This is a genomic window from uncultured Thiothrix sp. (assembly GCF_937876535.1).
In the GTDB taxonomy this organism is placed as follows: domain Bacteria; phylum Pseudomonadota; class Gammaproteobacteria; order Thiotrichales; family Thiotrichaceae; genus Thiolinea.
Genome location: NZ_CALFHZ010000002.1, coordinates 1 through 55,507, shown reverse-complemented (window position 1 = coordinate 55,507; position 55,507 = coordinate 1). Strand labels below are relative to the sequence as shown.

The 55,507-nt window shown below is 47.1% G+C and carries 66 protein-coding genes and 1 CRISPR repeat array (1 of these 67 cut by a window edge); of the genes, 25 read left to right on the top strand and 41 right to left on the bottom strand.

Going from position 1 to position 55,507, the window contains the following annotated elements:
• Positions 1-657, bottom strand: the 5' portion of a protein-coding gene (gene rluD, locus Q0230_RS00370; protein WP_298606995.1) for a 23S rRNA pseudouridine(1911/1915/1917) synthase RluD. Its footprint begins 297 nt before the window's first position; only the first 657 of its 954 coding nucleotides appear in the window; it begins with the start codon at positions 655-657; its stop codon lies beyond the left edge, outside the window.
• Between the two features lie 61 nt (positions 658-718).
• Between rluD and Q0230_RS00365 the strand changes: the two genes are divergently transcribed.
• The 7 genes from Q0230_RS00365 (at position 719) to trpE (ending at position 6,666) form a co-directional block, all read left to right on the top strand.
• On the top strand, positions 719-1,519 hold the full coding sequence (locus Q0230_RS00365; protein WP_298606993.1) for an outer membrane protein assembly factor BamD: 801 nt from the start codon (positions 719-721) through the stop codon (positions 1,517-1,519).
• A 152-nt stretch (positions 1,520-1,671) separates the two neighbouring features.
• A complete protein-coding gene (locus Q0230_RS00360) occupies positions 1,672-2,256 on the top strand; it encodes a porin family protein (RefSeq protein ID WP_298606991.1) in 585 nt (194 codons plus the stop codon).
• Positions 2,257-2,298: 42 nt separating this feature from the next.
• Positions 2,299-2,928 carry an outer membrane beta-barrel protein gene (locus Q0230_RS00355; protein WP_298606989.1) on the top strand — a complete coding sequence of 210 codons (630 nt, stop codon included), beginning with the start codon at positions 2,299-2,301 and terminating at the stop codon, positions 2,926-2,928.
• A gap of 45 nt (positions 2,929-2,973) precedes the next feature.
• On the top strand, positions 2,974-3,627 hold the full coding sequence (locus Q0230_RS00350) for an outer membrane beta-barrel protein (RefSeq protein ID WP_298606987.1): 654 nt from the start codon (positions 2,974-2,976) through the stop codon (positions 3,625-3,627).
• Between the two features lie 87 nt (positions 3,628-3,714).
• Entirely contained in the window at positions 3,715-4,413 is a 699-nt protein-coding gene (rpe, locus tag Q0230_RS00345) for a ribulose-phosphate 3-epimerase (protein ID WP_298606985.1), read from the top strand.
• Positions 4,413-5,093, top strand: coding sequence for a phosphoglycolate phosphatase (locus Q0230_RS00340; RefSeq protein ID WP_298606983.1), 681 nt, complete (start codon positions 4,413-4,415; stop codon positions 5,091-5,093). Before rpe ends, Q0230_RS00340 begins: the two co-directional genes overlap by 1 nt.
• Positions 5,094-5,184: 91 nt before the next feature.
• Positions 5,185-6,666, top strand: coding sequence for an anthranilate synthase component I (trpE, locus tag Q0230_RS00335; RefSeq protein WP_298606981.1), 1,482 nt, complete (start codon positions 5,185-5,187; stop codon positions 6,664-6,666).
• Positions 6,667-6,672: 6 nt separating this feature from the next.
• On the opposite strand, the gene Q0230_RS00330 is transcribed toward trpE, so the two are convergent.
• Positions 6,673-8,286, bottom strand: a complete 1,614-nt coding sequence (locus tag Q0230_RS00330; RefSeq protein ID WP_298606980.1) for a cellulase family glycosylhydrolase — start codon at positions 8,284-8,286, stop codon at positions 6,673-6,675.
• Between the two features lie 142 nt (positions 8,287-8,428).
• On the opposite strand from Q0230_RS00330, the gene Q0230_RS00325 reads away from it, so the two are divergent.
• The gene (locus Q0230_RS00325) at positions 8,429-9,016 is read left to right on the top strand and encodes an aminodeoxychorismate/anthranilate synthase component II (RefSeq protein WP_298606978.1); all 588 of its coding nucleotides are present in this window, start codon (positions 8,429-8,431) and stop codon (positions 9,014-9,016) included.
• Here Q0230_RS00325 and Q0230_RS00320 read toward each other — a convergent pair.
• The 7 genes from Q0230_RS00320 to Q0230_RS00290 are packed head-to-tail and all read right to left on the bottom strand — an operon-like array spanning position 9,002 to position 14,322.
• Positions 9,002-9,820, bottom strand: a complete 819-nt coding sequence (locus Q0230_RS00320) for a hypothetical protein (protein WP_298606976.1) — start codon at positions 9,818-9,820, stop codon at positions 9,002-9,004. The genes Q0230_RS00325 and Q0230_RS00320 overlap by 15 nt on opposite strands.
• A gap of 18 nt (positions 9,821-9,838) precedes the next feature.
• Entirely contained in the window at positions 9,839-10,075 is a 237-nt protein-coding gene (locus Q0230_RS00315; protein WP_298606974.1) for a hypothetical protein, read from the bottom strand.
• 30 nt (positions 10,076-10,105) lie between these two features.
• A complete protein-coding gene (locus Q0230_RS00310) occupies positions 10,106-10,606 on the bottom strand; it encodes an ureidoglycolate lyase (RefSeq protein ID WP_298606972.1) in 501 nt (166 codons plus the stop codon).
• 1 nt (position 10,607) lies between these two features.
• A complete protein-coding gene (gene alc / locus Q0230_RS00305) occupies positions 10,608-11,603 on the bottom strand; it encodes an allantoicase (RefSeq protein ID WP_298606970.1) in 996 nt (331 codons plus the stop codon).
• Between the two features lie 54 nt (positions 11,604-11,657).
• Complete coding sequence (gene uraD / locus Q0230_RS00300; RefSeq protein WP_298606968.1) at positions 11,658-12,167, bottom strand: 2-oxo-4-hydroxy-4-carboxy-5-ureidoimidazoline decarboxylase; 510 nt, start codon at positions 12,165-12,167, stop codon at positions 11,658-11,660.
• The gene (gene puuE, locus Q0230_RS00295) at positions 12,164-13,093 is read right to left on the bottom strand and encodes an allantoinase PuuE (protein WP_298606966.1); all 930 of its coding nucleotides are present in this window, start codon (positions 13,091-13,093) and stop codon (positions 12,164-12,166) included. The genes uraD and puuE overlap by 4 nt, the downstream gene beginning before the upstream one ends.
• A 44-nt stretch (positions 13,094-13,137) precedes the next feature.
• Positions 13,138-14,322: a urate hydroxylase PuuD gene (locus Q0230_RS00290; RefSeq protein WP_298606964.1), complete on the bottom strand. Its 1,185-nt coding sequence runs from the start codon at positions 14,320-14,322 to the stop codon at positions 13,138-13,140.
• Between the two features lie 472 nt (positions 14,323-14,794).
• On the opposite strand from Q0230_RS00290, the gene Q0230_RS00285 reads away from it, so the two are divergent.
• Positions 14,795-15,367, top strand: coding sequence for a recombinase family protein (locus tag Q0230_RS00285; RefSeq protein WP_298606962.1), 573 nt, complete (start codon positions 14,795-14,797; stop codon positions 15,365-15,367).
• A gap of 138 nt (positions 15,368-15,505) precedes the next feature.
• Here Q0230_RS00285 and Q0230_RS00280 read toward each other — a convergent pair whose 3' ends face one another.
• The 25 genes from Q0230_RS00280 to Q0230_RS00160 form a co-directional block, all read right to left on the bottom strand.
• The gene (locus Q0230_RS00280; protein ID WP_298606960.1) at positions 15,506-16,483 is read right to left on the bottom strand and encodes a contractile injection system protein, VgrG/Pvc8 family; all 978 of its coding nucleotides are present in this window, start codon (positions 16,481-16,483) and stop codon (positions 15,506-15,508) included.
• A 3-nt stretch (positions 16,484-16,486) separates the two neighbouring features.
• Positions 16,487-16,696, bottom strand: coding sequence for a tail protein X (locus tag Q0230_RS00275; protein ID WP_298606957.1), 210 nt, complete (start codon positions 16,694-16,696; stop codon positions 16,487-16,489).
• Positions 16,696-17,088, bottom strand: coding sequence for a phage tail protein (locus tag Q0230_RS00270; RefSeq protein ID WP_298606955.1), 393 nt, complete (start codon positions 17,086-17,088; stop codon positions 16,696-16,698). Before Q0230_RS00270 ends, Q0230_RS00275 begins: the two co-directional genes overlap by 1 nt.
• Complete coding sequence (locus Q0230_RS00265; RefSeq protein WP_298606953.1) at positions 17,088-22,304, bottom strand: hypothetical protein; 5,217 nt, start codon at positions 22,302-22,304, stop codon at positions 17,088-17,090. The genes Q0230_RS00270 and Q0230_RS00265 overlap by 1 nt, the downstream gene beginning before the upstream one ends.
• Before the next feature lie 129 nt (positions 22,305-22,433).
• A complete protein-coding gene (locus Q0230_RS00260) occupies positions 22,434-23,024 on the bottom strand; it encodes a phage tail assembly protein (RefSeq protein ID WP_298606952.1) in 591 nt (196 codons plus the stop codon).
• Between the two features lie 132 nt (positions 23,025-23,156).
• Positions 23,157-23,642, bottom strand: a complete 486-nt coding sequence (locus Q0230_RS00255) for a phage major tail tube protein (protein ID WP_298606951.1) — start codon at positions 23,640-23,642, stop codon at positions 23,157-23,159.
• Positions 23,643-23,651: 9 nt separating this feature from the next.
• Positions 23,652-24,791, bottom strand: a complete 1,140-nt coding sequence (locus tag Q0230_RS00250; protein WP_298606948.1) for a phage tail sheath subtilisin-like domain-containing protein — start codon at positions 24,789-24,791, stop codon at positions 23,652-23,654.
• A 53-nt stretch (positions 24,792-24,844) separates the two neighbouring features.
• On the bottom strand, positions 24,845-25,297 hold the full coding sequence (locus tag Q0230_RS00245) for a hypothetical protein (protein WP_298606946.1): 453 nt from the start codon (positions 25,295-25,297) through the stop codon (positions 24,845-24,847).
• A gap of 121 nt (positions 25,298-25,418) precedes the next feature.
• Positions 25,419-26,084 carry a hypothetical protein gene (locus tag Q0230_RS00240; protein WP_298606944.1) on the bottom strand — a complete coding sequence of 222 codons (666 nt, stop codon included), beginning with the start codon at positions 26,082-26,084 and terminating at the stop codon, positions 25,419-25,421.
• Positions 26,084-26,512: a hypothetical protein gene (locus tag Q0230_RS00235; RefSeq protein WP_298606942.1), complete on the bottom strand. Its 429-nt coding sequence runs from the start codon at positions 26,510-26,512 to the stop codon at positions 26,084-26,086. Before Q0230_RS00235 ends, Q0230_RS00240 begins: the two co-directional genes overlap by 1 nt.
• 2 nt (positions 26,513-26,514) lie before the next feature.
• A complete protein-coding gene (locus Q0230_RS00230; RefSeq protein ID WP_298606940.1) occupies positions 26,515-27,129 on the bottom strand; it encodes a hypothetical protein in 615 nt (204 codons plus the stop codon).
• A 32-nt stretch (positions 27,130-27,161) separates the two neighbouring features.
• A complete protein-coding gene (locus Q0230_RS00225; RefSeq protein WP_298606939.1) occupies positions 27,162-27,788 on the bottom strand; it encodes a hypothetical protein in 627 nt (208 codons plus the stop codon).
• Positions 27,789-28,400 (bottom strand): phage tail protein I, encoded by a 612-nt coding sequence (locus Q0230_RS00220; RefSeq protein WP_298606937.1) that lies wholly within the window; start codon positions 28,398-28,400, stop codon positions 27,789-27,791.
• Positions 28,393-29,337 (bottom strand): baseplate J/gp47 family protein, encoded by a 945-nt coding sequence (locus Q0230_RS00215; protein ID WP_298606935.1) that lies wholly within the window; start codon positions 29,335-29,337, stop codon positions 28,393-28,395. The genes Q0230_RS00220 and Q0230_RS00215 overlap by 8 nt, the downstream gene beginning before the upstream one ends.
• On the bottom strand, positions 29,334-29,864 hold the full coding sequence (locus Q0230_RS00210; RefSeq protein WP_298606933.1) for a hypothetical protein: 531 nt from the start codon (positions 29,862-29,864) through the stop codon (positions 29,334-29,336). The genes Q0230_RS00215 and Q0230_RS00210 overlap by 4 nt, the downstream gene beginning before the upstream one ends.
• A 4-nt stretch (positions 29,865-29,868) precedes the next feature.
• Positions 29,869-30,330 carry a hypothetical protein gene (locus Q0230_RS00205; protein WP_298606932.1) on the bottom strand — a complete coding sequence of 154 codons (462 nt, stop codon included), beginning with the start codon at positions 30,328-30,330 and terminating at the stop codon, positions 29,869-29,871.
• 46 nt (positions 30,331-30,376) lie between these two features.
• A complete protein-coding gene (locus tag Q0230_RS00200; protein WP_298606930.1) occupies positions 30,377-30,691 on the bottom strand; it encodes a hypothetical protein in 315 nt (104 codons plus the stop codon).
• The gene (locus Q0230_RS00195; protein ID WP_298606928.1) at positions 30,691-31,263 is read right to left on the bottom strand and encodes a hypothetical protein; all 573 of its coding nucleotides are present in this window, start codon (positions 31,261-31,263) and stop codon (positions 30,691-30,693) included. Before Q0230_RS00195 ends, Q0230_RS00200 begins: the two co-directional genes overlap by 1 nt.
• On the bottom strand, positions 31,257-31,661 hold the full coding sequence (locus Q0230_RS00190) for a hypothetical protein (RefSeq protein ID WP_298606926.1): 405 nt from the start codon (positions 31,659-31,661) through the stop codon (positions 31,257-31,259). Before Q0230_RS00190 ends, Q0230_RS00195 begins: the two co-directional genes overlap by 7 nt.
• Positions 31,661-32,137 (bottom strand): head completion/stabilization protein, encoded by a 477-nt coding sequence (locus Q0230_RS00185; protein WP_298606924.1) that lies wholly within the window; start codon positions 32,135-32,137, stop codon positions 31,661-31,663. The genes Q0230_RS00190 and Q0230_RS00185 overlap by 1 nt, the downstream gene beginning before the upstream one ends.
• On the bottom strand, positions 32,134-32,301 hold the full coding sequence (locus Q0230_RS00180; protein ID WP_159448619.1) for a hypothetical protein: 168 nt from the start codon (positions 32,299-32,301) through the stop codon (positions 32,134-32,136). Before Q0230_RS00180 ends, Q0230_RS00185 begins: the two co-directional genes overlap by 4 nt.
• Before the next feature lie 2 nt (positions 32,302-32,303).
• Entirely contained in the window at positions 32,304-32,570 is a 267-nt protein-coding gene (locus tag Q0230_RS00175; protein WP_298606919.1) for a hypothetical protein, read from the bottom strand.
• Positions 32,567-33,334 carry a phage terminase small subunit gene (gene gpM / locus Q0230_RS00170; RefSeq protein WP_298606917.1) on the bottom strand — a complete coding sequence of 256 codons (768 nt, stop codon included), beginning with the start codon at positions 33,332-33,334 and terminating at the stop codon, positions 32,567-32,569. Before gpM ends, Q0230_RS00175 begins: the two co-directional genes overlap by 4 nt.
• Before the next feature lies 1 nt (position 33,335).
• Complete coding sequence (locus Q0230_RS00165) at positions 33,336-34,346, bottom strand: phage major capsid protein, P2 family (protein ID WP_298606915.1); 1,011 nt, start codon at positions 34,344-34,346, stop codon at positions 33,336-33,338.
• Positions 34,347-34,384: 38 nt separating this feature from the next.
• A complete protein-coding gene (locus tag Q0230_RS00160; protein WP_298606913.1) occupies positions 34,385-35,245 on the bottom strand; it encodes a GPO family capsid scaffolding protein in 861 nt (286 codons plus the stop codon).
• A 159-nt stretch (positions 35,246-35,404) separates the two neighbouring features.
• Between Q0230_RS00160 and Q0230_RS00155 the strand changes: the two genes are divergently transcribed.
• The 3 genes from Q0230_RS00155 to Q0230_RS00145 are packed head-to-tail and all read left to right on the top strand — an operon-like array spanning position 35,405 to position 38,422.
• The gene (locus tag Q0230_RS00155) at positions 35,405-35,617 is read left to right on the top strand and encodes a hypothetical protein (protein ID WP_298606911.1); all 213 of its coding nucleotides are present in this window, start codon (positions 35,405-35,407) and stop codon (positions 35,615-35,617) included.
• A 3-nt stretch (positions 35,618-35,620) separates the two neighbouring features.
• A complete protein-coding gene (locus Q0230_RS00150) occupies positions 35,621-37,411 on the top strand; it encodes a terminase family protein (protein ID WP_298606909.1) in 1,791 nt (596 codons plus the stop codon).
• Positions 37,412-37,426: 15 nt separating this feature from the next.
• Complete coding sequence (locus Q0230_RS00145; RefSeq protein ID WP_298606907.1) at positions 37,427-38,422, top strand: phage portal protein; 996 nt, start codon at positions 37,427-37,429, stop codon at positions 38,420-38,422.
• Positions 38,423-38,450: 28 nt separating this feature from the next.
• Here the strand turns inward: Q0230_RS00145 and Q0230_RS00140 are convergent, their stop codons facing one another.
• A complete protein-coding gene (locus Q0230_RS00140) occupies positions 38,451-38,750 on the bottom strand; it encodes a hypothetical protein (protein ID WP_298606906.1) in 300 nt (99 codons plus the stop codon).
• A gap of 267 nt (positions 38,751-39,017) precedes the next feature.
• On the opposite strand from Q0230_RS00140, the gene Q0230_RS00135 reads away from it, so the two are divergent.
• The 5 genes from Q0230_RS00135 (at position 39,018) to Q0230_RS00115 (ending at position 43,773) form a co-directional block, all read left to right on the top strand.
• Positions 39,018-39,395 (top strand): DUF1353 domain-containing protein, encoded by a 378-nt coding sequence (locus Q0230_RS00135; RefSeq protein ID WP_298606905.1) that lies wholly within the window; start codon positions 39,018-39,020, stop codon positions 39,393-39,395.
• Complete coding sequence (locus Q0230_RS00130; RefSeq protein ID WP_298606903.1) at positions 39,392-40,033, top strand: glycoside hydrolase family 19 protein; 642 nt, start codon at positions 39,392-39,394, stop codon at positions 40,031-40,033. Before Q0230_RS00135 ends, Q0230_RS00130 begins: the two co-directional genes overlap by 4 nt.
• Positions 40,026-40,697: a hypothetical protein gene (locus Q0230_RS00125; protein WP_298606901.1), complete on the top strand. Its 672-nt coding sequence runs from the start codon at positions 40,026-40,028 to the stop codon at positions 40,695-40,697. Before Q0230_RS00130 ends, Q0230_RS00125 begins: the two co-directional genes overlap by 8 nt.
• A gap of 261 nt (positions 40,698-40,958) precedes the next feature.
• On the top strand, positions 40,959-41,489 hold the full coding sequence (locus Q0230_RS00120; RefSeq protein WP_298606899.1) for a lecithin retinol acyltransferase family protein: 531 nt from the start codon (positions 40,959-40,961) through the stop codon (positions 41,487-41,489).
• Between the two features lie 419 nt (positions 41,490-41,908).
• Positions 41,909-42,509: direct repeats of the CRISPR family, unit length 36 nt; unit sequence GTCTTAATCCCTTCTAAATCAGGGCTAGGTTCAGAG.
• A 481-nt stretch (positions 42,510-42,990) separates the two neighbouring features.
• Positions 42,991-43,773 carry a Rha family transcriptional regulator gene (locus Q0230_RS00115; RefSeq protein ID WP_298606897.1) on the top strand — a complete coding sequence of 261 codons (783 nt, stop codon included), beginning with the start codon at positions 42,991-42,993 and terminating at the stop codon, positions 43,771-43,773.
• A 24-nt stretch (positions 43,774-43,797) separates the two neighbouring features.
• On the opposite strand, the gene Q0230_RS00110 is transcribed toward Q0230_RS00115, so the two are convergent.
• The 3 genes from Q0230_RS00110 to Q0230_RS00100 form a co-directional block, all read right to left on the bottom strand.
• Complete coding sequence (locus Q0230_RS00110; RefSeq protein ID WP_298606895.1) at positions 43,798-44,166, bottom strand: hypothetical protein; 369 nt, start codon at positions 44,164-44,166, stop codon at positions 43,798-43,800.
• A gap of 544 nt (positions 44,167-44,710) precedes the next feature.
• Positions 44,711-45,613: a hypothetical protein gene (locus Q0230_RS00105; RefSeq protein ID WP_298606893.1), complete on the bottom strand. Its 903-nt coding sequence runs from the start codon at positions 45,611-45,613 to the stop codon at positions 44,711-44,713.
• 491 nt (positions 45,614-46,104) lie between these two features.
• Positions 46,105-46,473: a YdaS family helix-turn-helix protein gene (locus Q0230_RS00100; protein WP_298606891.1), complete on the bottom strand. Its 369-nt coding sequence runs from the start codon at positions 46,471-46,473 to the stop codon at positions 46,105-46,107.
• A 101-nt stretch (positions 46,474-46,574) separates the two neighbouring features.
• Here Q0230_RS00100 and Q0230_RS00095 point away from each other — a divergent pair, with 101 nt between their 5' ends.
• Both Q0230_RS00095 and Q0230_RS00090 read left to right on the top strand, forming a co-directional pair.
• Positions 46,575-46,928 carry a helix-turn-helix transcriptional regulator gene (locus Q0230_RS00095; protein WP_298606889.1) on the top strand — a complete coding sequence of 118 codons (354 nt, stop codon included), beginning with the start codon at positions 46,575-46,577 and terminating at the stop codon, positions 46,926-46,928.
• Positions 46,929-47,284: 356 nt separating this feature from the next.
• Positions 47,285-49,291 carry an ATP-binding protein gene (locus tag Q0230_RS00090; RefSeq protein ID WP_298606887.1) on the top strand — a complete coding sequence of 669 codons (2,007 nt, stop codon included), beginning with the start codon at positions 47,285-47,287 and terminating at the stop codon, positions 49,289-49,291.
• 4 nt (positions 49,292-49,295) lie between these two features.
• On the opposite strand, the gene Q0230_RS00085 is transcribed toward Q0230_RS00090, so the two are convergent.
• From Q0230_RS00085 to Q0230_RS00075, 3 genes are all read right to left on the bottom strand, one after another.
• Entirely contained in the window at positions 49,296-50,348 is a 1,053-nt protein-coding gene (locus tag Q0230_RS00085; protein WP_298606885.1) for a DNA cytosine methyltransferase, read from the bottom strand.
• Positions 50,349-50,453: 105 nt separating this feature from the next.
• Positions 50,454-50,849 (bottom strand): type II toxin-antitoxin system VapC family toxin, encoded by a 396-nt coding sequence (locus Q0230_RS00080; RefSeq protein WP_298606883.1) that lies wholly within the window; start codon positions 50,847-50,849, stop codon positions 50,454-50,456.
• Entirely contained in the window at positions 50,846-51,076 is a 231-nt protein-coding gene (locus Q0230_RS00075; RefSeq protein ID WP_298606881.1) for an antitoxin, read from the bottom strand. Before Q0230_RS00075 ends, Q0230_RS00080 begins: the two co-directional genes overlap by 4 nt.
• Before the next feature lie 144 nt (positions 51,077-51,220).
• On the opposite strand from Q0230_RS00075, the gene Q0230_RS00070 reads away from it, so the two are divergent.
• From Q0230_RS00070 to Q0230_RS00045, 6 genes are all read left to right on the top strand, one after another.
• Positions 51,221-51,463, top strand: a complete 243-nt coding sequence (locus Q0230_RS00070; protein ID WP_298606879.1) for a helix-turn-helix domain-containing protein — start codon at positions 51,221-51,223, stop codon at positions 51,461-51,463.
• A gap of 98 nt (positions 51,464-51,561) precedes the next feature.
• Entirely contained in the window at positions 51,562-51,849 is a 288-nt protein-coding gene (locus Q0230_RS00065) for a hypothetical protein (RefSeq protein ID WP_298606877.1), read from the top strand.
• A gap of 10 nt (positions 51,850-51,859) precedes the next feature.
• Positions 51,860-53,455, top strand: coding sequence for a hypothetical protein (locus tag Q0230_RS00060; RefSeq protein ID WP_298606875.1), 1,596 nt, complete (start codon positions 51,860-51,862; stop codon positions 53,453-53,455).
• On the top strand, positions 53,452-53,730 hold the full coding sequence (locus Q0230_RS00055) for a hypothetical protein (RefSeq protein ID WP_298606873.1): 279 nt from the start codon (positions 53,452-53,454) through the stop codon (positions 53,728-53,730). Before Q0230_RS00060 ends, Q0230_RS00055 begins: the two co-directional genes overlap by 4 nt.
• 311 nt (positions 53,731-54,041) lie before the next feature.
• Positions 54,042-54,254: a hypothetical protein gene (locus Q0230_RS00050; RefSeq protein ID WP_298606872.1), complete on the top strand. Its 213-nt coding sequence runs from the start codon at positions 54,042-54,044 to the stop codon at positions 54,252-54,254.
• On the top strand, positions 54,254-55,351 hold the full coding sequence (locus Q0230_RS00045) for a hypothetical protein (protein ID WP_298606871.1): 1,098 nt from the start codon (positions 54,254-54,256) through the stop codon (positions 55,349-55,351). Before Q0230_RS00050 ends, Q0230_RS00045 begins: the two co-directional genes overlap by 1 nt.
• Positions 55,352-55,507: the final 156 nt, after the last annotated feature.

Genomic DNA, 55,507 nt, shown 5'->3' with positions numbered 1-55,507 from the left:
GTGGCGGAAGCGCTCCTCAATTCGATAATGCGTAATCGCTTCTTTGCCACCTTCCATAATGGCCATTTTTAAGCGATCAATGTGGTGACGACCAATATTCGCCTCAATCGTGCCGCCAGCAATCACCGGCCGCTGGACTAAGGCTAAGTACTCACGGCTGACATCGCGTTCTTGCAGTTGTGCAACTAGAGAGTGATGCGCCTCTAAGCTCTTAGCGACGACCATTAAACCGGTAGTGTCTTTATCCAAACGATGCACAATCCCTGCACGCGGCAGCATTTCTAATTGCGGGTTATAGTGCAATAAGCCATTTACTAAAGTACCTGTCCAATTACCCGCTGCAGGATGCACGACTAGATCCGCTGGCTTATTGAGTACCAACAAATCCTCGTCTTCATAGACAATATCGAGGTCTATTTCCTCAGCTTCGGAACGGGTTTGGACTTCTTGCGTGGCATGGATAATAATCTGCTCGCCGCCGGTTAAGCGCTCCTTGGGTTTGAGCGGCTTATTATCGACCAGTACCTGTCCGGATTTTATCCACTTTTGCAATTGGCTCCGGGAGTATTGAGGGCATAGGCTGGCGACAACCTGATCTAAACGCTGTTGTGCCATTTCTGGCGGGACAATGCTAACTATTTGCTGATCTTGGGGCATGTTAAAACCAATGAATGCGGTATACTTCCAACTTTATTCCATCATACGTGTTATAAAACAAATGTCGATAAGTAGAACAGCACCAGGAACTCTCACTCGTATTGCCTTAAGCCTTATGCTCGCCGCTAGTCTAAGTGCCTGCTCGATGTTTTCTTCTAGTGACAAACAAAAAGACGAAACTGAAGGCTTATCGGCTGAAGCTATTTATCAAAAAGCTCAAGCGGCTGTCAAAGCCACTGATTATCAAAAAGCGATTAAACTTTACGAATCCTTAGAAGCCCGTTATCCGCTTGGTTTACATGCCCAACAAGCTCAGCTGGAATCGGCTTATGCCTATTATAAATACGATGAGCCAGATACCGCTTTAGATATGGTTGACCGCTTTATCCGCATGAATCCAGGTAGCAAAGATATGGCCTATGCCTTGTACCTGCGCGGCTTGGTAAATTTCAATCGCGGTAGCAGCTTGGTTGATCGTGTCTTCCCACGCTCGATTGCTGACTTAGATATTGTGCGCCAAAAAGAAGCCTTCCATGATTTTTCACGCGTGATTAATCGCTATCCAGATAGCCCTTATGCGAAAGATGCACAATTACGGGTGCAATATCTGCGTAATACTTTAGCCGAATCTGAAGTCAATGTGGCTAAATACTATATGCAGCGTGGTGCGTGGCTAGCGGCTTTTAATCGTGCTGAATATGCGATTAAACATTATCAAGGCTCACCAGTCGTAATTGATGCTTTGGAAATTAAAGTACAAGCTGCTCAGCAGTTGGGCAAAGCTGATTTAGCAGCTGATAGTATGCGTGTCCTAGAAGCTAACTTCCCCGAGCGCGCCGCCAAACTCAAAGCCGGAAAATAAAATATTTATAATCAATGATTTGCCCATAAATTTCTTGGGCAGATCTACGTTTATCAGTGCGCTTATCTGAAATTCTTCACCCTTCGCCTGTCCTCCCTTACACTCCAGTTGTAAGAACCCAAATAAAAAAATAATAAAAATTAAGGGGCAACATGAACCACTCACTTTCGTGGCGAGTTTTGGTGTTGGCTGGGTGTCTATGCTGTTTTCAAGCTGTTCAAGCGGATGACGATACTCCAGTCACTACACCTACACCCAACTATATGGGCGCAAGCCTTGGTACGGCATCTTCAGAATTCTGTACTGGTTTGAATAACTGTGGTGAAACTAATAATACTTGGAAGGCTTATACCGGTGTACGCCTAAACGATAAGATTTTCGTTGAAGGGGGTTACGTACAATTTGGCGAACAGCAAGGTATAGATGCTAACAACAACCAAACTAGTTCGAGCACCAAAGGTTATAACACCGTTGGTGTCATTACCTATCCACTGAATAGCCAAATTGAATTGTTCGGTAAAGCAGGCATGTGGTGGTGGAAAAACGAACAAAAAAAATCCACAGGTACTAGCAAAACGGAGGGCAGCGACATTCTGCTGGGCGCTGGGGCAAATTATAACCTTGGAAATAATATGGGTGTGCGAGCAGAATGGGAACGCTATCAAATCTCTCAGGATAATACGGCTAAGCAACCTTTAGATTTATTGTCAGTGGGTGTGACTTTTTCTTCTCTATAAATTAATAAAAATAATAAAACTATATCAAATAGGGGTTTGATCATGTTTACAAAGTCAGTCATTGTGACTTCTATGCTTTTGGGCTTAGGCTTACTCATGTCCTCTTCAGTCGAGGCGGGTGGTAGTTACCAAAAACAAAACTGGGGAGTTTCTCCACAAGCGCATTTGTATGGTGGTGGGAGTTTAGGCTTAAGCAATCAAGGCGCATTTGATGATGGCTTAACGGTCGGTGGCAAAGTCTATGGTGGTATGAAATTCAATCGGATGTTGGGGGCTGAAGTCGGCTATATGCATATTGGCGAAGCTGAGGGTGAATCAAAAGACACACCTGATGGTCGTTTGAAAGCGGATTTAACCAGTGATATGGACGCTATCTATGCCGCTGCCGTTGGCTATTTACCCGTTGCACCACATATGGATTTAATTGGCAAAGCGGGTGTAGCCCGTTGGTCACAAGATAGTAGTAAAGATGTAAAAGAAATCGCCGAAAAATCCTCGACTACGGATGATGGCATCAGCCCGTTAATTGGTGTAGGTGCACAATATCGGGTTAGCCCTAATATGCATATCCGTGGCGAATGGGAACATGCCTTTAATGCTGGCACTAAAGATACCGCCTTTGAAACCGGAATTGATCTAATGAGCGTCGGTGTGACTTTTTCGACTTTTTAAGATTTAAGAACTCGTTAAAACAAGAAGAATTAAGAGGGGTTTGTCATGAAAAAACTCATGCTATTGAGTTTAATACTGGGCTTATTGAGTACGGCAGAAGCTGTGCAAGCTGAAGGGTTATTTGGCTTTAATACTGCACCGGTTGACTCCAACTTTAGCTTTAACAATGGCTTAAAAATGTATGCAGGGGTCAGTGCGGGTTATGCGATGCAAAGTGATGCCTGTAATATGCCTTTCTTCCAAGGTAGTTGCGAAGATGGCTCCGCTGGTTGGAAAGTATTTGGTGGTGCACGCTTTAATCCCATGTTTGGTACTGAGCTTGCTTATGCCAAGTTAGGCACTGCTGAGAAAGCGGGTAAAGTCGGAGCAGAAAATGTGTATGTTAAAAATGAAGTCGCAGGTTATCAATTGAGTGGTGTTGCCTATTTACCGATTAATGTTGTGCCCAACTTAGAAATTATGGGTAAAGGTGGGGCGATGTTCTGGGAACGTAACACCAAAGAATCACTCGATACAGCAGGTGAAGAAACCACAGATAAAGGTATTTCCCCTTTAGTGGGTGTAGGGGCGCAATATCAACTCAATCAAAACCTGCATGTACGCGGTGAATGGGAGCATGTCTTCAACACAGGTTCAGGCTCTGAACATGAAACAGACGCGAATAACTATACGGTTGGCTTTATGTATTCCACCTTGTAAATTCTCTACCTCAAGAGTAAGGCTGCACATTTCCCCGCTCTTAGGTTAGAGTGTGGGCATTTCAGCCTTGCCTTGAGGAAGACATTCATGTCTAGACAATCCGATTTTATTGCTCCCTCGATTCTTTCGGCGAATTTCGCGCGTTTAGGCGAAGAAGTCGACCACGTATTAGCTTCAGGTGCCGACCTTGTACATTTTGATGTGATGGATAATCACTACGTACCCAATCTCACGATTGGCCCTTTAGTTTGCGAAGCTCTACGCAAACACGGTGTTACAGCACCAATTGATGTGCATTTAATGGTTAAACCCGTGGATCGCATCATTCCTGATTTTGCTAAAGCGGGGGCAACTTACATTACTTTTCACCCAGAAGCCTCAGAGCATGTTGACCGCACTCTGCAATTGATCCGTGCTGAAGGCTGTAAAGCAGGCTTAGTCTTCAATCCTGCCACGCCGTTAAATGTGCTGGACTATATCTTGGATAAAGTTGATATGATTTTGCTTATGTCGGTGAATCCGGGGTTTGGTGGGCAAAGTTTCATTCCTTCTGCACTATCTAAATTGCGTGCAGCGCGAAAGCTCATTGATGACTCTGGCTTAGATATTCGCTTAGAAATCGATGGTGGTGTGAAAGCCAGTAATATCCGCGCAATCAAAGAGGCAGGTGCTGATACTTTCGTGGCAGGCTCTGCACTATTTGGTGCAGCCAACCCCAATGATCCACAACGCTATAACAGTATTCTTGCCGAGTTTCGTGCTCAATTAGCTGAAGCGACCATTTAATGAGTCGATTTCAAGCTAAATTGGTCTTAATTGACCTGGATGGAACGCTCGTTGATAGCGTTCCTGACCTAGCCTATGCTGTAGATCAAACCATGTTGCGTTTAGGCTTACCCCAACGTGGCGAAGCAGCGGTACGTACTTGGGTTGGTAATGGGGTCAAGACCTTAGTGGAGCGAGCCTTAACTAATGAGTTGCATCAGCCCGCCGATCCTGTCGCACTTGAGCAAGCCTTAGGCGTTTTTATGGAAATCTACGCAGAAAACACCTCTCAACGCAGCCGAATTTATCCAGGGGTACTAGAAGGCTTAGACTTTTTACAAAGCTGTCAACAGCTTAAAGTGGCTTGTGTGACCAATAAAGCTGAACAGTTTACGCATAAACTATTAAAAGACTTAGGTCTGTTCGAACGCTTTGACTTGATAGTTAGTGGTGACACGTTGCCAGAAAAAAAACCACATCCCCTACCCCTCTTGTATGCTGCGGAACGATTAGGTGTATCAGCCTCTGCAGCGATTATGCTGGGTGACTCCAAATCAGATGTGCAGGCCGCACGTGCTGCGGGTTTTAAAATGATTGCGGTCAGTTATGGCTATAATCATGGTGAAGATATACGTGACTATCAGCCAGATGCGGTGATAGACTCCCTCCAAGAATTAACTACTCTCATTCAGTGTGAATAATGACTCTATTTCCAAACAAACTGCAACGATGGCGTCCCTGAGTTTCCTCTAAACTCAGCCATTTTCTTAATCCTTTTGTTTGGAACTTGTCATGAATCAAGACACATTTGTTAGCTATTTTACCCAAGGTTTTAACCGCGTTCCGGTTAGCCGCACGATTTTAGCTGATCTCGATACCCCTCTGAGTGCTTATTTAAAGCTTGCCGATGCGCCTTATTCCTATCTATTCGAATCTGTGCAAGGTGGGGAAAAATGGGGACGCTATTCGATGTTAGGTCTTCCTGCAAAAACTATCATCAAAGTTTATGGCTTACGGGTAGAAATTCATCGTGCCCATCAAGCAGTGGAAAGTTTTGAAGTCACTGATCCATTGGCTTGGATTAGTGAGTTTCAAGAGCAGTTTAAAGTCCCCGATTTAGCTCATTTACCGCGTTTTACAGGTGGTTTAGTGGGCTATTTTGGCTATGAAACCATTCGCTATATCGAAAAGAAACTGGCTAAAGGCAAAGAAAAGCCTGATCCGATTGGCACACCGGATATTCTGTTAATGGTCTCCGATGAAGTGGTGGTATTTGATAGCCTGCGTGGTGAATTGCATTTAATTGTGCATGCTGCAGCCGATGGCTATACGCCAGCACAGAAAAAGTTAGACGCTTTAGAACGCCAATTACAGGAAGCACGGCGTTTATATCAAGCCGCGCCTGTTTCACGCCAAGTTGAAGAAAGCGATTTTATTTCCGGCTTCACGGAGCAGGGTTTTAAAGATGCGGTCTTGACTGCTAAGGAATACATTAAGGCAGGTGACATCATGCAGGTGGTGCTCTCGCAGCGCATGAGCATTCCCTTTGCCGCTCCACCTTTAGATTTATATCGTGCCTTGCGGCGCTTAAATCCTTCCCCCTATATGTACTTCCTCAATTTAGGCGATTTTCATATTGTGGGTTCCTCACCTGAGATTTTAGTACGTTTAGAAGACGATACGATCACAGTACGTCCTATTGCAGGCACTCGGCGGCGTGGTGACACCGAACAGCGTGATCAGGAACTTGAACAAGAATTACTAAATGATCCTAAAGAGCTGGCCGAACACTTGATGCTGATTGACCTAGGCCGCAACGATACAGGTCGAGTGAGTGAAATCGGCTCAGTAAAGCTTACTGAGAAAATGATTGTCGAGCGTTATTCGCATGTGATGCATATTGTCTCGAATGTGACTGGTAAACTTTTGCCTAATTTGAGCGCGATGGATGTTTTGCGGGCTACGTTCCCCGCTGGCACTGTAAGTGGTGCACCGAAAATTCGCGCGATGGAAATCATTGACGAACTAGAGCCTGTCAAGCGTGGTATTTATTCAGGTGCAGTAGGCTATTTGTCTTGGAGTGGTAATATGGATACGGCGATTGCGATTCGTACTGCGGTTCTCAAAGACGAGACCCTACACATTCAGGCGGGTGCTGGTGTAGTTTATGACTCCATCCCACAAATGGAGTGGGATGAAACCATGAACAAAGGTAGAGCGGTATTTCGCGCTGCCAGTGCTGCCTTGTCAGGTTTAAACGGTAGGCATAAATAATTTTACTTACTGTAAACCGTTTTTGAGAATACCAGCTAAACGCTTATCTAATTGTTGATCTGAATAGAGACCGAAATAAGGCTTACCAAGGTCTCTATAGGCCCACAACGACCAACTTAAACCGGCTTCATTCATCACACTTATTTTATCGCGCACCAAGTTATAACGCGAAGAACCTTTAGCCGTGGATAAAGCACCAAATTCACCTACATACAATGGCACATTATTATTCCTTGCCCAAGTTACATAGGGTTGAATATCGGTAGTTAGCTGATCCTTAGTATAAAGCTCATAATTACCGTTTAGATAAGCTAAGCTTAAGCCAAACTCAGCATTTTTTAACTCTGGCGCATAGAACCAAGCTTGTAAACTTAACTTATCCCCTTCCTTTACTTTAATTAAAGGGGCTGTATAGAATTGATTCGTTTGACTCCAAGTTCCACCACCATTACTCCCAGTTATTTTGAGGCTTGAATGTCCGCCAGAGACATCGTCTGGCCGATTAACTGTATTATCCCAACTACCAGAAAAATCTCCATTACCCGCAAACACCCAATTAGCAGGCTGTTGATTATTATTAATGGAGGCCTTTTCCATACTCCCATTCACAACATTAAAAGAACTACCATTTTGAGTAACAGTAATATCATCAATCCAAACATTACCCACATTCCTTACAGCAGCAATGCTTAGTGCAGCAAACTCAACATTTGCAGGCACAGTCAGTTCATGACTTTCTAAATGCTCCCAATTTGTTAATGGCTTAATTACATTAAAACCTTTCCCCCAGTTGCTTATATATACATCCTTTAAAACTACACCGGGGTAGTTATAGTCAGTGGGTACAGGTGAGTCACTTGCGCCAGCATAGCCCGCATAACTAATCAGATAGGGCTGATAATCATGGAAAGAGTAAACCACATTAGTATCATTCACTAATTGGAAACTAGATTCTTTAGTAGAAGCAGGCTCAATAAAGAACATATGGTTTTTATCGACAGTGCGAATGGTGCTGATAGCACTATCAGCGAGGTTCCACCACTTTTGTGCATCTGCAGGACTAGGCTCGTTAAATAAGTCATAACCCGCGATGATTTTCTTATCGGCATAACGAGTGGCAATGGCTTTCCAAAGATTAACGAATTTTTGCTTAGCGACAGTATTATTCCAAATCTTACCTTGCCCAACTGCAGTTTCCGGTGGAACAACATGCATATCTAGAATTAAATAAATACCTGCGTTTTCACACCATTTCACGTAATTATCAATCAGCTGATAACCTAAGCCCGATTGAAAATACTGCCAATGCAAACCTAAACGAATACTGTTTACCCCAAGCGATTTCAGATATTTAATATCTGCTTCAGTAGCATTTTTGAGAGGTGCTGTTTTATCCCATTGATATTGATAGTAATAGGTATGAATATTCACTCCACGTAAGTGGATAGCTTTACCTTGGGCATCCTGAATTTGGCTTCCGCTCACTTTAAGAAAGCCTGTACTGGCTTTAGATATGTTTAGGTTAAGCGGTACACTGCTCGCATCACTGAGCCCTGTCGTCATCACTACGCCCAAACCAACACTAAAAGCCAGCGCTTGCGCGCGTAAGTTTAACTGCATACAAACCTCATAATGAGCAAAATTAAGGATGACTTTGAAGCAATGGCACACTAACGAACCTTGCATTTCACCTAGGATAAAGGTGCGCTTCTACGCAGACTAGGTTAATCTTTAGCTTTTGAGATTCTAACTGAAGATCGCTATGCAAAAGATACTGATGGTCGACAATTACGACTCGTTTACCTACAACTTAGTGCAGTATTTCGGCGAGTTGGGAACTGAAGTCCAAGTGGTGCGGAATGATGAAATTCCAGTGGAGGCCATTGAGAGCATTGCACCTGAAAGAATCGTACTCTCCCCCGGTCCTTGCACCCCTACAGAAGCTGGTATTTCAGTCCCTACTTTAGAACGCTATGCGGGTAAATGGCCCATTCTTGGTGTTTGCTTAGGTCATCAGTCAATTGGTCAAGCCTTCGGTGGCAAGATTATTCGTGCTAAGGAAATTATGCATGGTAAAACCTCGATGATTCATCATAAAGGTATTGGTGTTTTTACTAATCTACCTAGCCCCTTTGAAGCCACCCGCTATCATTCCTTAGTGATTGAGCAAGAAAGCCTACCAGACTGTTTAGAAGTTACTGCATGGACAGAAACTGAAGACGGCAGAATCGACGAGATCATGGGCGTGCGCCATAAGCATTTGCCTGTTGAGGGGGTACAATTTCATCCAGAATCGATTTTGACAGAGCATGGACATGCAATGCTGCAGAATTTTTTAGAGGGGAAGTAAATTCCCCTTATCCAAATTATGGTCGCTTATCACAGCATCATTTCTAATAAGAATTTCGGTATTATCAAGAGCCTCTTGATTAGAATAAGTATTCATAGTCATACTATAAATAGAAAAGTTATCGACAAGTTTATCAGCATTATCTGGGGTGGTATAGGATAGCCATTCTTCATAGTAAAAACGATGTTTAGGATCGATTTTTGGTTGCTCCAATTTTCTGATATAAGAAGCTCTAGCCCACCAAAAATTATACCATATCCATCCACCTCTAACTATTTCCTCTTGATTTTTAAGCTTCTTAAGCTTTCGCGCTGGAAACAGGCCAATCTTATTGATTTTATCCTTTTCCTGAAATAATTTAATACACAACTGCCAATCTTTAAAGATAGAGCGCGTCAAAATTTCCTCGACCTTAATTCGCCCTGGTTCGGAATGGGTCATTCCTTTCGTGTGCAAGTATACAAAGTACTTATATTTCTTATGTGCTTGTGCAAGTGACCAAACAAAATTCACCCCCCAATATTCAAATTTATTCTCACTATAATATTCAATTTTTTTATAGCGAGGTTTTATTTTTGTAAAGAAAGCCTCTATATTTTCCACACCCGATGGATTGGAAACAACTATATACAAATCAGCTACTGATAAAACTCCAGTACTATTTATATCCCTAAGTTGGCTTAGAACAAGTTGCCTCCAATCTTTATTGGGGTTTATATAGACATAATAAATTATAGCTGTTTGCTTACTTTTAAAATAAAAACCAGCCGTAACTCTTTTAGTAAGTGCATATAAAGACTGCATAGCAGATCGTTATAAGTTTTAGCGTCGTACCCAACTCACTTCCATATCCTCAGCCTCCCCCATACCGCGCTCTAATAAACCCACTAGCTCTGGATCAGCTCCATTTTCCTTAAAGATCTCTAGCTCAGCACGGTTGAGCCAATAATCGGTATCGCTTGGGCTTTCTTCTTCCAGTTGATCGACTAAAAACTGTAGTTGAACTTCAGTGATAGTTCCGATTTCAATCCCAGTATCTTTATTGGTTAATACGATCATTGCATGACTCCTTGATTAAAAGATTCGAGATTAGCAGGCTTCAATTAGGATTTCTTCGCTAAACCGATACTCGTCGCAATTGTTTCCCGTGCCACCCGTACGATCCAAACAAATAAAATCACGTACATCTTCAGGGCTAAACATATAGTGATGCCATACACCTCGACGATAATTAATCCCTTGCTGAGCACCAACTAGAAATAGACGTATCTGCCCTAAGAGGGGTTGATCACCGACAGGTGCAACCACTGTAAAAAAAGGCTTACGCTCTAAAGAGATAAAAGCTTGGCTACTTTGTGGATGGCGCTCCATCACTTCAATACGAAAAGGAAACTGCACGGGCTGCGAGCGAAAAATACTAACCGTAGGTTTACCCGCATTATCTAAAGTATCCAAGTTTGCCAAATCGCTATAGCGCTCAGTTTTGCCATAATTAATTAAGTAAAAATCACGCTCTGTAGTTTCAATGACATCCCCAAAAGGTGCAAACGCAGCAGCCGTTAGTAGCTCAGGCTTTAGAATATAAGCCATCTTATTGCATTCTCAATTGACCAAACGCACGAATACGACTTACCCCGCCATCGGGATACATATTTAAGCGAATATGTGAAACCAACCCGATCTTCTTTAACTGCTCGACAAAAGTAAACTCAGTATCCGCGGCCATTTTTTGGGGGGGCAATAACTCCTGCCAATACAAACTTTGAGCAGCAATACTAGTTTCATTTCCATCGGTATAGAGCGTGCCATACACTGAACACTCATAAGGATAATTACCTTTAAAATGAGCCGTATCCAACACTAAACGTGAGATTTCACCAACACCTGCTAAGCGAATAATCGCCCAATCAAACCCAGGCTCACGCCGCCGTCGTGTTTCCCAACCATCCCCCATGTTGAGTCCACGTCCTGGGGCAATGAGATTGCTAATATGCCCAAAATGCATATCGCTAGCACACAAAGCACGCCCACCGTTTAACATTGCAGCTAAATCTAGCTCTTCGCCTTCAGATAAAGCAGCTAAATCTTGCCGTATCTGCCCATACACACGTAAGCGTGCAATGCCCCCATCTGGATAAATATTGAGGCGTAAATAACTCCAAGTTTGTTTTGAGTCAATCGTAAATACATTGTGGCTATTACCCTGTAACGCGCGAGCATCCAAAATCTGCGTCCAGCGCGTAGTGGCATCGGGTGGATTTGCACTATGACAGGCATCAATGCTCACTGAAGGGGCATAATTACCTGTGAAATGCGAGGTATCAATATCTACACCATGAATCAGGCCGGGACATAGTTGAATAATCGCATAATCATAACCATCACCACGTTTACGGCGGGTTTCCCAGCCATCCATCCATTTGCCATTTTCATCGTATTTACCAGGAATGAAGACAGCCGGTTCTGGATTCAATAAGCGATATAAAGGCGCAAAGAACTCATCCGTGGCTGAAATAGCTGCTGCGCCAAGGCGAGGCTGGGCTAGATCAACATATTGAGTTTGTAACTGGGTTAATAAATCAGACATTGCAAATACTCACTGCTTTATTTTTCAGAAGGTATTTATCGGAACTACCATGATCTACTCAAACAATTCACTCAGGCGATAACCCGCGATACGATTAATTTCAGCCAAGGCCGTCGCAAACTCCTGTTGAGAACTATGATGAATCCGCTGCTCAAATCCTTGCAAAATTTGTGCTCGTGTTGCATTTTTCACAGCCATAATAAAAGGAAAAGCGAACTTCTGTTTATAAGCGGTATTTAGCTCTGTAAAACGCACTAACTCTTCAGCGTTACATTGATCCAAACCAGCACTCGCTTGCTCTTTGCTCGACTCCACGGTTAACTCACCCTGCAAAGCCACTTTCCCTGCTAAATCAGGATGCGCTCGAATGAGGGCTAATTGCTCTGCTTTTGAAGCCTTGCCCAAAGCTGCTCTAAAAGCTTGTAGTAAAGCCTCCTGATCTGCAAAAGGGCGAGCTTGCCAAGTGCGTTCTGCCATCCAGGGTGAATGCTCGTAAATGCCGCCTAGTAAACGGACAAACTCTGCTTGATCTAAAGTATTTAACCGCGCGACTGATATTTTCATATTGCAGTTCCCACAGGTGCTGGATGCTCTTTCCGCCAATGTTCAGCAATATCAATGCGTCGACACAACCAAACATCTTGATGTCGCTGTACATAATCAACAAAGCGCTGTAAAGCCGCAAAGCGTGCAGGCCGCCCAACAATCCGGCAGTGTAAGCCAATCGAGAGCATTTTCGGTGTGGTAGCCCCTTCAGCATACAAGACATCAAATGCATCTTTCAGATACTGAAAATACTGTTCGCCACTATTAAAACCTTGGGGGCTAGCAAAGCGCATATCATTCGTATCGAGGGTATAAGGCACAACCAAATGATCTTTGCCTTGTACCTTTACCCAGAATGGCAAATCATCGCTATAATCATCCGCATCATACACAAAGCCGCCCTGCTCAATCAGCAGCTCACGTGTATTTGGGCTATTGCGTCCGGTATACCAACCTTTCGGTTTTTCACCTGTCATACGCTCGATAATCTCAATCGCCCGCTGCATATGTTCATGCTCTAACTCTTTAGCCATGAATTGATAATCAAGCCAGCGCCAACCATGACTGCAAATTTCAAAGCCTGCTGTTAGCATGGCCTCAACTGCGCGTGGATTACGCTCCAAAGCCATCGCTACCCCAAAAATCGTAAGGGGAATCTGTCGATCAGCGAATAAGTTATAAATCCGCCAAAAGCCCGCACGGCTGCCATATTCATAGAGGGACTCCATACTCGGATGGCGCATGCCCTCATAAGCACGTGCACCAATAATCTCCGAAAGAAAAGTTTCAGAGGCAGCATCACCATGCAAAATACAGTTCTCACCCCCTTCCTCGTAATTCAAAACAAACTGTACTGCTATGCGTGCCCCGCCTGGCCAATTCGCTTGCGGCACTTGATCAGCATAACCGATTAAATCACGGGGATAAGATGTCACTACCGTCATCCGATTTTTATCCTCTGTAAAAGCTTAGTGGGTAAGCACAAATCTTATGGCTTTACCTGTTGCGCCCATTTCAGCACCAAAGCCCGCTCTTCCTCAGTCATTTGTGTGAGATTCCCTAAAGGCATGGCTTTAGAAGAAACTTGCATTGCAATCAAAGCGGCTTGCTGACGAACTTGCTCTTCGGTTTCTAACCGCACACCTTTGGGGGCTACTGGAAAAGCAGGATGCGTCGTTTGGGCGGCATGGCAAGTCACACAACGCTGTGTAAACACTGGTTGAACTTGGTTATAGCTAATTGCAGATGCTTGTTCCAAACTCACTTTAATTTGCGGATAACTTGCAAACAGAGCCGTAGCTGCAAAAATCACGAAACCAAGAATCAATAACCACAAAGGCCTCCAATTACCCACTTTAGTGCGAGCATTAAAGTAGTGGCGAACTAGGCCACCGACTACAAATAAGCCCATTAGCACTGCCCAATTCCAGTTACTCCCAAAGCTTGCAGGATAGTGATTACTGATCATGCAAAACATCACTGGCAAAGTCAGATAATTATTATGTAGCGAACGCCAACCGGCTTCCTCACTTAAACGTTTGTCTTGCGGCAAGCCCTCCACAATGGCTTTAACTAATTTACGTTGGCTGGGCATGATCACGAAAAAAACATTCCCAGTCATCCAAGTCGCTAATATCGCCCCCAGTTGTAAAAAGGCACCACGTCCACTAAAAATGTGTGTCAGTGCTATCGCCAGCAATACGATAAAACCTGCGGTGATTACTTTAGCTAAATTGGTTTTCTTGCGCGCAAACTCGCTTTTCCATAAGAAGTGATAGACTAACCAACTGCCTGCTAAGAAACTTAAGCTGATCAGAACTGCTTGCCAAGGCTCTAAAGCTAAGACACTGGGATCAATTAAATAAGCATCTGCACCGAGATAGTAGGTAATCACCAACAAGGTAAAACCGCTGATCCACGTCCAATAAGACTCCCACTTAAACCAATGCAGTGGCGCAGGTAGCTGGCCGGGTTCGATATTACGTTTTTCAATATTGAAAAAGCCACCTGCATGCAAGGCCCAAAGCTGGCCTGCAATTTTTGGATTATCTGCTTGAAGGAGATGGTTCAGTAACCAATTGAAATAAAAAGAAGCGCCGATCCATGCAAAGGCGGTAATGATATGTATCCAACGTATGGCGAGGCTAGCCCACTCCACTAAGATTGTTTCCATTACTAAACCCTTGTGGTCGATTACTAAAATCTAGCACGACCTATTTTTGTACTCAATCTTTTTAAAAACTGAGTACAAATGTGCGTAAGAGCTAGTTAATAAAAAAGCCCTGAAACCGTTAGATTTCAAGGCTTTATGTATTCTTTAGATTTTCTTAGATGACTAAGTGGTGCCCAGAGCCGGAGTCGAACCGGCACGGATGTTACCATCCGAGGGATTTTAAGGAAATTACTATCACTTTAATAAACAGACACTTAAAATAAATTTTTAGCCTAAATCAAGACACTACCCATCTTTAAAAACAATACCTTACAATTACTTTAGCCTAAAACAGCGACCGTTTCTACTGTCCCAAAACTTTCAAATTTCGATACACACACTTTGTCTTCAGCAACCTGCATTTTTCGCCACTTGCAGATGTACCAAAACTTGTGCCAGAATTGATTATCATAAATCCTAGAATTTTTAAAACATGAAAATTGGTTATGCACGAGTCAGTACGGTTGGCCAAGATCTAGAAACTCAGATTGCTAAATTACAAAATGAAGGCTGCGAGAAAATTTTTCACGAAAAGCAAAGTGGAAAACTTGCCGACAATCGACCTGAATTAAAACGTGCCATCGAGTTTGCGCGTGAAGGCGATGTTTTCACCATTACCAAATTAGACCGACTCGCACGCTCTATGGGTGATCTTTGGCAAATCATCCACGAACTGGAGGTCAAGAAGGTTGCTTTCAAGGTTTTAGACCAAGCAGGCTTAGATACCAGCCATGCCACCGGTAAGCTACTGCTGAATATTCTTGGCTCGATTGCCGAATTTGAACGTGACCTGATCAATACCCGCACTGCGGAAGGACGCGAAGCCGCAAAGCAAAAGGGCGTGAAGTTTGGGCGTAGACCTTCCTTAACGCCCGATAAGGTTCAACTACTAAAAGCAGAAGCCACAGCAGGATTACTCAGCAAGGAAGCGCTGGCGGCCAAATATGGCATTTCGCGAAATACTGTTTATAGGTTGTTAGATATGAAAAACCTAGAGCAAACATGAACTTCATTTCCCATTCTTTTTCCGCCAACTTCTGCACACGCTATCACCATATTTCGAGCCACCCGACAAACACTCACAAGCAAAGACGACGAGCTGGTGTTTCCGCACTGGCTCATCGCTCTCATTTTTAATTAATATTTACACATACCGCTCACACTCCACCGAGCCACTAAACCCCGATGATCCGAGTGTCAACGTGCAATCCTTGGCAACCCAACGCTGCCCATCAATATGCGACCTAAATCCACGCGCAATGATCTCGGCTTCTGCTGTGAGTGCCGGATTCGCACTAGCCAGCGTCAGCGATAGCGTATTGCTCCCACCCGCCAAGCGCCGCAGCTCCTCATCAGCCGCCTCACCCGCCCGTTCTTCCGAGTCGAATAGTTCGCGCAACACCCAAACCGGACTACTGCCGCGAGTCACCGTACCTGAGTTACCCTCATCATCCCGCCAATTCGCCACTGCACCGGCATATTCGCCCCGCCCCAGCTCCTGATAACTCCACTGGCTGCAATCGCCATAATTAACCGTAATCTGCGGCATGCTTTGGCCGGATTGAGTCTGCAAGGCGCCTTGCTGCACAAACACCAGCCGCGAGTCTTTGACCGTCGCCACCGCCCCATAACTGCTTCCAAGGCGGCTCATAAAAGCCAAATCCGACTCATCTTGTTGCAATAGCCAACCAATAACAATGTTTCGATACGCAGCGCCGACCGCTACTTGCCAACCATTACGACCCGCTACGGCCTCCAGCACCGTGCCTAATGTCGTGCTCTGATAAACTTGCGTGCGCAGCACTTTACCTTCGCCTATCATATCCGCCGACTTGGCATGTATCGTGAGCTCGTCCGGTGCGCCTGACTCGCTGCACTCATCCACATAATACGACCCCTTAAAATAAAGCGTTTGAGCCCCCGCTACTCGTTGCCCTAGCCAAACCTTCAGCACGACCCCGCGCCGAATCGGGGCAATCACGCCGCCCGCATTACTCAGGCGAATTTCGAGTGTGTCCGAATCAAACCCGCTGCTATCGTGCACACTCAGCTCAACCAAATAAGGTTTAAAACGAGCCGTCACCTCCACACCATCCGCTTCAATTTTGAAAATTGGCTGCATGGCTCAATCCCAAAGCTGTACTTGCGTTTTAACCGGCGAACTTGGCTGCAAACTCGGCAACACAATCACAACCCCTGCAGGTAATACCGCCGGATACTGAGCTAGTGCAGGATTGACCGCTAACACCGCTTCTGTTGTCCCATGTTCCGCGCCATATTCCGCATAGCAGAGCGCATCCAATACATCGCCGTCTTGGGTCGTATATGTCCGCATTAGTCATACCTCAACAGATTGAGCGTCCACTCCACTTTGCGCGGCTGCCCTGAACCACTCAAATCGCTATACGTCTCACTAATCCCTTCAATCACCCAGCGCCCCGGCAAATACGGCACACCCACCCCATTGCGCACTGTCCACAGTGCCTGCGGCTCGCCAGACTCCTTGAGCTGATACAGTGTCGTCATCGCATTATGATTACCGATCCAGCAGCTAAACAGCACCCCGGGAAGTGATGCGGTATCCGTATCCGGCCCCACATTTTGCAGGGCTGGCCGTTGCCCCAGCCGCTCCTGCTTCGCCCAACGCTGTTGGCTGGAGCGCTGCACCTGATCAAACAGCAAGGTCGATACATCAAAAATAAACTGATTACCAAATGCGACCTGCATCACGCCACCCCATCCCTGTGCTGTGCTCTTAATTGCCGCGCTTGCTGGGCTTGTACACGCTTCAAGACCCGCTCGACTTCGGCAGCAATCTGCGCTGCATCCTGCCCCGCAGTGGCATTAATCGTAATATGAATAGGCGCGTTAGTCGGTACACTGACCTCCACCGGTGTTTGCCGATTAAGCTGACTCACAACCTGTGTGACCCGTTGTGGTAAGGGTGTCACCCCCGCTGGCAAGCTCACCGGCTTTTCATCATTCGCCGCACTCAGTAATAAAATATTGGTTTGGGCATCCATCATCACTGGCATGCCCATCCGCAAAATCGCCGCATCCCGCGCCGGAATCACCGCTTCATCTTTGTGCAGGATGGCACGGTAACCATCAAAAGGGACATTCCGTAGGCCGAGCGCATGGGAACCATCGGTTTTACTGGTAGTCGTGGTAGTCGTGGTAGGCGTCGAGGTCTTAGCGGTAGCCGCGCTTATCTCCCCCGCTTTTGTGACCAATACATCTGCGAGCGCCACGACCGCCGTTTTCATAGTGTTCAGATTTGTACTAGCAATAGAGGCTTGTCCGCTGACCAATTCCGCCTTGTTACTCAGCTTTTGCATCGATTCGGCCGCAAGCTTCGAGTTTTTATCAATATTAGTGCCAGCATCATCCAAAGGTTTTTTCACACCTTGGAACATCTTGATCATTTCTCTAGGCAATTCAGCCATCAGCTTATTTACCGATTTCCCAGAATCTGCCACCGTATCCATCGAACGTGCTACATTCATCGCCGCCGCATAGGCTTCACGGCCTTCTTTAGTTTGTAAACTCAAACCATCGACATATTTTCTAAATTCATCGGCCGTATCAATCGCAGCCTCACCCGATAGCCCCAAGCCTTTATTAAAGTTGCGAACATCCACGGCTGCTTGCGCGAGTGTGAGCTGTTCTTTTTCCTTGTCCGAATAAAAATTGTCGTAATAGAAGCTCGTAGCTTGGGTGAATTTATCCATCCCACCCATTAAGGTCACGAGCGCTTCAGAGGCAGCGATAGCTTTGGGACCCATCCCTCCAAAACTCAAACCTAATTTACTGGTGAGTGCCACCACTTCCGCATGTTGCGCAGCCGCTGCTTTACTCGCATCCGCGACCGCATCCAGTGATCCTGCCACCGCCATAGCCGCTGCGTAGGCTTTGCGCCCTGCTTCCGTGCTTAAATCTAAGCCTTGGACATGTTTTTTAAAGGCTTCGTGGCTACGAATCGACGCTTGCCCCTGTAGACCCAGGCTTCGATTCCACTCCAACACTGCCGCATTCGCTTGCTTTAAGGCCGCCTGCTTACGCTCTTCCTCACTAAAAAACTCTTGATAGAAAAAGTCATTCGCGGCTTTAACTTTATCAATCCCCCCCATGAGATTCGTCAAACCCATTGCGGCCGCCAGTGCTGAATCCTTGGTACTCCCCAGATTCAGCCCCAGACTTTGGAGGCTAGTCACTAGCCCCGATTTCGCTACTTCAGCAAGCTTGCCAAACTCGGCAATAATCTCCTCCGCCGTCGCTTTGGTCATGTCCCGACCGTTAGCCATGGCTTTTTGTAATTCTTCAGGCAAGGCTGAAAACACGGTTTGATAGCGCTGCTTGAGCATGTCACCCGTCGAGAACCCCGAAGTTTCTAACCCTTTCAGTGCAGACGTAAATTTAGCGACATGATGTGGCATTGTGTCTGCAATCATCTGATCCAGTGCCTGCATTTGCTGCATCATTTCGTGAGCCGCTTTTACAAAGCCTTCTTTGCGAGCAATATGGTCAGAATCGGCGGTGAAACCAATTTGTCCAAAAGCCGTTTGATAGCGATGTGGATTGTTGCCATAGCCACCTTGTCCTAGCATCGCCTGCCCATCCAGTGAGCCTTGCGTGAAGCGTGCTTTGGGATCACTCGGGCCACCAAAAAGCTTAGCTAAACCGGCCACACCGGCTAAAGCCCAGCCCCAACCAGGGATAGCGCTCACAAAAGAACCTATGCTTCCCATAATCCCTGACAGCCCGCCACTCAGCGCAGAGCCTAAGCCACCCAAGCCTTGACTAACCATCCCACCAAGATTAGAAAAGAGGCCGCCACCCGCGACACTGCCGCCACTGAATAAACTACCTAAGCTTTTGCCAATGCTGCCAAATGCACTAGCTATGCCATCACTCAAGGGTTTTAAAGCATTCGATAAGATGGGCTGTACAATGTTTTGCTTGAATAGACCCACGAGGCTTTTGCCCAGATTGCCAAAATCCAGCGACATAAACGCATCCGTTAGGGTTTTATTAATATCCCCTGCCATGCGGCTAAACTCATCCGACACACTCACCGAAACACTAGCTGCCGCTTGTACCGCTTTGCCGCCTGCGTCCTCAATCCCCACTGCTAAACCGGCTGAAACCTCAACCCCCAATCCTGCCATTAGGCGCGAGGGTGAGTGAATCTGAAAAAAGCCTTTGACACTGCTATAGACCTCACCCGCCGCTGCCTTAGCTTTACTCACTGCAGCGGCTGCCCCATCCGCAATGCCCCGTGCCAAACCAGCCAGCATATCCTTACCAATACTTACAAAATCACCGACCGTTTTTCGTAACGCGGCTAGCACATCAGCAATAAAACTCGACACACCCGTTTTGATCGTCTTCCACGCGCCTGCAAAATCGCCTTGGAGTGCTTGCGTCGCTGCTTTGAAAACCGTTTTAATGCCTTCCCAGCCGGTGTTGACGATGGCTTTTATACCTGCCCATGCGCCTGAGAAAATGAGCTTCACTCCCTCCCACCATGCAGACACGACTGTTTTGATGCCATTCCCCGCCAGCTCTGCACCTTGCTTGACCACCGCCCAACCTGCAGCGGCTGCACCACTAATCACGCTCAATCCAGTTTTAGTGAGATTCGCCATCCCCGACCATAAGGGGCCGATCAAGCCTTTAACCGCTTCAAAGGCAACCACATGCGCTTGCCGAAAGGCGTTGAGTCCAGCTGTCACCGTGGGGCCTATAGATGTCCAGACGGCACTAGCACCCCGTTTAATATCGCCCCAAGCTGCATTAACGCCTACCGATACATCTGACCAAACTTTGATGACCCCTTGGCCGATTGAAGTATCGGCCACTGAAGCCTTAACGGAAGCCCAAGCACCGCTCACCGTTGCTTTAATCCCACCCCATAAGCCAGACCACCACCCTGAGATTTTGTCCCAGTTGGCATAAATCAGCGCCGCACCGGTCGCAATCACTGCAATCGCAGCACCAATCGGGTTGGCAATCGCAACAGCCGCCAAAGCCCGAAAAGCAGTGGCAGCAATCCCAATGGCCGAAGCCAAAGGCCCTAAAGCAAAGGAAAAAGTGCTCACTGCTGCACCCACTAAGCCCAAGGCTAGTTTTGTCGATGCACTAGCAGCCAATAAGCCACCCAACGCGGCTAAGAAAATTTGTACCCCTGTGGCACTGGCTGTCGTAGCTGGATTAAGCAAACCTAAAGCCTCACCTACTTTGCGAATCCCATTCCCGACTGCACTAAACACCGACACCACCGCATCCCAATGCGACACCACAAACCCCACTGGAGTGAAGGATGCCACCGTTTTCAGCGTGTCCCAGTTGCTAATCAGCAGTTTCACCGCACCAACCACGTTATGCACAATCCCAATCACTGGCTGCATGGCTTCGCCCATGCCCCGCCCTAAGCTTTCGGCGCCACCTGCACCGGCCAAGGCACTACTAATCCCTGCATAGCCTTTTTTCAGTTCCTCCAGCATGGGTGAAATAAACGCTTGACCGTAGCCTTTACCAAAGGCCGCTGCACTGCTAACAAACTGATGCAAGGTCGGGTAAGCAGCCTTAAACATATTATTAAAGGCGACACCCCAGCCGCCGTTATCTAAGTCGGATTTGAATTTTTTTAGGGTTTTATCAACGGCCTCACCCCATTCACCGATAGGCTTTTTCGCATCGATAAAAAGCTGGCGGATATTCGGGCCGAGGGTGTTGACAACGTTGGAGCCGACGGCAGAAAGTTGAGTTTGTACCCCTTCTAAACCTAGCTTGAAGTAGGACAACTCTGTGTTGGTTTGCTTCATGGCCTCTAGTTGGGCATCTGATTGGATAGCGCCGACTGCATGTGCATACTGAGTAATTTCATTGAGTTTTTGCCCACTTTTCTCCAACAGTGGCCATAAATTGGCGGCATCATCCGAGATACCCGCCAAGATCGAACTTTTTTGTGCGTCAGTGAGCTTACTTTTTGAGAGCGCATCCCCAATTTTTAGCAGTGCCTCATCCGCCTTTTTCCCTTTTAAATCCTCGACCGATAGACCAATACTTTGCATCGACGCAGCAAACGCTTTGCCATCTTCTGTACCTAGTGATTTGAGCGATTGATTCATATCGCCAAACACCTTGGACATATCCCCAAATTCATTCAGCTCGGCAGCAATCCCCTCAAAGCGTCCCGCCAATCGCCACTCTTGGAGCGATTGCTTGCTCATATCCGTGGAGCGAGCCAGGTTTTCAAGTTCTTTGGATACCGCCGCGACGTTGGCCGTTGCGAATGCTGTACCAAATGCCATGCCTGCGTTCGTCGCCATTTGCCCTAATACCGGCACTGCACCCGCCACGACCGTTGACAACGTTGCGACAGCCGTTTTAGTCGCCAACAATTTAGCCGCCAACCCGGAATGCGCGTCCGCCACATCCAACACCGAGAGCTTAAACTTACCCATGATGCGCCCGTTGCGCTCCATCGCATCACTTTTAGCAGCAATGGCTTTTTCGACTTTTTCAGCTTGCTTAGCAAGGGTTTCGAGCTGTTGCCCCGTGTTTTCGGTACTCACGCCCAATTCACCCATTCGCTCTTTGGTGCGAGTCAGGCGTTCTTCGGTCTTACCTAAAGCAATACCCAACTTTTCAGCTTCACGCTCCGCCGCCGCAAGTTGTTTATTCAGTCCACCCGTAGGATCATTGGCAGCAGCTTGACGCAGTTCATCCACTTTTTTCCGGGCAGCTTCCAGCTTTTGCTTGGCGGTTTCGACATTTTGCGTGTCGATGTCAAAGCGTTTGATCAACTCTTGCTTACGCTTGAGTTCCGAGAGTTCACGCCCCAGTGCGTTGATCTTTTGTTGAGCCGAGGAAAAGGCTGTCGCAAACGTGGATTCGAGGCGAGCGCCTATTTCTAAAATCAGTTTGTTATCGGCCATGTTTCCCTCTGCTATTTTTGTTCTTGTGTGGCTTCAACCCACTCTAAAAGCTCCGAGATTTCCATCTCGCCGATCTCTGCCAAGCTCCAAGACGTGTGCGAAGCCAGTACGACGATCAAGCGCCGGAGATCAGCCCTGTTGACGTTTAGGCTGGCGCTTGCGAAAAGATAGATAGATTTGCTCCAAGCCGAGCCAATCGGTTAGCAAATCCATCTCCAATAAGTCTTCGATGCGATAGCCGACTAGACGCGCCATCGCCTCACGAACCTTTTCATTTTTATAGGTCAATGCATCCTTCGCCTTGGGGCGTTGCAATGTTAAACGCTCCACTGCTTTACCCTTGATCGTGATCGGATAGCTTAAAATCAGTGTGTCGCCATCGACTTTCGGTTGTGACTTGAAGGATTTATTGAGTAGGTCGAGCATTTCAGCCATATCCAGCTCAGAATCCAGATTTTCCATCACATCAAGCGGTTGTTCGGTCACCGCTGCCAATAGGCGCAGCGTCACCTCAAAGAGAGCCTCTTCCGAGGACTGCCACTCCGCCACTTGCTTATCGCGTACCAAGGGACGACGCATCCACAACTCTTCAATCACTTCGCCTTTTTCGGTGGTAATCGGGTATTCCAAGCGATAGCATTTTTTGTCTTGCTGTGCTTTCGCCTCAGCAAAATTAATAACAGAATCAGACAATAACGTGGTATCAGTAGTAGCTGGCATGAACGCCTCCATTTATAAGGATTAAACCGTCGTCACGACGGGTATCAATTCGGAAAAATCGGCTCACCCGAAGATGAGCCGAGTTTAAAAAGCGGCGACATACGCTGTGCCGCCGCGCGCTTGCAATGAAACTTAACCCAGGAAGTTGCGGTCAGCGTCGTCCGACACTTCCATTACATTGATGTCGACTAGAATTTCACCATTCACTTCATAGCGAAATTTGTGGCACGTGAACTCATACTTGCGTTGAGTGTCTTCACCCATTTTCACCGTACCGAGGTCTACTTGGGTGAAATAGCCGGTGGCGATGATGTTGTGCTTACCTTTTTCACAATCCACTGGATTCTTGTAAATAGCCCGTAGGTTCAAGGTGCGCAGACCTTGGCATTGCCCAACAAAACCTTTTAAAGCGGCTGCTCGTAGCTCAGCCGCTGTGATCGATATTTTTAAGGGTTCAGCCAAAGTTCCATCCGTGAACTCAGCCGGTGCGGACATCCCCGCATAACGTTTAGCTTCGGTTTTGAGCTTTAAACTAGGCAAACCGACATCAACAGCTCCAATGACTTCTGTACCATTTTCATAGAGCTTCATATTTTGCAGAATAGAAGGTGCTTTCATGATGACTCCTTAGGCCGCCAATAAGTTAAACAGATAGTCCTGGGTAATCCGCAAGACCACACCAGGTTGTTCGTTAGGTGGCGGTACGGTGAAGTCGGCATAGAGCCATGTTCTGCCCTCAGCCAGTGCTGCGGTATTGTTGAGACTCGGATGCTTAATGACCCGCGATCCAGTTAACAACTGTCCATTGCGCACTAAAGCATCAATTTCAAGCTGGATCATCTCAATACGATGATCGATTTGTTGCTGAGTGATTAAGCCATCAGTTTGTGCGAATTCATGAAAGTGAATGCGCTTAGCAATGTAATCGGCCATGCGTACCGCCGATTCATAGTGCCAGAGCGGGTCAGTTGCAGTGGTACGATTCCCCCAGAATCGGACACCTTGCTCCCGACGTAAAGTAGTAATGTGGCTGGCATTGAGGAAATTGCCTTCGCTATCTCGACCGAAATAATCAACCGGTGTGCTGATGCGTAAATCACTAGAAAAGTTGGTCTCTAAAGGAACGTTCGAGAGGGTTTTTGCGCGACCACCTAAGCTTGTATCCGCATCAATTTTTGAGCGCAAACCTAAGGCAACGGCCGTTGCATGCACAATAGAGCCTAAGCGCTCAAACTCTGGCCAGATTAGCATTAAACGTTTACTACTAAAGCGATTGCGTACAGCTAAGAGAGCCGCTCGATTAGCACCCCTTACTGCTGCATACACAAAGCCGCCAATTTTATCCGCGACTTCAATGAGGGCAGTGATCACTTCGTCAGCATCATCTAATCCCGGTGCACCCAAAATTTCAGGGATCAGGTCAAATTGGCTTTGAGCTTGAGCCAACAGACTCGCACCTTCTGCCACATAAGCGGATTGCTCAGCTAAATCAGTACTGGTAGGAACCCTGACTACAATGATATTAGGCACAATCGACTGGCCATAAATCGCGTTCAGGACGTTCACTAGGGTACCCGTTGAACCTGCTTTGGCGATTAAGTCAGGTGTGACACTAACTAGGCTCAGCTCAGGAAATACACTGGCATCGGCATCATCGGCTGTGACTACGACGCCGATTGGCGTGGTGGCCGGTGTGATAGCCACTGTAGATATTGTTTGACCCTGTTCGATGAGTGGGCCATGAAAGTAATTCTCAGTTGTTGGCATACATGCCTCCATTTTTAGGATCAAACCGTCTCACGACGGGGATTCTATGAGCGCTAGACGCTCACCTCATTTCTCAAAATTCGCTCTTTGTCTGCCAAGGTTAAACCAATTTGAGGAATAGCAACACAGGCATCCAATACCTGGCTCACCATTGGATCATTTAAGTTCAGGCTTGTGGCACTATGCAACCAAGCTTTAGCAGCACGGAACATCCCTAGAAGTTGGATGTCTGTCTCAGTAGCATGGCCTGCTGCGAATTTTGCAGACAAGCCCACTTCCGCGACCTCCATTGAGCCGTAGATCGGCAGGGTTAAGAGTTCGCGCAGAAAGCGGGTAGTGGACACAACTCCATCCTCGATGGGTGTTGGAGCCATTTCAGGCGCAGTGACGACCGGCAACACCCACGCGCCATCGTTGACGACATACAGCCCGTTGGGGCGTGTGGTAACATCCAAACAACCCGCTGGAGCTTCCGCCGCGACAACGTATTCGTTGGTGGGCGACACATAGATCTGCTCCTCAGCACTTGCCACCGCGAGCGCTGTTTCAGGGGCCGCATCGTGATCAGGCAGATAAATCAAAATGTGATTCGGTGTGATGTATTTTTTCATTTTAAAACTCATTTTATTAATTCGGGTTCGCCGCGGCAGCATTATCACGAGCTGCGATAGCAATGTTGCGGATGTCATCCAAAAGCGCACGGATTTGTGGGAGCGACCAAGCAAAATTGTTGCCATGTGTGATTTGATGTATCCACGATCTGGCCTCAATCGCATGCCAGGCATTACTGTTTGCTGCCGCTGCTTGCCCATAAACATCTTCAACACGATTCCGAATAGCAACTCGACCCCAGGTAGCTTCATCACGTGCACCGACTAGACCATAGCTTCCATGACTCCATTGCGCATTAAAGATTTCTTCCATACGGGTGCGTAACGCAACCCGACCATAGCCTGCCTCATTTCTGGCATCGACCAGCCCGTAGCTTGCAGCCCCCCAAATACTATCAACTGTGCCACGAATACTGGCAGCATGCCCGTTGACGGTGTTTAACGTACCATCCATAGCATCCAGTTTGCTTTTTAATACGCCTAGACCGCTGCTTGTGCTTTCTAATAGGGCCTTAGTAGCATCGACCGCTGTTTTGACAGCATCAATCGCTGCTTTTAACGCGGATAAGCCATAGCTTGAGCTTTTTAAGAGCGTATCTGCACTAGTTGCGCTCGTTTTAGCTGCCGCTGCATCAGCCGCCAGTTGAGTGGGGTCATACCCCGAACTAAATAAATTGCCCATTACCACCACACCCCATTCTTGAATATAAACTTTCGATGCTGATTGGATTGGTATTGATGCGTACCAGCAGGCAGTTGGGTACCTGTATCTGTCTGCACGGGATGCGCAAACACCACAGTTGCGGGTTGGCTCACCATATTGCCGCTATAAATAAACTCAATATAATCACCATCGACCAATTCTGTGCTAGGCATCGTTGCAGTACTAGCAGCCGGTAAAAAGTAAGCTTTATTGGGAGAGAGCGCACCGGTGGCAGGTAATGCACTTGGTACACTGCTCACCGTCACAGGCACACCCCCTAGCGTAGTACCGTCGCCCACAAAGAGCTGCTTAGTATCCGTCGTCCAAAGCGGCTCACCCAAAACAGGAGCCGTGGTTAAGGCCAACCGTGCAGCGTTCGTGAGCCGTCTAAGACGAATAGTGGCCATAATTAAGCAGTGCCCCCATCAATGACGAGGTTAGCTAGAGTTGCTTGCACAAAGGCGGTGGTGGCCAACTGGGTAGTATTCGTACCCGCTGTTGCGGTCGGTGCGGTGGGAGCGCCTGTAAAAGCAGGGTTTGCCAACGGCGCTAATGTCGTGCTTGAGGTTGTGATACTAATATTTGCACTACCGTCAAAACTCGCTGATCCCGTCACTACACCTGTCAATGTAATAGCACGAGCTGTGGCTAATTTGGTGGCGGTATCGGCATTCCCAGCCGTTGGGCTAATTTCGATATAGGCCGTGCCTGACCAGCGCCACACTTTGTTAGTGTCTAATGTGACATAAAGCACGCCGGCGGTACCGGTAGCAGGTAGTGCCGCTTGATTGGCTGCTTCGAGCACATCATCCACAAAGCTCGGTAGGAAACTCGCAGGAATTTTGCCATTCCCATCCAAGGTGATTTGATTAGTATCTACCACGATACCACCCGCCGTCGTACCGTCACCGATATAGAGTTTTTTCGTATCGGTAGTCCAAATCGGTTCACCTGCAGCTGGGACTGGATTTAAGGCTAAGCGTTGTGCATCAGTGATGCGACGTAGTTGAATTTTCATTGGCATTGTAATGTCCTCACGACATGATTTTTAAAATATTAACCTGCCCCACCATCAATCGTGGAGCTTGAGCTGAGTATCCCACCGGTCACTGCATCACAAGGTTCATTGCCATCGATTAAACAGATGCGGAAATCATGCATCAATGTATTGTGAATCCGGTCTAATAACGCACCATACACAAGATCATTTAATTGATTAGCGAGTTGCGTTCTGAGTGCGCGCAGATCCAGCGGGCTGTATTCAATTTGTAAAGTAGGTGAATCGTTGCGGCTGGTACAAACCAGCTTCATGACCCACGAGAAATCATTAGTTTTTAGTAAACCGCCTTGGTCTTGACGGTAAGGGGCATAGCCCCAAAGTACCCCATTATCGAGTAAATACCCTAAGGCATTCACTTGGATATTATGCACACTCTCAGCTAGCTCAGGCTCTAACAGATCAGTCATTGGATCAAGGCTAGTTTGAGGAATGTTTTCAACGTCAATGCGATAGGACTCAATCCCCGCTGAGGATGCAGTTAAGACCTTAATAGCAACTACATCAGTGATAGCAGGGCTTGAATAGCAAACAATGGCCGCCAGTGCAGAGGCAGGAGAGCGTCCCATCATCACCTCATGATCATGGGCGGCGCCTTCATTGGTGCGAATAAAAACGGTAGCCATCTATGCAGCCTCTCGCAAAATCATCAAAGCGCTAGCGTAGCTATCGTGCTGGGCTAAGCCTTGATCTTGATGTTGGTAATAGTTAACAGCCTGTTGCTCTATGCCGATCATCAGCAGGCTCGCGGTTGCGGCGGGTGCTTGTGCTGCGGCGGCTTCATTAAAACTTAAGCTATAGGTACACCGGGCGGGTTTTACGTGCCCGACTTGATAGCGAATGATTTGAGCATGCTCAGCGGTTGGCTCATTCTGTTCAGTCGACAATTGCAAGCGAAATGAATGCGGTACGTAGTCAGGCCGATCACGAGGAATATCGACGACTCCCCCTAGACCTGCGACTGCCAGCGCTTGTTGCACCGACTGAATCGTGCCTTTTTTACGATGGACTGCAATCGAGGCTTCCGTGACAGCACGCTTGGTACTCTCTGGCCAAGCATCATCCCAATAATCAACCGAGCGTTCCCAAGCTAACCAAGGCAGCAAAGGTGCTGGGCAGCGTTCAGCCGAATGAATTTGGCGAATGATTTGGACATTGAGCGCCTCAACCGACTCGCCACTGACTTTTTCCAGTTGGCGTTCAACGGGCGTGTGATGGTTGAGCAAATATTTAAACATCTTGCCCCCTTAAACTGACCGCAATACTAGTGCAATGCGCAACTTGCCACGGTTGCACCACAATATCTTGGGTCAGATTGAGAACCACTCGTTGGACACCCGCTTGGTGGGCTGCCCCGTATAAACCGGACAAGGCAATATCATGCCCCAGGCGATAATGCTCTGTTGTGTACGCCTCAAGCGCCGCTTTAGCAGCTTCTACAATGGGTAACGATGATGGCCCTGGGTAAGTGTAGAGTTCAGCTACCACGGCATATTCAATGGTTTCAGCCAGCATTAAACGGGGTCGATCTGTGATCGGAATCACGGTTTCAGCATCTAAAGCTGCCGTCACTAAACTTACAATAGAGGAGCTGTCGACATTCGGATCAATCAACAATGTGATCGCTACATCACCAGGTATTGGGTCAGTCAAGCGGGCATCGTAAAGGGTATTCAACGTAAATTCCGCACCGGCTATACGCTCAAATAGTGGGCGATCAATATAGACATCGACTATGGCAGGGCTGGCGCTAAGAATATGATATTCATAGCTGCCCCGACTACCTGCGGTCGTCCATGCCTCTAGAGCGAGCTGGATTCTAGCACGGAATCGGGTATCAGACTCGACGACTACAGGTTGAGTACCTATCGTAAGGCGCTCTACGCCATAATTTGCTCCAATTTGATCCAAGTCACTCCCCACCGCATAGGCAAGCATAGTGGCATAGGCCGCTTCGTTAATCGCTTGACGCTGTAAACCTAAGCGATACGCTACGGTTGATAAAATCTGGTAAGCCGGATCGGAGACTAAGGGATAAGGAAAGCTTGGATCATTGAGCTGCTCTTGCATACCAAGCGTATATAAATCCAGCAAATAATCTAATTCGCTTTGAAAATCGACGGGCGTAATACAGATGGGTTTCGGTAATTCGGCTAAGTTGATGCTGTTGCTCATAAAGTCAACTCCGCTGGCTCACTATTCCAAAGACCTGTCAGCTGTACTTTCAAGCCTGCCGAGACAGCCTTAATATTAATGCTGCTCAGTTTAAAATCAGGTACACCGGCTAGGGGATCAGCCAAAGCCGCTGCAATCGCTGCTACCCAAGCGAGTTTCGTGGCTTCGTTGATGGGTTTATCCATCTGTGGATATAAGTCACTTCCACGTGCTCTTAATAAGACCTGACTACCCTTGGGTGTTAATAAAGCATCGCTGACACGTTGTGTTAGATAATCTATACCCGTTAAGCGTTGGCCTGTGTTGCAATCCATGCCCTGATAAGTGGTCTGTTGCTGATTATTTGGTACAAGTTTGAGCGTATTATTAAGTGGCACGATGGCTTGATACGTTCGCAAATTGGATGCTGCTAATACAGCATCCAACTTTTGATGGAGTGACGTTAAAGCAGCTACCTCCGCCGCAGGCGGCAGGATAGCAGCTACATGAGCTGCCATCTGTTCATAAATAGCTGTTAAGTCACTCATAGTTTTACACGCTCACCGAGCCATCAGCGTTTAGTAAACCTGCTGGACGAGTACGACCCACCCACAAGCGATTGATAAACGCTTGAGCAGCATTTTCATGGGACGCTTTTAATTCATCACGGGTTGGAAACTCTTGGATCGCTGTTTCAATAGCAGCTACACGCACACCTAATGCTGTTAAGTCAGTCCGTAGACCACTAATTAATAAAGCATGATCAGCACTGGCTGTTTCCAACGCTAAAACGCGAGCTACCGCCGCTTGAAAAGCCTGAAAACCTTCGGTGTTTGGATCACCATCTAATAATTCATTGACTGCAGCAATTTTAGCAGCCAATTCGCTCATATTGACATCAGTAACACCGATGCGGCCATCGACAATACTTTCGATCAAACTAACGATATTGGCAGCTTCGGCTTGTTGCTGTGCAATCAGCTGGTCACGTAATTGAGCCGTGGTTAATGGCATGATTTTTCACCTTTCTTATTTGGAGCAACATTTTTTGTAATAGCGATCACGACTGCTCCAGTACCGTTAAACGCTTATTCGTATCAGTGATCTGTTCAATCAGTTTGGTATCAATACCAAGCCCAACTAAGATACCCTGCTCTGGCTTGCCTTGTGGTGCAATCAGCAAACACGGCTCTCCGACTGTTGCCCCCAAGGGGCGATTAATGACTGGCAGCTCTGGCGTTTCAAACAGTCCTGATGCCGCTTGCACCCATGCTGTTGCACCCTTCTTAGTCAGTGTTTTTATAGTGCCGAATCGGTGGAGGGAATTGGCGATGCGACTGAGATCGGCGAGTGTATAAACGATTTTAGTATTCATCAGTGCATCCCCGTATTTTCGGTCAATTCGTCGAGCAAAATGCGCTTGATAGCTTCAACGTCCGCTGCGCTGATGCCCAATAACTCGCGCGGTATATAACCTGCCCCGTTTTGATATTCGCGGGCACGAGCCGCTTTGTGCTCGTAAAAACCGACTTCCTCATTCCCCGCTGAGCGACGCTCCACAAATTTCCAAAATTGAGGGAACATCCGCAGGCTTTTTTTGGTCGGCTTCGCTTCGCGCATTCGATCCAGCCGGAAACGGCGGAGGCTTTTGGTTTTTTCATCAAAGCCTTCGTAATATGCGCCATGCTCCGCCCCTCGCACGGTACGAATGCTGCGCCGCCCTTGCTCGTTGGTATAAGCAAACCGCCGCTGTCCTTTTTTCTCAAACGGCAAACGGGCAGCCATGGGCGAACCATCCGGCTCGACATTGGCTTTAATTCGCTTTTTATTTTCAGCTTGTAAAAACGCAGATGCCTTTTTCAAAGCACGGCGGCGGGTTACCGGCCCTGCATTGCGGTATAAAATCGCGAGGGCTTCGGGGAGTTGATTGCTGTCAGCGATTAGCATGTGACCACTTCCTCGCCGATGTTTTTGCTGACCTCAACGATTCCGAGGTCGATCATTAAATCGACGGTTTCGTTATTATTGAGTTCGGCCATAAATTGCATCTGCTTTCGTTGCCCTTCGCTGTGCAGCCACCAGCCCACTTTACGCAACAAATCCGCAACTTCGCCCGCATAACCAGCGACATAAATACTCAACTGATAACTGACCGTCATATAAAACTGCAGGTCAGGCTCTGCCAATGTGTAGGTGATCGGCTGGGTGCTGTTGTCCTGCTCAAACGCCTCGATTTCGTCAAAAGAGCAATCAGCATCCCCGCTTTCAATATCCAAACGAAACTGTTCTGAGGCCAGACCGGTTTCGATTAGAAATTGTTTGAGGCGCTGTAGGCGTGCTTGCATCAAATCAACTCCACAGACGAAAAACTGCCTTGGGGATAAGCCAACATCAAAATCGCTTCGCGGTATTCAATTAAGTATTGATCCGCGACTTTCTCTTGGGCTTCTGCCCGTGGTATCGCATGCATCGTGGTATCGGTAGCACGATAGCGATTGCTCATGAGTTCCATCGCCTTCGCAAACACCGCCGTTTTGTAGCTTTCGATTAAGTTTTTTTTCTCGCCATAATCTTCTTGCGGTACTTCTGACAAGCGTTCGTAACCCCTGCGTGCCCAGTCGCAAAACTGTTGATGTAGCTCAGCATTAGTTAGTCGCATAGCTTGCTCTAACCGTGCCAGCCGCTTAGCGGCATCAAAGCTCTCGTCAATGCGATAGGCTTTTTCAAACTCTTGTACACTCAGGTCTGGCCAGAAACCATTATTTATAATCGGTGGCTGAACGGGTGCTGGCGTGTTAGCAATAAATGATGGTAGGCTCATTCGATGTCCTTGCCTTGTACTGCGCGAAGCAGCGTTTTCTGGCAAGCCATCCACGCCTTCCATTGCTTTAAAATGATCAGCGCCTCGACGATGCAGATACCGGCTAAAATCCCCACAATCCCTAGGCGCTCGATACCGTCTGCGGCGGCCACGATGTCTTGCATGATTAGTAGCCGTCAATATGAGTCAGCACATGCTGCTCAAAATACTCAATGCAGAAGCGCGCGACGATCTGGCAAGCAACCATCACGGCCATCCCCAAAATGCCCAGCACTTGCATTTGTAAAATATCCAAGACATTACCTAGGCCGACCACCGCAAGCACTAGCCCATGCCCCAAATAAAACCAGCGGCGGTAGTCTGTGCCGCTCGCAAACAGCCATAGCGACAACAGCATCAACACAAAACAAAGTAAAAAAATGATCGCGGTCATTGTTGATGCTCCTTTAAGGCAGCGGGGCTGGGGATCATCTGTGATGGACTTTTAAGAGTTGTTATCACATCAACAGTGTCCCCAGCCGCTGCTTGTCCCTGCGAGGAGGGGGACTCGGTGGCTGCCAATTGCTCACGCAAGGCAGTGATACGTTTCTTAATACGAATATGAGGATCAAGACGGATAGCCGCTTCAAAGTAATCTAAAGCGATGGCAGGCAGGCTATTCACTAGCAATTCGCCACAAACCCGTTTGAGTTTGGCACGAATTTCGTCGTGCATGTCCATCTGCGCTGTTTGCTCGCTGATCCACAGTGCAAAGGGATTTACAGTATTGGCAACTGGAGAGTTTGCTTGAGCCTCAAACTGGCGCAGCGTCCACTTCGCCACCGACTCGGCTAACCAGCTCCCCAAGGGGCGGGCAAACTCGGTCGGCATGGCGATACCATTGTCCAAGGCGTAGCGTGCCAACTGCTCAAATACCGGCATGTTCTCAGCGTCAAACGCCCAAATCATGACTTGAGTCAAGACCTCATCGCCCCGACCCGCTGCCATCATGCCTTCTAAATAAGGCAAGTAGTCTGATATTAGTTCGGCCTTGACTTCCGCTTTACGTTGCATGGATGCTATTTTTTTCAGACGAGCACGATCAGCACCAAGACGATAGCGCATGGCACGGTCGAGCGGTTGCAAAGCAGGCATGATGGCCTGCGCCTGCTCACGTTCGGCTTGCTTGCGTAATGTATCGCGCTGGATCGGTGTCATCTTAGTTCGCCAAGGTGATAGCGCCAGCAGCTACTTGAGCTAAACAGGTGTAGTCTTCAATGACATAATCCATGTTCTGGCTCATAAAGTCCTCCACGCGATTTTTTTCTGGCCGCTCACGCATCAGGCGGCGTAGGCTCCCCTCTTGAGTGTAGATACTTAAATTATCGAGGCGAGTCACTAAGATTCCATCAGCCGGAAAGAATGGCACGACAATAGCTGGCATACCCGCGACTTGGCGTGTGCTGAATAACACATCTAAAGCGATCCGCTCGGTAGCTGCATTGTTATCGTTCATCAGGCCGAGATATTTATCGTGCAACAGCCTGCGCCCGACGATACACACTAGGTCAGTATCTTCACGATGATGTTCAGCCATTTTGTTTTCGATGAGATCGTAGACTAAAGCATCCAGGTTTTTGTAATCGCCAGCAGTACCCAAAGTGAGCGGATCAGTGTGGATACGATCTGGTGCAAATTCGCTAATTTTTGCCAACCAGCCCTTCGCTACATCTTGTAAACGTGGATTCACCACCCGATCTGATTTCAACGCAGCGCGGCCTTCGCCATGCCAGCCGATCATGATCCGGTCACGTCCAATTTGACGAGCCAATTGGCGAGCATAGCGCTCCGCAAAATCGGGGTAAACGCGCCATTGATCTAAAGTGGAGTAGCGGATGGCAGTGTCAAAATCGACCTGATCCACTTCATATTCGTTGGTTTTTTCGAGCGAAACAACCTCGACTGGCTCGCGCTCCTCGGTAGTTCCGCTGGTTTTTGTAACACTGGCAACCGTACTTCCAATGTCAAGACCAATGGTTTCGCCTTTCATGTTGATGACGGTTTGTGAGCCAATTCGGTCTAAAAACCCAGCTTCTTCGCGGATGGTATCCTCCATTGATTGGGCAATGGGAGGTGCCACCGTAAACATTTCGCGGGCATCTTCGACACCGTTTACTTGCGCAACGATGCGCCGGTAGTCGTTGTATAAAACTCTTGTTTCATTACGCATTGCAGTACGTCTCCCGACGTTCTAATTATTGTTTTTTTTTAAAACCGGAAGCCGCCCTTCGCAGCCTTCGCATCTTCATTGCCTGTCATTTTTGGGCGAAATTGGTAGCCATCGGCTGGAATTTGCTGTTTCAAGCTTTCGATTTCAGCATCTTTAGCCGCGAGCGCACTGGTGTATTCGGTTGTTTTGGCCGACAAAGCATTCGCATATTCAGTGTCCTTGGCAGCTAGCTTTGCCGTAAATTCATCCGTTACGCGCTTACATTCAGCTTGCGCTGCATCCCGTTCGGAGCGGACGGCGGCTAGCTCTGTTGTAAAGTGCTGCAAGTGAGCCGCAAATTGATCCGGTACAGACGCTGGCGTTGTTGGTTCAGTTTTTGGCGGGGTAGCTGGATTGCCAGCTGGGGTATCTATCGACATAGAAAAATGCTCCACAGTGTAGTCGGCGTGATCATCTACACGACGCTCAATAAATTGGTAACGAGTGACATTAGGTTTGGCGGCGCTGAAGTGCGTACCAAGGCTGGCCGGTGTGCTGGTAATCGCAAGGCCGGTTAAATACGGTTTACCTGATCCTGCTAAGTTGCGATCCAACTCAATACTAAAGGCGCGTTTTTGTTTTTTGTTTTCCCAAAAATCAATGACTTCATCGAGTACGTCCATGTCCGCGACCAAATAAACCTCATTGGCAGGGGCCTCCTCGGTGCGTAGGGCTGTCACCGTGCCATACTCTTTAAACGTGGAGTCGGGATACAGGGCTACCAAATGCTCCATGTTGATGCGTGCAGCATAGGTTTGCTGATCATAGCTAGCAGCCATCGCAAGGAGCGTGGGTTTAGGGAGTTCGCGGCCATCAATGGTTAGACCGGATTTGGCGATGCGTTTAGTAACAGTGGCCATAAAAAATCCATCAAGTCGGCACGTCTGCCGAGTGGGAAAAAACGTCCTCACGACGTGAATACCCCATAGTGTGCGCATTACTGCTTTTTATGAAAGCATGAATATTTTGTTTAGAAATGTTAAAATAAGCACAACTTTTATATAAAAAACAGGTACTTAATGAACAAAAAACAACAAATTAAGCGCCCATTCAGACGTAAAAAAACAGGGGCAGATTGCCCACAATGCGGGAATGAAATGCTCATAATAGCCACGAAAGCGGAGCGGCATGTAGACCCAGTGGCAGGCGAAACCTTAGTGACGCGCTATGTGCGCTGCCCAAATTGCCAATCTAAAGCTGTGAATACAAGCCATACCAAGATGATTAGATAAAAAATGCCTAACATCCACCGTCGTGAGACGGCGAAGCAAAAGTTCCTCGCAGGCGAGCGAATTAGTGACATAGCACGCGCACTGGACGTATCCGCGCATACCATAGCAGCGTGGAAGCGGCGGTATGGTTGGGAAGCCTTGGATGCAGCCGGGCGGGTTAAAAATGCGATTGCGGACAAACTGCAAAACCTGCTCGCAAACGACGATGGCTCACCAGCGTCACAGTCCGTTATCGACCGTTACTTGGGCTATTTGGAGCGGGCTGAACGAATACGCTCTCAACCATTAGAAACTAGCCCTTTACCCGATGCACCCCATGACGAATCAGCTCCCAAGAAGAAGCGCGGACGACCCAAAGCCTCTGAAAAAAACCTTATTGATGCGGATCAAACCCAAGCTCTCTTGGATGCCTTTGAAGAGGCGATATTTAGCTATCAGCGCGAATGGTTTGATGTGCGCTTTAAAGATGGTCGGATCATACTCAAAAGTCGCCAAATCGGTGCGACGTATTATTTCGCCCTTGAAGCCTTAATCATTGCAATTACCACCGGACGCAATCAGATTTTCGTGTCTGCGTCCAAAAAACAAGCTGCACAATTCCGGCGCAATATCATCCGTTTTGTAAAAAAAGTTTTAGATATTGACCTGCAGGGCGACCCGATGCGCTTGATCCTGCCCGACCACGAAGCAGGCGATGTTTATCTATTTTTCCTAGGGACTCAGGTGTCCAGCGTGCAGGGCTATTCGGGGGATTTATATCTGGACGAGTGCGCGTGGGTTCGCAACTTCGAGGACATCCAAGAGGTGGCGAGCGCAATGGCGCTGCAAGCGGTGTATCGAGAAACCTACTTCACCACACCTTCCACGATGGACCATGATTTTTATAAATTTTGGACGGGCGCTACTTACAATCAAGATCGAGCCAAAGATGATCAAATCACCATCAATATTAGCCATGAAGCCTTAAAAGACGGCCAAGACTGCCCCGATGGGTATTGGCGGCAAATTGTCACGATTGAAGATGCCATCCGCAAAGGCTGCTCCCTGTTTAATTTGGACAAGGTGAAACGTAAGTACTCCCCTGCCCGCTACGCAATGCTGTGCCTGTGCCAATTTATCGACTACGCGGCCAGTGTGTTTAATTTCAAATTGCTCCATGCCGCGCTCGTAGAAATCGCGGAAAAGTGGAAGGACGTTAGACCCTTAGAGACTCGACCCTTAGGGGAAACCGAGTGCTGGCTGGGTTACGATCCTAGTGGCGAAGGTGATGATGCCGCCGCTTTGGTGGTCATTGCCCCACCCAGCGGCCACTATAAAAAATACCGAGTGGTTGAAGTGATTCGTATGGATGATGCGGACTACCAGCAGCAGTTTGAGCAGGTTGAGTTGCTGTTGAAGCGTTACAACATCACTTATATGGGGATTGATCATCAGGGCGAGGGGTCGGGTGTTTATCAGCAAGTGGTCAGCAAATTATTCCCGACTGCTGAAGGTATACGCTATGACCCGGAGATAAAAACGCAAATGATTATTAAGCTGCAAACGCTGCTCAAACGCAGCTTAATCGAAATTGATAATGTGTTTTTAGACGATGTATTGCCTGCCCTGCTAGCTATTCAGCGCAGCGGAACACGAGGTGGACTGCCGACGTATACAGCTAAACGATCAGCTGATACAGGTCATGCGGATGTCGCATGGGCGCTCTTACACGCTTTGCAAAACGCAGAGTTTGAAACACTGATCGAACTCCAAGCTGAAAGCAACAGTGATGAAGAATCGCTGTTATTTTTTTAACTGTCGGGAGACAGCATGATGAATTTACGATCTCTATTAAGCTTTGGGCACACTGAATCGAAACCGCTGCCGTGGGAAGCCTTTACCTTCGGCGATCCAAGCCCTGTATTAAGTAATTTGGATTTGATCCAGAACTACTTAAAGTCCCGCCACAATGGGCGTTACTATGAAACGCCACTGGACTTTCGGCATTTATATAATACGCAGTATTCAAATCCTCACCATCTCAGTGCGATGCAGCTTAAGGTTAATTTATTGTGCGCGTTGTTTATCCCCTCCGATTATTTGCCGCTGCCCGAATTTAGAAAATTTGCGCTCAATGCTTTGGTACTGGGTAATGCTTATCTGGAGGAAATTCCAAGCAAAAGCTATTTATCAGCTTACGGTTTTAAGAGTGCGCATGCAATGTATGTGCGGCGAATGGATGATGCAAAATACGGTTATATGACACCAGACTCATTTGAGTTAAAAGCGTTTCAGGGTCGCGTATATCACTGGCAAGAAGATGATCTTGAGCAAGAATATTATGGCAAACCGTATTACTTAGCCGGGCTACAAGCCGCTTGGCTAAATGAAGAGGCCACACTATTCCGGCGTAAGTATTATCGTAATGGGAATCACGCAGGCTTTATTCTGTATCTATCTGATCCTGCCCATTCGTTAGATGATGTTAAGAACCTGAAGCTCGCGCTCAAAGAATCCAAAGGACCTGGAGCGTTTCGTAATCTATTTCTGTATGCGCCTAAAGGTAAGAAGGATGGCATCCAAGTGATCCCAGTTGAATCGGCGCAGGCTCAAGACAAGTTCTTTGACATTAAAGGGGTGAGCATGGCGGATGTGTGTGCGACTCATCGAGTACCACCCAACATGATGGCGGTGCAGTCTAATAACGCGGGTGGGTTTGGTAATATCACCGAAGCACGGGAGGCACTCATTTTGAATGAGATCGTGCCGTTAGCTAAGCTGTTCGAAGCAGTGCATCCGGTACTGCAGTTTAAGCTGCCTGAGTGAGTTCTTATTGTCTGACTACGAGCGGCGACTAGCGCCGCTTTTTTTTGCCTGATTGCTTTTCGTACTGACGATAGTATGGGAGAGTTTTTGTGCTGTTGGCTAAACGTCTGCGCTCATGCTTATCACGGTCCTCTTTGCCAACGTCGTAACCGTGCATAGGCGGATACTGCAGCTCTCGTAGCATCACAGCGAGGTCATCTAGTATCGGCTTGACGCGTAGCATCGTTGCACTGGCGGCTGCAGATACACCCTCGGCCGCTTTACGAATTTCATCCCTCATTTGCCTTAGTCGTTCAAATTCTTCATCGCTTAAATTTATGTGCTGCATTTTATTTTTCCGTGCTGTTTTCGGTTTTGATTCTATCATGGCTGTTTAAAAACGTGTGCAGGGCGGGGGGCAGTCGCCAAAATCCGTTGCACGAAATTCCCCGCACGAATCCCCCTCCAAACCCCACGCCACCTAAGCTTCCCAACTTTCCCCCACTGCACGAAATCGTGCATTTTCGTGCACTATCCGTGCAATTGACCTATTCACCCCCAATTCATCCCACATTCATATACTCTATAAAAAACAACCTACTGTCGTGAGGACAGCATGAGCACATTTACAACACCGGCTAGCGTCGAGCTACTGGACAACTACCATTTTCGCCTAATCGAACCTTTTTTATTCTACGTCGGCGAAAAAGAAGCACCCGACACCATTTACCGCATCCCAGCAGGCTTTGAAACCGACCTTGCCAGCGTACCTCGTTTGCTCTGGTCACTCCTCCCACCCCACGGGCGCTATGCCAAAGCAGCGATCTTACACGATTGGCTACTGACCCAAGCACCCGCTATTTCCCGACCTCAAGCCGATGAACTATTTTACCAGGCCATGCTTATCCTTGGCGTCCCCACTTGGCAGGCAAAACTCATGTACTACGCCGTCCGCACCTACTCAAAATGGACAAATTGGAGGGCGCAACCATGAACCGAACCGCCTTTTTCGCAGCCTTACGGGGCAAACTCTTTAAGGGCTTAACCCAGCAACAAACCAACCGCCTTGAAGCCATCCTCGACGAAATAAAATCCGCAGACTACACCCACCCCTACGGCATCGCCTACATACTCGCTACTGCTCACCATGAGAGCGACCGCTTTAAAACCTATCGAGAATATGGCGATGAAGCTTATTACAGCAAAATGTACGACATCGAAGGCAGCCGACCAAAGACAGCCCGAGAACTTGGCAATCTAACACCCGGCGACGGCGCAAAATATGCTGGACGTGGCGCAGTCCAAATCACCGGCCGCAAAAACTACCAAAAGCAAAGCCAGAAACTCGGCCTCGACCTAATCAACCAACCGGAACTTGCCGAACGCGACGACATAGCTGCGCGCATTTTAGTACGAGGGATGCAAGACGGAGACTTCACCGGCAAACAACTCGAGGACTATTTCACCGCTACCACTTACGACTTCTGGGGCGCACGCCGCATGATCAACGGCACGGATAAAGACGACCTGATTGCAGGCTATGCGGAGGCTTATTTGCAAGCCCTGATCGCCGCTAGCGAACCGATCAAAACCTTAGTAGCCATTAAGCCCGACGGCACGAGCTATGCCTAAGCTCCACGCCCGCGCTTATAGTGACTTCACCGAAGATGCTTTGCGGATTGAAGAAACCGCGAGCGTCATCGGCTGCAACTTCACCGACACCCGCGCCACCCACTTAGCCCACCGCGATGCCATTCAACTGATTCCGCCGAGCCAAGGCCAGCGCCTGCAATTTGCCGCTGCGGAACTGTGCAATGTGAAAATCTATGGCAACCGCATTGCCTCCAAAGGCAAGCTTCAATGTATTTTTATGAGCGATGGGATAGCGCGCAATTTACGCATTATTGGCAATACCCTCAGCACCCAAGGCCAGCATTACATCAGTATTGCGGGGCTGCTCGATGGCTGGATTGAAGGCAATATCAAACCCGATGGCAGTTATGCACCGATTCTGCTCGATCCGGTGCGGCTCGCGGGCGAGCAGAATGTGTATATTCTGAGCTTTAAAGACCCTGCTTATGCCTATCGCCCGCTCCCTGAATTGGTGGATGCGGATACCCTAGCTGCGGGTGTGGTACGGGATCGCCGCAGCTTGCGCTTTGACCCGAAAGCCACCTATTTACAGCACTTTGATCTAGCGGGCTTTCGACAAGCGCTAGCACGCTTAGACCTGCCACGAGAGATTAATGCCTATAGCATGGCGATTAAGCAGTTGGCTTTGAGACTTGGCAAATAGACTGACACTGTCTGAAAGACCATTTATTGGAAAGCAAATTATTCTTAACGAAGACTAATCAATGTTGTCTTGATACTTTGTATAAATCTCTCGGCAAATTTAAAAAACACTATTTTAATATTTTAAAATAAATTTTTACCGAAAAAACCATTTAAAAAACCAACTCAATGCAATTACCACTTATCAAACTAGAATTGACTTTATGCCAAATCTTAAAATAAACTAAATAAAGAAATTATAAAAATAAGGGTAATGGCTATAATGAGTGAAAATTATTTAACAGTAGGCTCTGTAATCAGAGTCCCATATAGAAGTTTATTAGTGAAATATTATCACTATGCTGTTTATATTGGTGATCAGGAAATCATACACTTTGAAAGTCAAGAGATAAGGAAATCCAACCTAAAATACTTTACAAAAGAATCTGTTAATAAAGTCAAATCTCAAATTGAAGTAATGACCTTCGATGAAAAGTATACGAAACGATACAGGTCATTAGAAATTGTTAAAAGAGCAAAATCAAAACTGGGAAATAGGAACTATAAAGTATTTAAGAATAACTGTGAGCATTTTGCTATTTGGGCACATTGTGGTGAGGCTTTCTCTAGTCAAGCTAACACAACATCTGAAGAGTACGAAGCCTATGCGGTGTATGGGTTGACTGCTGAACAAGGCTTCAAAGCAAGTTCAGATTTTATCCGACATATAAGTGATATCAATGGTAAGAAAATTGGAATGAAAGTTTTAAAAGTAGTAGATATAGATACATTAAAATATGATAAATATAAATGAAAATTGTTAAAATATAAACATAAAATAATAATTTTCGTTATTCATTGAATAAGCTAAAAAGTTAAAGAATACCTATTTGATTAACTGAGCAATTTATAACACATCTAGCGAATACAAACACAGAGAGCCAGCCATTCCACTCCTATTCTTCCCCTGACAAGGGGAGGTTGGGAGGGGTTGCTTTCTAAATCAGGCCTGAGTTCAGAGCTGACCAGCCTGTATACTGCAAGATCAACTCACAGTCTTTATCCCTTCTAAAACAGGAAGATCCAACAACCCATCCCCAGCCCTTCCCTTATCAGGGAAGGGAGCACACCTTTCTTACGCCTCCCTTGATAAGGGGAGGTTGGGAGGGGTTCCCTTCTCAAACAGGGAACCACTCAAACCAGAAGCCATCACCCAAGTACAGATACTATATCGTCTTAATCCCTTCTAAATCAGGGCTAGGTTCAGAGTGTTATTCACGGACGGTTGCCCCACTGAAATTAGGTCTTAATCCCTTCTAAATCAGGGCTAGGTTCAGAGCAATTTTAACCGTCGATAGTTATTAAAAAAGTGGTCTTAATCCCTTCTAAATCAGGGCTAGGTTCAGAGCTTTCACAGACAAGAAAACCGCACAAGCTTATGAGTCTTAATCCCTTCTAAATCAGGGCTAGGTTCAGAGCGACATCTTTGAAGATGTCGGGGAGTCAATCCCCTTTAAGTCTTAATCCCTTCTAAATCAGGGCTAGGTTCAGAGCACACTGAAAGACGTATTTGACTGGTACAAAACAGTCTTAATCCCTTCTAAATCAGGGCTAGGTTCAGAGGCGCATTTAAAAAAAAATGCGTAAATCTAAACCTGTCTTAATCCCTTCTAAATCAGGGCTAGGTTCAGAGCGCGCCAAAAGGCGGCGGGAGAACTAGTTAGAGCGTCTTAATCCCTTCTAAATCAGGGCTAGGTTCAGAGGCAGGCTGTCGAGTTTTTAACATCCTAGAAGATGAGTCTTAATCCCTTCTAAATCAGGGCTAGGTTCAGAGGGCTCGTGTCTGGCGAGGCTTTTAAATCAAGCACTTGCAGAGGCCCTTAGCGGAAAATCAACAGGTCAAAAACTTGTCTTGGCAAAAATTTAAACAATCGAGTCATTGGCTTGTAAAAGAACCGACTCACGAATCAACGTGAGTGCTAGTAGTTTACGCAATTTCGCTCAAAAGAACAGCTATTTATTTAAGCAGACCGCCGCTTGACTCCCCCCGCAAAAACGCCTATTTTTAAAACATAAGGCAAAAAACCTTATCGGGATTGCAACCCCGCTATCAAAAGAGCGTACAAACCACGCTTAAGTGGTTTTTTTGTGCCAACGCTAAACTATTGTCACAAAAAACTATCTATGTGGGACTGTACGGGGCAACCTTCGGGTTGGCCGGTGCTCTTTTGCCGGTTGTTGCAACCTCGTACAGCTCCCGCACCTCTGCTGCAACCAGACTGCGGGTAGTTCAATCTTCAAAAGAGACTACTGCTATGGATAACTATCCCGTCAATGACACTATTGAATCTGACTCAATCACTCCTGAATTAACTGTTATCAACGGTGCAATTTATTGCACTAGCCTACAAGTTGCGGAACATTTTGAGAAAGCTCACGCCAATGTTCTTAAAGATATTGAGCGAACTATCGAGCAAGTGCTTGAAAATCCCAATAAAGTAAAATCTTACGTCATTGAGAAACTCTTCCAACTTTCAGAATACGAGATCACCACCGGCATCGGTGCGCAGGTCAAAAAACCCATGTACCTCCTCACCCGCGACGGCTTCACCCTGCTCGTCATGAGCTACACCGGCACAAAAGCCATGCAGTTCAAACTCGCCTACATGGAAGCCTTCAACCGCATGGAAACTGCCCTTAAATACCAACTGCCTGAGCGCGATACCCTAAGCCGTGAGCAACTCCACGAAATCGAACGAAAGATTCAACAAGCCAGCCTGCCTTTTCACATGCAGGAATCCGCCCGCCAATGGATGCAAAACCTGCTACGTTTCCATCTCAACGCCAGCAACTTAAGCCAGATTAAAGCGGTGGACTACCCCAAAGCCTTATTACTGCTGGAGCAAGTTTACCAATACAGTGATGAATATTTAGACCTGCGGGTGGAGCAGGAAAAAATCATGATGCGTGAATATCTTGGCCAAGGTTTGCCATTCACGAGTGTATTACGGCGTCAATTTACCAAGACCTTCCAGCAGCGCTTGCCGGAAAGACCGAATTGGAAAGAAATCGCCCTCAAACTCGAACAGGCGAAATAGACCTTCCACGCAGAAGAGACTGGTTTAATCAGTCTCTTCGTCCCTTTTTACTTCAATACTATTACCTATTCGTACATCGCGACCCGCAGTAATATCCCTCGTAGTAATATTCCCCACAACCTTATTCGTGATAGTAGTGGTGGTAGCACGATGCGGATGTTTCGCTGCCAACGCCGTCAACTTCTCCAACAAGGCTTGGTCGTGCTCTAACACACTGCTTAAAACCTCCTTAAACAGCTCCTCCTTGCCCTGCTCTGCGTAAGCCTGATAACGCCCACCTAACAGTGCCTTCAAAGCGTCATAAGCCGCATTACTCGCTATTCCTTCTGACATCGTTGACATTACTGGCCAAGCCCAAGCAGCTAACGCACCGATAGTTGTCATTGCTTCCATACCCTACTCCTTGCGCAATCAATCATGCCTCCGATTATGTAGAGAAGCTGAAGATTTATGCAAATTCAGGGGGTGGAACATAGTGGGTATTCGCGGCCACCCTCCCCCAATTACCTAAGCCCTCCCTCGCGCCTGCAAGCAAATAAAAACTAGCCCTGCTGCTCAACTCTATCCTTAATACCTAACCTTCCCGCCTCCACCGCGCGCGTTCGTCACGACTGGCGCTAGCCAGCAACTCGTGACTCCTTTTATTCTTATGAATATAAAACATTGATTAACGAGGGCTAGATGGTCGACCTTTCAAGGCGCAGATATTCTATTTTAGCTTGTGGAAAACCAGCTTAACCTGGTATCACAGAAACGAGTGGCTCACTTATTAAGTTTGAAGGCTCAGTTAATTTTCAGGGCTGTGGATAAGATTAACTGAGGGCAAAAAAAGGCCGATGACTTAGCACCGGCTCATAAAAATAGGGTAAAAATTAGACTATAATGCTCATTTTTAGAGCATTTTACAAATTTTGGACGGATTTATCCTGCAGAGGGTCTAGCGCCAGCCCATTTTGCTGAAGATGTCACCGATTTGTTGGGCAGCATTAGAACGCTTAACGGTGGCTTGGTGACTTGTTTGCGCGGGGGAAGTAGGTTGATGAGGGGTAGTAGGTTTTGCTGGCGTAGCAGCCTGTTTTTCGGCTTGTTTGGCGGCTTGGCGGTTCGACTTTTCAAGTTCGACCATCTTTGCGTGATGCTGCATATTCTCGACCGCTTCCTGCTGTGCAGGGTCTTGCTTACCCTGCCCTGCTGGCTGCTCTTTCAAGCGGCCTGAAGCCCAATCACGTTGGGCTTTGAGTTCAGCGCTCAGGCCGAAGTAGGCAAAAAAGCTAGGGCTAACCAGCTTGGCACAAGCACGACCGGAAAACGTCCCATCGGGATGCTCCTCACAAATCTTATCGCCGGTCGTGATAATCCCCTGCTTTTTGAGCCATGCATACGCCCGCTTTGCCGCGCTGTAAGTGAGGCCAGCCTGTGCGGCTAACCACTTTAAATCATAGTGATGCAGCTCGTTTCCATCGCGGCGCGCGATCAACATCGTGGCCAAATCCATGTTTAAAACCATAGCGGCAACCAATGCTATGATCGCATCAATCGCCTGAGACCGCATTAAGCGCACATTAGCATGCCAAGTTTGATTGAATTTTTGCGTCTTATGAAAGCACCATTGAATATGGCGGGCAGGTTTATAAAACAGTTCTGTCGCCCGCCGATTAAGCTCGCCCAAAATCCAAGGCCGAGGATTTTTCCCGAAGCAGTCTTTCTCACCGGCTGGAATCGCCTCTTGAATATGCAGAGCCCCCAATTCACGCCGATCATGTACCGGCATCCAGCGACCGCTCGGTAAAGGTACCAAGAGATTATAGGAGCGTTTCCAGCCGTGGGGTGGTAGCTTCATACCCTACCCCACCACCACATAAAACGCCAAGAAAGCAGCCGCGGCTGCAATCGCTAATAAAACGGCAGTACAGGCTAGGCAATGTTGTTTTCGAGTTGAGTTGCTCAAGTCCTATCCTTAACACCCCTCAAAAAGGGCGCTGGTGGGCATACACAGCGCCAAGGTGAGGGTGAATCATTAGTCATCTAGCAGACTTAAAACAGCGGCCTTGCGACCGCCCAAGACTACTACCAAGAAACCTAAACCAGTCGTTTCAGGCCTGACTGGTAGCGGCCTCTCTCATGCTTAAATCCTGCCCCTTAAAACTGGCGACCCTTGTGCCTGAGCCGCCAGACCCGAGCGTAGAAACTTAAAAGGGCAGCCTTCGTTGGTACATATTCAGTTTCCCCAAGGGGTGAAAGCTGCCCATGTAAGCGCTCCATCAAGCGCGTTTTCGACCCATTATCGGCGGTAACTCGCTCTGCCCGATCAAGCGGCCAGAATCGACGTATTCATCCACCAACAAGCGGAGCAGAACCGCCATGGGTATCCGTTCCTTGGCTGCCTGCGCTCGAAACTGCATCTCGAGGGCAGGCGGTAGCCTGAGTAAGGTCACTGGAAGCATCCGTGCTGCCATCTTGAGACTCCTGTTCGGTAGCCCCCTGTTCGTCACCCAACAATCTAAATCGACTTACACGCCCGCTTGTAACGCGCTCAATTGCCCGCGCAGTTTTGTAATTAGCGGTTTTACTTTTACCGGTAGCTAACTTCCAAATAGCGTTCTGTGACACGCCTACCATGCTGGCAAGCCTTGCCTGTGAACATTGAAGAAGCTGTGTTGCCTCGATAACGGCCTGCTGTGTCGTAGTAAGTTTTTCCATGAACCTATGATATAGCGTAAGCGTTTTAAATGTCAATAGCTAAAGCTTTTTGATGATTTATAGCTGGAGGTGTAACTTATGCAAAAAATGAGGTGAAATTTATGTCTATAGGACAAAAAGTTATCAAAGCGAGAGCGCTCTTAGGGTTGACACAGGCTGAGCTTGCAAAAAGTATTGGGGTCTCACAGAACACTATTTTTAAAATAGAAACAGGAGTCACCCTCGAATCTAGTCATTTTCCAAAACTAGCTAAAGCGTTAGGGATGACTACCGAGCAGTTACTATCAAACGACTATGAACAGCCCAAGCCAGAAATATCTCCGGCCAAGGCCAAACTCATTAGGAAAGTGATGGAAGCAGATGACGCTCTGCTCTCAGAGATTGAACAAGCTATTGACGCTGCGCTGGTGGTGGGGAACTTGAAGAAAAAGGCGAAGGATCTAAAAGCTGAATAGCCTTCAATACTTCATGACATTGACTCTCAGAAAGCTGACTAATTTTAGCAAGCAGCTTACGTTTTTTATTACGCACTGCTGCCGACTCACCCCTTCTAGTGGCTTTAGCCATATTCTCTCTGCTCCGCTAGCAGCCCTTAACTAGGAATCATTGATTTTATTTAACTTAGACTACCGAGCTAAGTGAGAGGTTCGTGGCTAGCTGGGGTGGAAATTTCCATATTCGCACAGGATAGCGCTGCATACTGATAAAATATAGACAGCCTAGACGTACGCGCAAAAAAATAGCACAATACCTGCCAACAAAAACCCCTATGTAGAGAGTAAGTTTGGCCTTAGTAAACAAGGAACTTACAATGAATGATAGCCAATTTATGCTGTCACTGGATCTTAACGTCTTAAACCATTTAGGACTCAGCTTATATAGCAGCACCCCTGCTGTTTTAACAGAAATTATTGCCAATGCTTATGACGCCGATGCGAGTCGAGTGTCCATTACTATTGATGAAACCCAAGGACGTATCGTCATCATCGATGATGGACATGGAATGAATGAAAATGATGTGCGGAATAAGTTTCTCAAAGTAGGATTTGCACGCCGCGATCATTCTCCCAAAAGCGTTAGTGGTCGACGCTATGTCATGGGGCGTAAGGGCATTGGGAAACTGGCAATGTTTTCACTAGCCAATATAGTTGAAGTAACGACCCGAACTGCAAGCTCGGACGAACCCATTGCAATCAAGGTGAATGTCAGCGATCTCAAAAAAGCTATCCAAGATAAACAAGATTACCCTTTAGCGCCTATCACTCCCAGTGAGTTGCTCACCTCCCCATCGGGAACAGCCATCGTCCTATCAGAATTAACACGATCCACTGTAGTAGCTACCGAAAAATATCTAGCCCAACGCCTAGCTAGGCGCTTTAGCGTTATCGGAACGGATACAGCGCATCCTTTCACTATTTTTTTAAATGAAAAAGAGATCACTTTAAAAGATCGAGGGTTTCATCAAGATATTCAGTTTTTTTGGTCTTTCTCAGGGAAGGAAGCTCAGGAGAATCTAGACTTATGTACGAGTATAGAAACCATCAATCAAAATAAATGCGTGCAAGAATTGCAGCATACTTTTGGCTCTCCTTCTTCTGAAGGAGGCATATTATCTATTAGAGGTTACATAGCATCTGCTAGAAAGCCTAAAGACCTAAAAAACTTAGATAGTAATATTAATCAAATTGCAATCTTCGCCAATGGTCGAATTTTTCAAGAAGATATTTTACCTGAATTAAGCAATAGCGATCACTTTAATAATTACTTAGTGGGTGAAATTCATGCTGACTTTTTGGATCAAGACAACACCGACAGAGCTACATCCAGTCGTGAAGCAATCATAAAAAATGACCCTTTATTTATTACTTTACTAGAACATTTAAAAACTGCATTGAAGGAAGTTTCTAGCGCTTGGGGACGCTGGCGCAGAGATATTGACTACTCTATTTTGCCTAATAAAAACAAAGCCATTGAATCATGGCTTAATACACTCAAAGATGCACGAGATCGAAATCTGGCCAAAAAACTAGTTATGAGCATTCATAATGCTAAGTTTTCTGATTCGGATGAAGAAGATGATGATCATAAGAGAAATTTATATAGAGGGCTAATTATAGCTTTTGAAAAGTTAAAAGCCCGACAGAATCTTATTCTACTAGAAAATATTACAGATGTTTTCAGCCATAAATTTCAATCAATCTTCGCCAACATAAATGATATGGAGGAAACGTATTATTGGGAAATAACTAAGTATAGAATGGAAGTTATAGATAAATTCAAAAAAATTATTGATACAAATGCTCTAGAAAAGGTCGCTCAAACTTACTTATTTGAGCATTTATGGCTACTAGACCCTACATGGGATAGGGTTTCAGATATAGAAATGGAAAGGGTTTTAACTGAAGAGCTAAAAAAGATCACTCCTACTGCAGAAAGTGGTGCAAGAATAGATATTGCTTATAGGTCTAGTGCTGGCAGACAAATTATCATTGAGCTTAAACGTCCAGGACTAAAGATTAACCATTACAAACTTTTAGAGCAAGTTGATAAATATAGAGATGCAGTCTCACAATATATTAAAGAAAACCCAACTACCTTTAATAACTATAATGGTGCGACATTACCGTTTGAGATTTGCATTTTACTTGAAAATGATATTACTCAAGACAATGAGCGAATGCGAGTGCAACTAGCTAACAGTCAAGCACGAATCATTACTTATAAAGGGTTACTCACTAATGCCTATAGAGTATACAATGATTATATTGAGGCGAACCAGAAAGTATCAAATATTAACCAGTTAGTTGAGCAAATTTAGTAATTCAATTTAAATGAGCTTTGATAGCTTCAGCTTGCCTTCTGATAAACTCTGGAGGCAGTGCATTTCCAATCATCAAAGCCACCTTATCTTTCCCGAATGTTACAGGAAAGTAATAATCTAAGGGGAAGGTTTGTAATAAAGAAGCCTCGCGCAATGTAATGGCACGATCCTCATAGGGGTGTAGATAACGACCTTTCGATGGGTTTGCACAGCCACCTGTAATCGTAGGAGCTACTGTATCCCAAGACATACGACCGTAAACATCGGTAAATCCCTTCGGATAACGCTTATGGCACTCTAGCCAATACTCTTTTGGCAAATCAGAACGACTACCACCGTTTTTAGGAATGAGCTTGATCATTTCCATAACTCTAGGTGAGCGAACTTCAGGCCAATCATGTAACAAATCACCACTACTCCCTGCTTTTTTCAAACCGCCAATCGCGTCATAAACTGTTGTTTTCACTGTCACAGGCTCGGCAGTTTTCAAACCCTCATATAAGCTAGCTAGGAATACCATCCGTCTTCTACGCTGGGGCACGCCATAAATCGCTATATCCTCAACACGTAAACTATCCTGTGTCACCTTATAACCTAACTGGCTAACGCTCTTTATAAATTGCGTCATCCGTTGGTCTTTAGCCAAAGTTGGCACATTTTCCATCATCAGCGTCTTAGGACGGAAAGCATCCACCCATTTGATAAACTCAAAAACCAAATCATTGCGCTCATCATCCGTACTGAGCTGTTTGTTTTTTGTGCGCAATGAAGAGAATCCTTGACAGGGTGGGCAGCCCGCTAACAAGTCAAGTTCACCCGGCTTTAGGTTTAATTGTTGCATCACAGAAAGTGGCGACAAGTCCCTTATGTCATTTTGCAGGATTAGGCTGTCCCGATGGTTATGTTGATAAGTGTGCGCAGCTACCTCATCTAACTCAACCCCTGCTAAAACTTTAAAACCTGCTTGTTTTAAGCCGCAAGTTAATCCACCCGCTCCACTGAACAAGTCGATGGCTATAAGGTTAGGTTTGGATAGATTTGTTTTAGCAGTCATAAGATTTACAACACTAGATAATTTTACCAAAAAACGAACAAAACCAGAACAAAACAATTCAAGCGTATAAGCATAGCAAAACTCAAGGGGTTCTGAGGTAACTTCCTAAACCCAATTTTCCAACCTTAGCCCCGCAACCCGCTCAAACTCCTTGAGGTTATTCGTCACCAGCACCGCATCCAGCGCTAAGGCATGGGCTGCAATTAACATATCTAGACTACCAATCGTCTTACCACTAGCTTGCAAAGCGTGCCGCAACTTCGCGTAATGCCAAATAGCCTGATCGTTGTAAGGACAAACTTCCAAAGGAGCTAAAAACTTATTAAGCGCTTGCTTATTGCGTTCTGAGCCTGACTTCTCCACCCCAAAGGCTAGCTCAGAGGCAGTAATACTAGAGATAGCCAACTCCCCCAGGCGGTATTGTCTGAATCGTTCAAACACCTGCACAGGCCTATGATTGATGACGTAAATGCAGGTATTAGTATCCAACAAATACTTCACAGCAATGCCTCCCGTTCCTGTTCACCCTGCTCGCCTCGCTCTAGTACGAAACCTTCTTCAAACTCTGTCAATGCTTCCTGCATAATGACCCAAGGATTATCCATCGGCAGCAGCAATACCCCATTGCCAAACGCTTTAACCGCGACCGTATCCACGTCAAAACGAAAGGCTTTGGGCAACCGAACCGCTTGGCTACGCCCTGTTTGAAAAACTTTAGCAGTGTCCATGTTTGCCTCCCTAGATACCTACCATTGATAGGTATCAGCATAGCATACAGTTTTTAACAGTAGATCAATCTTTTTAGCTATTTATTTTAAAATAGCTTAAGCTATATTATACTTAATAGCTTACAATCTAAACAGGAGTTCCCCATGTCCCCCAACCTCAGCACCACCGCCCAAGCCAGCGTACAGGCGTACCTCGCCCCTTTCATCCAAGCCGACACCCTCGACCAAATCAGCCACCTGCATCAGCACATCCTCGATTTAGTCGAAAAGCCCCTCCTCGCCGAAACCTTAAAAGCCTTTGGCGCTAACCAATCCGCTGCTGCACGGGCTTTAGGCATCAATCGCGCTACCTTGCGTCGCAAGCTCATTCGCCACGATTTGCTCTAAACAACACGCATAAAAAAGGCCACCCGAAGGCAGCCTTTCGTTCTAATCAGCCCGACTCGCCGTGGAAAGTGATCGGGCCAAACACTAGAGAAACTATTATGACAACATCCAAATTATTGATAAAGGGCTCCACTCAAACTGACAGCGTGAGTCGCATCCCTTGGCAACAGGTCTTTACCGTCACGGGCCGCCTTACTATCTTCATTTGCCTCCTCATCACCAGCGTACAACTGCACCACTACGTGCAAAACTTTGGCTGGGCTGCTCTGCCCAGCGTGGGGCAGTTTTGCATGATTGTGTTTCTGTACCTGTTCGCGTGGCTCACCACCGGCTGGCGCTTAGGCTGGATTACCGCCTTCGCCCTCTTAGCGACCTTGAGCTTTTAAGGAGGCCGCCATGCAACTACCCAGCTCTCAAGCTTTCCGCTTAGAACAGCAAATTGAACTCACCGAAACGGCCATCAAGCGCATGAAAGCGCAAATTCTCTACACTGAGCTAGCCCTAAAATTCGGCCTGATCACCACGTGGATGCTCTACTTTATTTTTGTCATGGGCTTCTACGTGGCCGATCTTTGGGGATTAACGACTTGGCTAGAACAAAACACCAGTGAATATGTAGCCTTTTTGCTCTTCTTGAGCATGGCTATTCTTATGGCCACCACCCTTTCGATCATCAAGCACGTGTTCTATGAACACATTGCTGAATTCCGCTATGGTATCGGCATCGTCATCCTCATTGCTGCCCTTGGCGTGTTCTTTGAACTCTTTACCGCCAGTTCCCAGCAGCAAAATATTGCCTACAGCAATGCAGAACAGTCTGAAAGCTTTAAAACCACCGCTAACACCAGTATCAATTTAGGCGGGAATACCGACCACAGTAGCCGCATTGCTTATTTAGAGGGGGAGCTGGCAACCGCTCAAACCTACCTTAGCAACTGCAAAAAGACCTGCACCCACTACAGTGCCAAAGTAGCGAGTTTGGCAGGGCAAATTCAGAGCCTACGCAACAGCCAAACGAGCACCCAATCCAATGCAGCACACGTCGCAGTCGCTACCCTACAGGCCAAAACCGCAGCCCTCAAAGACATTCGTGACGATCACTACAAGCCCGTATTCAAGTTCGTTCGGGATAATTTTTCCGTCACCATCTCCACCGCCGTGGTACTGATTGCTGCACTGATTGCTGCTGGGTTTGAGTTCAGCCACGCCCTACTCTCCCGCATTTTGGGCGAAAAGCTGGCGGCTTTGGCAGGTCTGCAAAACCAACTAATCAATCAAAAGACCCACCACCTTGAAACCACTGACGAGACAGCGACCAACTCGGCTACCGTCACCCCGTCACAGACCAAAAATGCGATTGGCTTCGGTCTCCCCCAAGTGGCTACTGCTCTATCTCCCTCCGAACCGACACGCTTTAAATACCAAGCCGAAGACCGCAAGGTTGACAAAACCCCAACAGCGCAAAAGCAAGGCTTCATTGGCTTTGTAAACCCTGAGCAACCACCTGTTACCCAAGCTAGCCACCCTGTGCACAGGGTTACCCAGGGTTCAATCCTGAATAAATTAGGCAAAGCTGAAGAGCAACTCCCTCTACCACCCTTTGCTGAGTTCAAAGCCCGTCGGGATGTATTTGCTAGCCCTGCTCTCAGCCCTGAAGAACCCACTCCCCCACCCTGTGCACAGGGTACGCAGGGTATGCAGGGTTCTAACCCTGTGCACAGGGTTGAAGCGACCCTGTATGAACAATGGCTACAGGCTATTTACAGTGAAGAAATTAAACCCAGCGTGACCGAATCACGCCCCTGGTTACAGAAAAAAGTGGCGGGCGTAGGGAGTCAAGCCAAGCGCAAAACACCCACCCCCGTCGATATTAATTTGATCATTCAGGGCTATTTTCATCGTGCCACCACCACCCCGACTCGTATCCGGCTGAATCCTAAATACCGGAACGGACTCGCTAAATACATCCTAATCAACGAGGCTCAATCATGAGTAACGAACAAAATACGAACCAAGAAACGTATAAAACCCAGCAAATCGCCTATTGGCCGGATGGTTATTGGATACGCGACCCCGAAGAAGCCGCCAATCTCGACGAGTTTGAAGCCTTCGGCCCGAACCCTCACAGGGTCACAGAGGTCGATGCCAATGCCGACGCAACCACCATCCAAGCCCATGTCCAGACCCTGTGCACAGGGTTAAACCACCCCGTATTCCCACCCTGTGCACAGGGTACGCAGGGTACTGATAACGACATTCGCCTTTAGGTTAAAAACAGGGCAGGGGGAGACACCTCTGCCCACGACTGAGGAAACAAACATGAGCAAAACCATCTACAGACCCGACGGTAAGGTAAGAAACATGAACAACATCGAACGCGAACAACTCATTAAAGCCAAGACAGCGGCGCTTGCATCCTCACCCCCGACCCCTTATCGGGATGGGTCACCGCCAGCCCCATCCCCCCTGAAGCCGTCCCACTCCTCAAAGCCGCTAAAGGTTTTGTCGAGGCGGCGAAGCAGGAGGGCATGCTGATTATCAACTCACAGGATTTACTAGCCAAATTGGGAGTGAAGCTATGACCATACTCAACATTATTGATCTACGCCGCCATCTTGGTGTAAAAACAGCCGCGCAAATCGCTGCCGAACTCGCTTATATGGGCATCCCGTACAAATTGCAAAGCAACGGCAACCCGATCACGACCACGGAAGCAGTGAACGCCGCCCTTATGCGACCGCTCAAACCAGCAGATAACCCCGATAAGCCACCCAAGATCAAGGTGCTCTAATGGCCAGCCGCACGGATGCGCTGCCTAAATACGTCAAAATAGCCAACGGGCGGATTGTTTACCGCCCATACTTACCCCAAGAACAACGCCAATATCACCCCACTGACCGCTACGGCTACCTGAAGCCCCCTATTTTATTGGGCAGAGTGGGGGATGACTACGATACCATCCTACAAGCCTATCTCGCTGCTAAAGCGTCTCTCGTCAAACATGAGGCCCATCAAAAACATAGCTTGGGCTGGATCATGCAGCACTACTTAGACCACCTAAAGCCCAATCGCGCTGCCTATAAACGTATCGATAATTTAAAACGCATCCTCGACCACCCCTTAGAGATCAATGACAAACCCAGCACCTTAGCCCACTTACACCTCAAACACCTTAGCAAACCCCTGATGCAAAGCATTGCCCAAAAACGGCTGGCCGACTACATCGCCAACGGCAAAAAAGGGACAAGCCAAGTGAACAAAGAGATTGCATTGGTCAGCGCAGCCATTACGTGGGCGATTAACTATGTGCATGATATTGACATTGACCAGCACCCACTGAGTCGCTTTAAAAAACTTAAGGAAGAAGTCAGCACCCGCCATGTGTCCGACGCAGACTATGCAACCCAACTGCAGTATGCCGCCCAACTAGTCGACTGGCTGCCGGTGGTATTTGAGCTGACTTATCTACTGGCTAGCCGAGGAGTGGAAACCTTAGACATCCGATTGAGCCACTGCACGGCCGAAGGCATCCAAGTCACGCGCCGAAAGGGGAGCAGGGATAATATCATTTTGTGGACCGACCGCTTGCGGGCTGCCTATGAAGCAGCCTTAGCATTACATAAAACGCGTGACATCCGCTTGGCAGACCCGTACTTAGTCCCGAATCGGGACGGCAGCCAATTGCAACGCTCATCATTATCCAGCTATCAATCTGATTTGAAGTTGTTAATGCGCCAAGCAGGGCTAGGGCATGTGTACTGGACAATGCAGCAGCTAAAAGCCAAAGGAGTAGGGGATTCCGAAGATAAGACGGTGGCTGGTCACAAAACCGAAGCCATGCGCCAACGCTATGATAAGAAGCTACAACGAAATAAAGCGGTGAAGTGATTTTTAGCCTAAACCCTTATTTTTTTTAGCCTAAACTAGATTAACTAGCCTAAGTTAGAACTCAGAATATAAGGCTTAACTATATGATTTTAAACATGAAGAGTGGTGCCCAGAGCCGGAGTCGAACCGGCACGGATGTTACCATCCGAGGGATTT

Coding starts and splice junctions, on each gene's coding strand:
- Q0230_RS00365 (WP_298606993.1), top strand. CDS start 719: ATGTCGATAAGTAGAACAGCACCAGGAACTCTCACTCGTATTGCCTTA.
- Q0230_RS00360 (WP_298606991.1), top strand. CDS start 1,672: ATGAACCACTCACTTTCGTGGCGAGTTTTGGTGTTGGCTGGGTGTCTA.
- Q0230_RS00355 (WP_298606989.1), top strand. CDS start 2,299: ATGTTTACAAAGTCAGTCATTGTGACTTCTATGCTTTTGGGCTTAGGC.
- Q0230_RS00350 (WP_298606987.1), top strand. CDS start 2,974: ATGAAAAAACTCATGCTATTGAGTTTAATACTGGGCTTATTGAGTACG.
- rpe (WP_298606985.1), top strand. CDS start 3,715: ATGTCTAGACAATCCGATTTTATTGCTCCCTCGATTCTTTCGGCGAAT.
- Q0230_RS00340 (WP_298606983.1), top strand. CDS start 4,413: ATGAGTCGATTTCAAGCTAAATTGGTCTTAATTGACCTGGATGGAACG.
- trpE (WP_298606981.1), top strand. CDS start 5,185: ATGAATCAAGACACATTTGTTAGCTATTTTACCCAAGGTTTTAACCGC.
- Q0230_RS00330 (WP_298606980.1), bottom strand. CDS start 8,286: ATGCAGTTAAACTTACGCGCGCAAGCGCTGGCTTTTAGTGTTGGTTTG.
- Q0230_RS00325 (WP_298606978.1), top strand. CDS start 8,429: ATGCAAAAGATACTGATGGTCGACAATTACGACTCGTTTACCTACAAC.
- Q0230_RS00320 (WP_298606976.1), bottom strand. CDS start 9,820: ATGCAGTCTTTATATGCACTTACTAAAAGAGTTACGGCTGGTTTTTAT.
- Q0230_RS00315 (WP_298606974.1), bottom strand. CDS start 10,075: ATGATCGTATTAACCAATAAAGATACTGGGATTGAAATCGGAACTATC.
- Q0230_RS00310 (WP_298606972.1), bottom strand. CDS start 10,606: ATGGCTTATATTCTAAAGCCTGAGCTACTAACGGCTGCTGCGTTTGCA.
- alc (WP_298606970.1), bottom strand. CDS start 11,603: ATGTCTGATTTATTAACCCAGTTACAAACTCAATATGTTGATCTAGCC.
- uraD (WP_298606968.1), bottom strand. CDS start 12,167: ATGAAAATATCAGTCGCGCGGTTAAATACTTTAGATCAAGCAGAGTTT.
- puuE (WP_298606966.1), bottom strand. CDS start 13,093: ATGACGGTAGTGACATCTTATCCCCGTGATTTAATCGGTTATGCTGAT.
- Q0230_RS00290 (WP_298606964.1), bottom strand. CDS start 14,322: ATGGAAACAATCTTAGTGGAGTGGGCTAGCCTCGCCATACGTTGGATA.
- Q0230_RS00285 (WP_298606962.1), top strand. CDS start 14,795: ATGAAAATTGGTTATGCACGAGTCAGTACGGTTGGCCAAGATCTAGAA.
- Q0230_RS00280 (WP_298606960.1), bottom strand. CDS start 16,483: ATGCAGCCAATTTTCAAAATTGAAGCGGATGGTGTGGAGGTGACGGCT.
- Q0230_RS00275 (WP_298606957.1), bottom strand. CDS start 16,696: ATGCGGACATATACGACCCAAGACGGCGATGTATTGGATGCGCTCTGC.
- Q0230_RS00270 (WP_298606955.1), bottom strand. CDS start 17,088: ATGCAGGTCGCATTTGGTAATCAGTTTATTTTTGATGTATCGACCTTG.
- Q0230_RS00265 (WP_298606953.1), bottom strand. CDS start 22,304: ATGGCCGATAACAAACTGATTTTAGAAATAGGCGCTCGCCTCGAATCC.
- Q0230_RS00260 (WP_298606952.1), bottom strand. CDS start 23,024: ATGCCAGCTACTACTGATACCACGTTATTGTCTGATTCTGTTATTAAT.
- Q0230_RS00255 (WP_298606951.1), bottom strand. CDS start 23,642: ATGAAAGCACCTTCTATTCTGCAAAATATGAAGCTCTATGAAAATGGT.
- Q0230_RS00250 (WP_298606948.1), bottom strand. CDS start 24,791: ATGCCAACAACTGAGAATTACTTTCATGGCCCACTCATCGAACAGGGT.
- Q0230_RS00240 (WP_298606944.1), bottom strand. CDS start 26,084: ATGGGCAATTTATTTAGTTCGGGGTATGACCCCACTCAACTGGCGGCT.
- Q0230_RS00235 (WP_298606942.1), bottom strand. CDS start 26,512: ATGGCCACTATTCGTCTTAGACGGCTCACGAACGCTGCACGGTTGGCC.
- Q0230_RS00230 (WP_298606940.1), bottom strand. CDS start 27,129: ATGCCAATGAAAATTCAACTACGTCGCATCACTGATGCACAACGCTTA.
- Q0230_RS00225 (WP_298606939.1), bottom strand. CDS start 27,788: ATGGCTACCGTTTTTATTCGCACCAATGAAGGCGCCGCCCATGATCAT.
- Q0230_RS00220 (WP_298606937.1), bottom strand. CDS start 28,400: ATGTTTAAATATTTGCTCAACCATCACACGCCCGTTGAACGCCAACTG.
- Q0230_RS00215 (WP_298606935.1), bottom strand. CDS start 29,337: ATGAGCAACAGCATCAACTTAGCCGAATTACCGAAACCCATCTGTATT.
- Q0230_RS00210 (WP_298606933.1), bottom strand. CDS start 29,864: ATGAGTGACTTAACAGCTATTTATGAACAGATGGCAGCTCATGTAGCT.
- Q0230_RS00205 (WP_298606932.1), bottom strand. CDS start 30,330: ATGCCATTAACCACGGCTCAATTACGTGACCAGCTGATTGCACAGCAA.
- Q0230_RS00200 (WP_298606930.1), bottom strand. CDS start 30,691: ATGAATACTAAAATCGTTTATACACTCGCCGATCTCAGTCGCATCGCC.
- Q0230_RS00195 (WP_298606928.1), bottom strand. CDS start 31,263: ATGCTAATCGCTGACAGCAATCAACTCCCCGAAGCCCTCGCGATTTTA.
- Q0230_RS00190 (WP_298606926.1), bottom strand. CDS start 31,661: ATGCAAGCACGCCTACAGCGCCTCAAACAATTTCTAATCGAAACCGGT.
- Q0230_RS00185 (WP_298606924.1), bottom strand. CDS start 32,137: ATGAGCCTACCATCATTTATTGCTAACACGCCAGCACCCGTTCAGCCA.
- Q0230_RS00180 (WP_159448619.1), bottom strand. CDS start 32,301: ATGCAAGACATCGTGGCCGCCGCAGACGGTATCGAGCGCCTAGGGATT.
- Q0230_RS00175 (WP_298606919.1), bottom strand. CDS start 32,570: ATGACCGCGATCATTTTTTTACTTTGTTTTGTGTTGATGCTGTTGTCG.
- gpM (WP_298606917.1), bottom strand. CDS start 33,334: ATGACACCGATCCAGCGCGATACATTACGCAAGCAAGCCGAACGTGAG.
- Q0230_RS00165 (WP_298606915.1), bottom strand. CDS start 34,346: ATGCGTAATGAAACAAGAGTTTTATACAACGACTACCGGCGCATCGTT.
- Q0230_RS00160 (WP_298606913.1), bottom strand. CDS start 35,245: ATGGCCACTGTTACTAAACGCATCGCCAAATCCGGTCTAACCATTGAT.
- Q0230_RS00155 (WP_298606911.1), top strand. CDS start 35,405: ATGAACAAAAAACAACAAATTAAGCGCCCATTCAGACGTAAAAAAACA.
- Q0230_RS00150 (WP_298606909.1), top strand. CDS start 35,621: ATGCCTAACATCCACCGTCGTGAGACGGCGAAGCAAAAGTTCCTCGCA.
- Q0230_RS00145 (WP_298606907.1), top strand. CDS start 37,427: ATGATGAATTTACGATCTCTATTAAGCTTTGGGCACACTGAATCGAAA.
- Q0230_RS00140 (WP_298606906.1), bottom strand. CDS start 38,750: ATGCAGCACATAAATTTAAGCGATGAAGAATTTGAACGACTAAGGCAA.
- Q0230_RS00135 (WP_298606905.1), top strand. CDS start 39,018: ATGAGCACATTTACAACACCGGCTAGCGTCGAGCTACTGGACAACTAC.
- Q0230_RS00130 (WP_298606903.1), top strand. CDS start 39,392: ATGAACCGAACCGCCTTTTTCGCAGCCTTACGGGGCAAACTCTTTAAG.
- Q0230_RS00125 (WP_298606901.1), top strand. CDS start 40,026: ATGCCTAAGCTCCACGCCCGCGCTTATAGTGACTTCACCGAAGATGCT.
- Q0230_RS00120 (WP_298606899.1), top strand. CDS start 40,959: ATGAGTGAAAATTATTTAACAGTAGGCTCTGTAATCAGAGTCCCATAT.
- Q0230_RS00115 (WP_298606897.1), top strand. CDS start 42,991: ATGGATAACTATCCCGTCAATGACACTATTGAATCTGACTCAATCACT.
- Q0230_RS00110 (WP_298606895.1), bottom strand. CDS start 44,166: ATGGAAGCAATGACAACTATCGGTGCGTTAGCTGCTTGGGCTTGGCCA.
- Q0230_RS00105 (WP_298606893.1), bottom strand. CDS start 45,613: ATGAAGCTACCACCCCACGGCTGGAAACGCTCCTATAATCTCTTGGTA.
- Q0230_RS00100 (WP_298606891.1), bottom strand. CDS start 46,473: ATGGAAAAACTTACTACGACACAGCAGGCCGTTATCGAGGCAACACAG.
- Q0230_RS00095 (WP_298606889.1), top strand. CDS start 46,575: ATGTCTATAGGACAAAAAGTTATCAAAGCGAGAGCGCTCTTAGGGTTG.
- Q0230_RS00090 (WP_298606887.1), top strand. CDS start 47,285: ATGAATGATAGCCAATTTATGCTGTCACTGGATCTTAACGTCTTAAAC.
- Q0230_RS00085 (WP_298606885.1), bottom strand. CDS start 50,348: ATGACTGCTAAAACAAATCTATCCAAACCTAACCTTATAGCCATCGAC.
- Q0230_RS00075 (WP_298606881.1), bottom strand. CDS start 51,076: ATGGACACTGCTAAAGTTTTTCAAACAGGGCGTAGCCAAGCGGTTCGG.
- Q0230_RS00070 (WP_298606879.1), top strand. CDS start 51,221: ATGTCCCCCAACCTCAGCACCACCGCCCAAGCCAGCGTACAGGCGTAC.
- Q0230_RS00065 (WP_298606877.1), top strand. CDS start 51,562: ATGACAACATCCAAATTATTGATAAAGGGCTCCACTCAAACTGACAGC.
- Q0230_RS00060 (WP_298606875.1), top strand. CDS start 51,860: ATGCAACTACCCAGCTCTCAAGCTTTCCGCTTAGAACAGCAAATTGAA.
- Q0230_RS00055 (WP_298606873.1), top strand. CDS start 53,452: ATGAGTAACGAACAAAATACGAACCAAGAAACGTATAAAACCCAGCAA.
- Q0230_RS00050 (WP_298606872.1), top strand. CDS start 54,042: ATGACCATACTCAACATTATTGATCTACGCCGCCATCTTGGTGTAAAA.
- Q0230_RS00045 (WP_298606871.1), top strand. CDS start 54,254: ATGGCCAGCCGCACGGATGCGCTGCCTAAATACGTCAAAATAGCCAAC.